The 57,671-nt window shown below is 36.3% G+C and carries 53 protein-coding genes, 3 tRNA genes and 1 pseudogene (1 of these 57 running past the window's edge); 23 read left to right on the top strand and 34 right to left on the bottom strand.

Annotated features, from left to right (window positions below):
• The 11 genes from HT720_RS05115 to HT720_RS05065 all read right to left on the bottom strand — a co-directional run.
• On the bottom strand, window positions 1-182 hold the 5' portion of the coding sequence (locus HT720_RS05115) for an acyl-CoA dehydrogenase family protein (RefSeq protein ID WP_173274901.1). Its footprint begins 931 nt before the window's first position; the window shows 182 of its 1,113 coding nt (coding positions 1-182); it begins with the start codon at window positions 180-182; the stop codon falls past the left edge of the window.
• A 15-nt stretch (window positions 183-197) separates the two neighbouring features.
• Window positions 198-1,106, bottom strand: coding sequence for a LysR family transcriptional regulator (locus HT720_RS05110; RefSeq protein ID WP_173274900.1), 909 nt, complete (start codon window positions 1,104-1,106; stop codon window positions 198-200).
• Between the two features lie 297 nt (window positions 1,107-1,403).
• Window positions 1,404-2,057: a 3-oxoacid CoA-transferase subunit B gene (locus HT720_RS05105; RefSeq protein ID WP_050242829.1), complete on the bottom strand. Its 654-nt coding sequence runs from the start codon at window positions 2,055-2,057 to the stop codon at window positions 1,404-1,406.
• Between the two features lies 1 nt (window position 2,058).
• Window positions 2,059-2,781: a 3-oxoacid CoA-transferase subunit A gene (locus HT720_RS05100; protein WP_050242830.1), complete on the bottom strand. Its 723-nt coding sequence runs from the start codon at window positions 2,779-2,781 to the stop codon at window positions 2,059-2,061.
• Between the two features lie 16 nt (window positions 2,782-2,797).
• Entirely contained in the window at window positions 2,798-3,577 is a 780-nt protein-coding gene (locus HT720_RS05095) for an enoyl-CoA hydratase-related protein (protein WP_050242831.1), read from the bottom strand.
• 610 nt (window positions 3,578-4,187) lie between these two features.
• Window positions 4,188-5,366, bottom strand: a complete 1,179-nt coding sequence (locus HT720_RS05090) for an acetyl-CoA C-acetyltransferase (RefSeq protein WP_050252602.1) — start codon at window positions 5,364-5,366, stop codon at window positions 4,188-4,190.
• Window positions 5,367-5,383: 17 nt separating this feature from the next.
• A complete protein-coding gene (locus HT720_RS05085; protein ID WP_173274899.1) occupies window positions 5,384-6,229 on the bottom strand; it encodes a 3-hydroxybutyryl-CoA dehydrogenase in 846 nt (281 codons plus the stop codon).
• Window positions 6,230-6,310: 81 nt separating this feature from the next.
• Window positions 6,311-7,519, bottom strand: a complete 1,209-nt coding sequence (locus HT720_RS05080; protein WP_050242834.1) for an acyl-CoA dehydrogenase family protein — start codon at window positions 7,517-7,519, stop codon at window positions 6,311-6,313.
• Window positions 7,520-8,027: 508 nt separating this feature from the next.
• Window positions 8,028-8,576, bottom strand: a complete 549-nt coding sequence (raiA, locus tag HT720_RS05075) for a ribosome-associated translation inhibitor RaiA (RefSeq protein WP_050073478.1) — start codon at window positions 8,574-8,576, stop codon at window positions 8,028-8,030.
• A gap of 79 nt (window positions 8,577-8,655) precedes the next feature.
• On the bottom strand, window positions 8,656-9,318 hold the full coding sequence (locus tag HT720_RS05070; RefSeq protein WP_173274898.1) for a ComF family protein: 663 nt from the start codon (window positions 9,316-9,318) through the stop codon (window positions 8,656-8,658).
• Complete coding sequence (locus HT720_RS05065; protein ID WP_173274897.1) at window positions 9,315-10,613, bottom strand: DEAD/DEAH box helicase; 1,299 nt, start codon at window positions 10,611-10,613, stop codon at window positions 9,315-9,317. Before HT720_RS05065 ends, HT720_RS05070 begins: the two co-directional genes overlap by 4 nt.
• Window positions 10,614-10,669: 56 nt before the next feature.
• Between HT720_RS05065 and HT720_RS05060 the strand changes: the two genes are divergently transcribed.
• Both HT720_RS05060 and cysK read left to right on the top strand, forming a co-directional pair.
• Window positions 10,670-11,305 carry a YigZ family protein gene (locus HT720_RS05060; RefSeq protein ID WP_173274896.1) on the top strand — a complete coding sequence of 212 codons (636 nt, stop codon included), beginning with the start codon at window positions 10,670-10,672 and terminating at the stop codon, window positions 11,303-11,305.
• 285 nt (window positions 11,306-11,590) lie between these two features.
• Complete coding sequence (gene cysK, locus HT720_RS05055) at window positions 11,591-12,517, top strand: cysteine synthase A (protein WP_173274895.1); 927 nt, start codon at window positions 11,591-11,593, stop codon at window positions 12,515-12,517.
• 121 nt (window positions 12,518-12,638) lie between these two features.
• Here the strand turns inward: cysK and tsf are convergent, their stop codons facing one another.
• The 12 genes from tsf to HT720_RS04995 all read right to left on the bottom strand — a co-directional run bounded on the left by tsf (window position 12,639) and on the right by HT720_RS04995 (window position 23,810).
• The gene (tsf, locus tag HT720_RS05050) at window positions 12,639-13,679 is read right to left on the bottom strand and encodes a translation elongation factor Ts (protein ID WP_000808091.1); all 1,041 of its coding nucleotides are present in this window, start codon (window positions 13,677-13,679) and stop codon (window positions 12,639-12,641) included.
• 78 nt (window positions 13,680-13,757) lie between these two features.
• Complete coding sequence (gene rpsB / locus HT720_RS05045; protein ID WP_000268466.1) at window positions 13,758-14,537, bottom strand: 30S ribosomal protein S2; 780 nt, start codon at window positions 14,535-14,537, stop codon at window positions 13,758-13,760.
• A gap of 224 nt (window positions 14,538-14,761) precedes the next feature.
• Window positions 14,762-15,940: a CHAP domain-containing protein gene (locus HT720_RS05040; RefSeq protein ID WP_112445445.1), complete on the bottom strand. Its 1,179-nt coding sequence runs from the start codon at window positions 15,938-15,940 to the stop codon at window positions 14,762-14,764.
• A gap of 93 nt (window positions 15,941-16,033) precedes the next feature.
• A complete protein-coding gene (mreD, locus tag HT720_RS05035; RefSeq protein WP_061654453.1) occupies window positions 16,034-16,528 on the bottom strand; it encodes a rod shape-determining protein MreD in 495 nt (164 codons plus the stop codon).
• Window positions 16,528-17,346, bottom strand: a complete 819-nt coding sequence (gene mreC / locus HT720_RS05030; protein ID WP_061654451.1) for a rod shape-determining protein MreC — start codon at window positions 17,344-17,346, stop codon at window positions 16,528-16,530. Before mreC ends, mreD begins: the two co-directional genes overlap by 1 nt.
• A 58-nt stretch (window positions 17,347-17,404) precedes the next feature.
• The gene (locus HT720_RS05025; protein ID WP_020902295.1) at window positions 17,405-18,199 is read right to left on the bottom strand and encodes an energy-coupling factor transporter transmembrane protein EcfT; all 795 of its coding nucleotides are present in this window, start codon (window positions 18,197-18,199) and stop codon (window positions 17,405-17,407) included.
• Window positions 18,192-19,031: an energy-coupling factor transporter ATPase gene (locus tag HT720_RS05020; protein ID WP_061088579.1), complete on the bottom strand. Its 840-nt coding sequence runs from the start codon at window positions 19,029-19,031 to the stop codon at window positions 18,192-18,194. Before HT720_RS05020 ends, HT720_RS05025 begins: the two co-directional genes overlap by 8 nt.
• Complete coding sequence (locus HT720_RS05015; RefSeq protein ID WP_173253019.1) at window positions 19,016-19,843, bottom strand: energy-coupling factor ABC transporter ATP-binding protein; 828 nt, start codon at window positions 19,841-19,843, stop codon at window positions 19,016-19,018. The genes HT720_RS05020 and HT720_RS05015 overlap by 16 nt, the downstream gene beginning before the upstream one ends.
• A complete protein-coding gene (gene pgsA / locus HT720_RS05010; protein WP_061654441.1) occupies window positions 19,840-20,385 on the bottom strand; it encodes a CDP-diacylglycerol--glycerol-3-phosphate 3-phosphatidyltransferase in 546 nt (181 codons plus the stop codon). Before pgsA ends, HT720_RS05015 begins: the two co-directional genes overlap by 4 nt.
• A 10-nt stretch (window positions 20,386-20,395) precedes the next feature.
• Window positions 20,396-21,238: a cytoskeleton protein RodZ gene (gene rodZ / locus HT720_RS05005; protein ID WP_173253033.1), complete on the bottom strand. Its 843-nt coding sequence runs from the start codon at window positions 21,236-21,238 to the stop codon at window positions 20,396-20,398.
• 41 nt (window positions 21,239-21,279) lie between these two features.
• The gene (locus HT720_RS05000; RefSeq protein ID WP_173274894.1) at window positions 21,280-22,563 is read right to left on the bottom strand and encodes a pitrilysin family protein; all 1,284 of its coding nucleotides are present in this window, start codon (window positions 22,561-22,563) and stop codon (window positions 21,280-21,282) included.
• Entirely contained in the window at window positions 22,560-23,810 is a 1,251-nt protein-coding gene (locus tag HT720_RS04995) for a pitrilysin family protein (RefSeq protein WP_173274893.1), read from the bottom strand. Before HT720_RS04995 ends, HT720_RS05000 begins: the two co-directional genes overlap by 4 nt.
• Window positions 23,811-23,968: 158 nt before the next feature.
• On the opposite strand from HT720_RS04995, the gene yaaA reads away from it, so the two are divergent.
• Both yaaA and recF read left to right on the top strand, forming a co-directional pair.
• Complete coding sequence (yaaA, locus tag HT720_RS04990; protein ID WP_000455897.1) at window positions 23,969-24,337, top strand: S4 domain-containing protein YaaA; 369 nt, start codon at window positions 23,969-23,971, stop codon at window positions 24,335-24,337.
• A gap of 2 nt (window positions 24,338-24,339) precedes the next feature.
• Entirely contained in the window at window positions 24,340-25,431 is a 1,092-nt protein-coding gene (gene recF / locus HT720_RS04985; protein WP_173274892.1) for a DNA replication/repair protein RecF, read from the top strand.
• Window positions 25,432-25,488: 57 nt separating this feature from the next.
• Here the strand turns inward: recF and guaB are convergent, their stop codons facing one another.
• Both guaB and trpS read right to left on the bottom strand, forming a co-directional pair.
• The gene (guaB, locus tag HT720_RS04980; RefSeq protein ID WP_173274891.1) at window positions 25,489-26,967 is read right to left on the bottom strand and encodes an IMP dehydrogenase; all 1,479 of its coding nucleotides are present in this window, start codon (window positions 26,965-26,967) and stop codon (window positions 25,489-25,491) included.
• 151 nt (window positions 26,968-27,118) lie between these two features.
• A complete protein-coding gene (trpS, locus tag HT720_RS04975; RefSeq protein WP_000165458.1) occupies window positions 27,119-28,144 on the bottom strand; it encodes a tryptophan--tRNA ligase in 1,026 nt (341 codons plus the stop codon).
• A gap of 206 nt (window positions 28,145-28,350) precedes the next feature.
• Between trpS and HT720_RS04970 the strand changes: the two genes are divergently transcribed.
• Complete coding sequence (locus HT720_RS04970; protein WP_000958774.1) at window positions 28,351-29,973, top strand: ATP-binding cassette domain-containing protein; 1,623 nt, start codon at window positions 28,351-28,353, stop codon at window positions 29,971-29,973.
• Window positions 29,974-30,034: 61 nt separating this feature from the next.
• Window positions 30,035-32,578 (top strand): YfhO family protein, encoded by a 2,544-nt coding sequence (locus HT720_RS04965; protein WP_173274890.1) that lies wholly within the window; start codon window positions 30,035-30,037, stop codon window positions 32,576-32,578.
• A gap of 26 nt (window positions 32,579-32,604) precedes the next feature.
• Here the strand turns inward: HT720_RS04965 and HT720_RS04960 are convergent, their stop codons facing one another.
• Complete coding sequence (locus HT720_RS04960) at window positions 32,605-35,247, bottom strand: YhgE/Pip domain-containing protein (RefSeq protein WP_173274889.1); 2,643 nt, start codon at window positions 35,245-35,247, stop codon at window positions 32,605-32,607.
• Between the two features lie 127 nt (window positions 35,248-35,374).
• Between HT720_RS04960 and HT720_RS04955 the strand changes: the two genes are divergently transcribed.
• Complete coding sequence (locus HT720_RS04955) at window positions 35,375-35,917, top strand: TetR-like C-terminal domain-containing protein (RefSeq protein ID WP_119941849.1); 543 nt, start codon at window positions 35,375-35,377, stop codon at window positions 35,915-35,917.
• A gap of 40 nt (window positions 35,918-35,957) precedes the next feature.
• On the opposite strand, the gene HT720_RS04950 is transcribed toward HT720_RS04955, so the two are convergent.
• From HT720_RS04950 to rlmH, 7 genes are all read right to left on the bottom strand, one after another.
• Window positions 35,958-36,031: transfer RNA gene (locus tag HT720_RS04950), tRNA-Asn, on the bottom strand.
• A gap of 5 nt (window positions 36,032-36,036) precedes the next feature.
• Window positions 36,037-36,108: transfer RNA gene (locus tag HT720_RS04945), tRNA-Glu, on the bottom strand.
• Between the two features lie 51 nt (window positions 36,109-36,159).
• Window positions 36,160-36,912, bottom strand: coding sequence for a competence system response regulator transcription factor ComE (gene comE, locus HT720_RS04940; protein ID WP_000866069.1), 753 nt, complete (start codon window positions 36,910-36,912; stop codon window positions 36,160-36,162).
• A complete protein-coding gene (gene comD / locus HT720_RS04935) occupies window positions 36,909-38,234 on the bottom strand; it encodes a competence system sensor histidine kinase ComD (protein WP_173274888.1) in 1,326 nt (441 codons plus the stop codon). The genes comE and comD overlap by 4 nt, the downstream gene beginning before the upstream one ends.
• A gap of 20 nt (window positions 38,235-38,254) precedes the next feature.
• Window positions 38,255-38,380 carry a competence-stimulating peptide ComC gene (gene comC / locus HT720_RS04930; RefSeq protein ID WP_173212972.1) on the bottom strand — a complete coding sequence of 42 codons (126 nt, stop codon included), beginning with the start codon at window positions 38,378-38,380 and terminating at the stop codon, window positions 38,255-38,257.
• A 165-nt stretch (window positions 38,381-38,545) separates the two neighbouring features.
• Window positions 38,546-38,619, bottom strand: a tRNA-Arg gene (locus HT720_RS04925).
• Between the two features lie 43 nt (window positions 38,620-38,662).
• Window positions 38,663-39,142, bottom strand: coding sequence for a 23S rRNA (pseudouridine(1915)-N(3))-methyltransferase RlmH (rlmH, locus tag HT720_RS04920; protein WP_173274887.1), 480 nt, complete (start codon window positions 39,140-39,142; stop codon window positions 38,663-38,665).
• A 182-nt stretch (window positions 39,143-39,324) separates the two neighbouring features.
• On the opposite strand from rlmH, the gene HT720_RS04915 reads away from it, so the two are divergent.
• From HT720_RS04915 to HT720_RS04845, 16 genes are all read left to right on the top strand, one after another.
• Window positions 39,325-40,506: a S1C family serine protease gene (locus HT720_RS04915; RefSeq protein WP_000681584.1), complete on the top strand. Its 1,182-nt coding sequence runs from the start codon at window positions 39,325-39,327 to the stop codon at window positions 40,504-40,506.
• A 57-nt stretch (window positions 40,507-40,563) separates the two neighbouring features.
• Window positions 40,564-41,322: a ParB/RepB/Spo0J family partition protein gene (locus HT720_RS04910; RefSeq protein WP_173274886.1), complete on the top strand. Its 759-nt coding sequence runs from the start codon at window positions 40,564-40,566 to the stop codon at window positions 41,320-41,322.
• Window positions 41,323-41,534: 212 nt separating this feature from the next.
• Window positions 41,535-42,896 (top strand): chromosomal replication initiator protein DnaA, encoded by a 1,362-nt coding sequence (gene dnaA / locus HT720_RS04905; protein WP_023944973.1) that lies wholly within the window; start codon window positions 41,535-41,537, stop codon window positions 42,894-42,896.
• Between the two features lie 158 nt (window positions 42,897-43,054).
• A complete protein-coding gene (dnaN, locus tag HT720_RS04900) occupies window positions 43,055-44,191 on the top strand; it encodes a DNA polymerase III subunit beta (protein ID WP_050209154.1) in 1,137 nt (378 codons plus the stop codon).
• Window positions 44,192-44,255: 64 nt separating this feature from the next.
• Window positions 44,256-44,450: a DUF951 family protein gene (locus HT720_RS04895; RefSeq protein WP_000285191.1), complete on the top strand. Its 195-nt coding sequence runs from the start codon at window positions 44,256-44,258 to the stop codon at window positions 44,448-44,450.
• Window positions 44,451-44,534: 84 nt separating this feature from the next.
• Complete coding sequence (gene ychF, locus HT720_RS04890) at window positions 44,535-45,650, top strand: redox-regulated ATPase YchF (protein ID WP_001218712.1); 1,116 nt, start codon at window positions 44,535-44,537, stop codon at window positions 45,648-45,650.
• Between the two features lie 72 nt (window positions 45,651-45,722).
• Window positions 45,723-46,292 (top strand): aminoacyl-tRNA hydrolase, encoded by a 570-nt coding sequence (gene pth / locus HT720_RS04885; RefSeq protein WP_000163938.1) that lies wholly within the window; start codon window positions 45,723-45,725, stop codon window positions 46,290-46,292.
• Window positions 46,293-49,802 carry a transcription-repair coupling factor gene (gene mfd / locus HT720_RS04880; protein WP_173274885.1) on the top strand — a complete coding sequence of 1,170 codons (3,510 nt, stop codon included), beginning with the start codon at window positions 46,293-46,295 and terminating at the stop codon, window positions 49,800-49,802.
• A 57-nt stretch (window positions 49,803-49,859) separates the two neighbouring features.
• Window positions 49,860-50,126 (top strand): RNA-binding S4 domain-containing protein, encoded by a 267-nt coding sequence (locus tag HT720_RS04875; protein ID WP_001234978.1) that lies wholly within the window; start codon window positions 49,860-49,862, stop codon window positions 50,124-50,126.
• On the top strand, window positions 50,119-50,487 hold the full coding sequence (locus HT720_RS04870) for a septum formation initiator family protein (protein WP_000041903.1): 369 nt from the start codon (window positions 50,119-50,121) through the stop codon (window positions 50,485-50,487). Before HT720_RS04875 ends, HT720_RS04870 begins: the two co-directional genes overlap by 8 nt.
• A gap of 4 nt (window positions 50,488-50,491) precedes the next feature.
• Window positions 50,492-50,614 carry an SP_0009 family protein gene (locus HT720_RS10350; RefSeq protein ID WP_275690483.1) on the top strand — a complete coding sequence of 41 codons (123 nt, stop codon included), beginning with the start codon at window positions 50,492-50,494 and terminating at the stop codon, window positions 50,612-50,614.
• Window positions 50,607-51,875 (top strand): serine hydrolase, encoded by a 1,269-nt coding sequence (locus HT720_RS04865; RefSeq protein ID WP_173274884.1) that lies wholly within the window; start codon window positions 50,607-50,609, stop codon window positions 51,873-51,875. The genes HT720_RS10350 and HT720_RS04865 overlap by 8 nt, the downstream gene beginning before the upstream one ends.
• A complete protein-coding gene (gene tilS / locus HT720_RS04860; protein WP_173274883.1) occupies window positions 51,872-53,149 on the top strand; it encodes a tRNA lysidine(34) synthetase TilS in 1,278 nt (425 codons plus the stop codon). The genes HT720_RS04865 and tilS overlap by 4 nt, the downstream gene beginning before the upstream one ends.
• A gap of 4 nt (window positions 53,150-53,153) precedes the next feature.
• Window positions 53,154-53,696, top strand: coding sequence for a hypoxanthine phosphoribosyltransferase (gene hpt, locus HT720_RS04855; protein WP_173274882.1), 543 nt, complete (start codon window positions 53,154-53,156; stop codon window positions 53,694-53,696).
• A gap of 15 nt (window positions 53,697-53,711) precedes the next feature.
• On the top strand, window positions 53,712-55,670 hold the full coding sequence (ftsH, locus tag HT720_RS04850; protein WP_173274881.1) for an ATP-dependent zinc metalloprotease FtsH: 1,959 nt from the start codon (window positions 53,712-53,714) through the stop codon (window positions 55,668-55,670).
• A gap of 120 nt (window positions 55,671-55,790) precedes the next feature.
• The gene (locus tag HT720_RS04845; protein ID WP_112445392.1) at window positions 55,791-56,270 is read left to right on the top strand and encodes a sigma-70 family RNA polymerase sigma factor; all 480 of its coding nucleotides are present in this window, start codon (window positions 55,791-55,793) and stop codon (window positions 56,268-56,270) included.
• A 97-nt stretch (window positions 56,271-56,367) separates the two neighbouring features.
• On the opposite strand, the pseudogene HT720_RS04840 reads toward HT720_RS04845, so the two are convergent.
• Window positions 56,368-57,534: pseudogene (locus HT720_RS04840) on the bottom strand (IS30 family transposase).
• Window positions 57,535-57,671 lie beyond the last annotated feature (137 nt).

The following is a 57,671-nucleotide window of genomic DNA, read 5'->3' as shown; positions in this document are numbered from 1 at the left end:
GGTACAGTCGCCCCATCAAGCTGACTATCTACACAAGAGGAAAAAATATTATATTTATCAATAAATTTAGAGAGTAACTCTCTCGGAAATTGATTTTCATCCTCCCTGTTCCTCAAATAGGGTAAAAGTAAATTCCGTAACTCTGCATCCAGTTCATGCTCCAAGGCATTATTATCAATCATCATCTTCACCTCAATTTAATTATCAGCAACAGGTTGGTAATAATCCCTCAATAGCTCTTCGTAAACATATGATTCAACCTCACTATAGGAAGATTTATATGGTCTACAAAACCAAATATTAAATGGAATCGGATCTTTAAAAGTCACTGCTTTAAAGCGACTACTATCTACTAGATGGCTAATCGGTTTAGGTAAAATCGCGATTAAGTCCGTTTGGTAAGTTGACTCAACCAAAAAGTCCCATGTAGAGGAAAGATAAGCAAATTTAGGAGAAATTCCCTGTGAAGCGAATTTTTCAGTAACCAAATCATAAGTAGTAAAGGACTTATTAAAGGTTGCTATCTCATAGTCAGATATATCTGACCATTCCAGCAATCCTTTATCTGAAAGTGGATGATTTTTATCCATATAAGCAACATACTCATCCAGTTGGATAACATGCTGATCAAACTTCTTTGTATCCAACAAGGTAGGCTCAATCAAAAATGCTAGGCTCAAATCTCCTTCCGTCATTTTTTGACGAATTTCTTTTCCCCCTCCTTCTGTCACTTGTATATGGATATGAGGGTTATTTTTTAAAAATTGTGGAAGCAAACTAGCAAAATACACACGTAAAATCAAGGATGGAATTCCAAGGTTTATTGTCCCTTTTTGTTTTTGCGCTTCACTATGAATCATGGAAAGCATTTCTTCATGACGATTCACAATCTCAGTAGCAAACCGATAAATCTTTCTTCCAGCTCCAGTGAGACTTTCTAATCTCCCATTTTTTCTATGAAATAACTGAACCCCTTCAGTCGCTTCAAAATTTGTTACAAACTGACTTAAGGCAGACTGACTGATGTGGATTTTTTTCGCAGCAATGGAAAGATTACATCCACATTCTATAATATTGATAAAATAATTCATTTGAATAATATCCACTGGCCAATCACCTCTCTTTCCTTCGCTACTATAGATACTATCTTTTTCACCAAACTTATACGCAAACAGGAAACTCTAAACTAACACAAGCTCAGTTCTATCTCCGTTATTTATACAAGCTACCCAATAATTAAATCTTATAGCAAATCATATAATTTAGAAATCTTTCAACCTCTTTTCATTAGGTATAGTCTGTTAGATAACTATTGCACTCTCATTTATAAATCGCTTACAAAAGTTATCAATATATATCATACCACACTATGAAAAAAATATCTTCCTACCGATTGCTCATTATCAAATAGGCATGATTTTTAAATCATCTGAAACAATAACATCTCCGTCTGTCTTTTCAAGGACTTCCTCTAAAGTCACACCAGGAGCTAATTCCTTCAATAAGAATTTACCATCTTGGATTCCAAAAACAGCTAAATCAGTAATAATCAAATCCAATACTCCTTTAGCTGACAAAGGAAGGGTACACTCTTTCAACAATTTTGATTGACCATCCCCTGTCGTATGTTGAATCGCACCAATAACACGTTTTGCTCCAACAAGTAAGTCCATAGCACCACCCATACCTGGGGCAAACTTACCTGGAATAATCCAGTTTGCGATACTACCGTCTTGGCTCACTTCAAGTGCACCTAATACTGTAGCATCCACATGACCTCCACGAATAATCGCAAAAGATGTTTGCAAATCAAACAAGGCGGCTCCTGGCAACAAGGTGATTGGGGCACCTCCCGAATTTGCCAAGTTTGCATTGTATCCATCTTTGGTAGGGGTTTCCCCAAAACGAAGAGCTCCATTTTCTGCTTGAAGAATGACATTAACTCCCTCAGGGATATAATCGGCAGATGCATTTGGAATACCAAATCCCAGATTCACAACATCCCCATCTTTAAACTCAAGCGCCACACGTCTTGCAATAATTTCTTTTGCCTTCATTTTAGTTTACCCCCGCAAGTTTCTTAGTCTCTGTCCACAAATCACCCATCATTTTATGATGCTCTTCTGGAGACAATCCCTGAACAACATAATCGACAAGGATACCTGGGATGTAAATATCATTAGGATCAATTTCTCCCACTTCTAACAACTCATTAGTTTCTACAATGACTGTATTAGCTGCCAAAGCTAGCTGAAGTGAAATATTTTTTGTCGTACCGTCCAAGTATAAGTTCCCATACTTGTCTGCCTTCGTAGCCTTAATCAAAGCTACATCAATCTTCAATGGATCATAAATTAAATATTCTTTTCCATTGCGAGTAACCTTCTCCTGATCTTTTTCCAAAATAGTACCTACACCTGTTGGTGTCAATACTGCTCCTAGACCAGCTCCAGCTGCATGTAATCGTTCAACAACAGTTCCCATTGGAGTAAATTCAACTTCCATATTTCCACTGAAATACTCGTGTTGAGCTGCTGCAGACGTTCCTACGTGAGCTGCAATGTATTTTTTAACTTGGTGATTTTCACAAAGACGCCCCACACCGACTTCCTTACCAGGTTGAGATGTTACGACTGATACCAATGTCAAATCTTGCTGGTTTTGAGAAACCAATTCTTCAATCAATTCAAGTGGTTCCCCTACTCCAAGAAAACCTGAAATTCCTACTTTATCTCCTGAGTGAATCAAGGAAATTGCATCCGATAATGTTACAACTTGCATCTTCTATCTCCTCTTTCTATTTACGCTGAAACTCAGCTTTGCGTTTCTCAACAAAAGCGCGCATTCCTTCTACCTTATCTTCTGTTGAGAAGAGGAGAGCTTCAGCTTCTGTTTCTAATCGAATCGCATTTTTCAGTGGGAGTTCTGATCCAACTTGAATAATATGCTTGGCTTTTTCAACTGCCAAAGGAGCGTTTTTCATAATAGAGACTGCCAATTCCTCAGCTGCTGTCAACAATTCCTCGGCTGCCACCAATTTATTCAAGATGCCTAATTCATAGGCTTCTTGACCTTTAACCATTCTAGCAGTAAAAATTAGTTCTTTTGTCTTGCTGGTACCAATTAAGCGAGACATTCTTTGTGTTCCAGCAAATCCTGGAATAATACCTAGGCCTACCTCTGGAAATCCTACAGTGGTCTTTTCGTAACCAATACGAATATCTGTTGATAGAGCTAATTCCAAACCACCTCCTAAAGCATAACCGTTTAGAACTGCAATAGTTGGTTGCGTTAGTTCAGATAGACGGGTAAACGTATCATTAGCATAGGTCATATAATCATGTGCTTGGATAGGAGACATTTGATCCATCTCTTTGATATCCGCTCCTGCAACAAATGCTTTTTCACCTTGTCCAGTCACAATCACAACACGAATATCATCACTTGCTTCAATTTCGTCTAAAACATGATTTAAGTCAGTCAAAACTTCTGAACTTAAAGCATTCAAAGCTGCTGGACGATTTATTGTAAGGTAACCAATCCCATTCTTCTGCTCTAATAAAACTGTTTTACTCATTATTCTGCTCCTACTTAATTTTTTTTGAGTACAGAGTACAGTGTCAACAAATACCGATACCAAATGTAAGAGCTTACATTTTTATGATAACTCATTTAAATCAATTCGTCTACTTAATCTTAGTTTATAATTCTATAAGTACAGCTTATAGTTTGATTTTGCTTCAAATAATCCCCATCAAATGAACGATAGCAATCACATAAATACATATATGAGCATTAAAAAATAGTTCATTTCAACAATATCAACTACCTTAAGTCTAGGAAAATATATAGCGAAGTGAATCTGGACTAGTGCAATATCGTTTCTAAACTATTATAAATTGATTTGAATTCAAAAATTAAATTGTTAAATTCTTGTTTCACTTTAATATAGATGTTACTTCTTAAACGCCTTTTCCTAACAGCTCTACTACAATTCTTATCCAGCAGACTTAGATCTTAATTTAATCTATGTTCCATGACTGCTACTAACTTACACTATCAAAAATACCTTATCACGCAGCATCATGAAGAGCATGCGTGATAAGGTATAAGAATTATCAGTTTCCAAATAAAACTCTATTTAATAATGGTATATTAAAAGAAAGACACACGACATAAATAGTTCATTAGCGTTCAACGATAAGAGCTGTGCCCATACCGCCTCCAATACATAGAGTCGCTAATCCAGTTTTGGCATCGCGCTTCATCATCTCATGTACAAGAGTCACTAGGATACGACAACCTGAAGCCCCGATTGGATGACCAAGAGCAATAGCACCACCGTTAACATTGACAATATCTGTATTGAAACCAAGCGTTTTACCAACCGCACAAGCCTGGGCGGCAAAAGCTTCATTTGACTCAATCAAGTCAAGATCATCAACTGTCAAATTGCCTTTTTCAAGAGCCTTGCGTGTCGCATAAATCGGTCCACATCCCATAATCTTAGGATCCAAACCTGCGCTTGCATAAGAACGAATGCGAGCAATCACTGGAAGTCCTAATTCTTCAGCTTTGTCAGCACTCATGACCAAGACAGCTGCTGCTCCATCATTGATACCAGAAGCATTCCCCGCCGTAACAGAACCGTCTTTTTTGAAAACAGGACGTAACTTAGACAAGCTTTCCAAGCTGGCATCTTTTCTAGGAAATTCGTCTGTATCAAAGACAACCGGATCTCCTTTACGTTGCGGAATGACCACTGGAACAATTTCTTCTTTAAAGCGTCCAGATTCTATAGCTGCCACTGCTCTTTTTTGTGATTCTAAAGCAAGAGCATCTTGATCATCTCTGCTAATACCATATTCTTCAGCCACATTCTCAGCTGTAATCCCCATATGATATTCGTTGAAGGCATCAGACAACCCATCTTTAATCATGGTATCAACAACGTTAGAGTCTCCCATGCGTCCTCCCCAGCGGAAGTTTGGCAATACGTATGGAGCTTGACTCATATTTTCTGCCCCACCAGCTACGATGATATCAGCATCCCCACACTGAATAGCTTGAGCAGCCAATTGTACTGCCTTCAAACCTGAACCACAAACCTTATTGATAGTAAAAGCTGGTGTAAATTCAGGGAGCCCTGCATGAATACTCATTTGGCGAGCCACATTTTGACCTAAACCTGCGCCTAGGACATTCCCCATTATCACTTCATCTACCTGCTCTGGTTTAATATTCGCTTTTTCCAAAACACTCTTAATTACCAAAGAGCCCAATTCGACAGCTGAAATATTCTTCAAGCTTCCTCCAAAGGAACCTAAAGGAGTACGTACCGCCGATACAATAACTACATCTTTCATGACTACCTCCATTTTTTCTAGTAAGTAAAGAATCCTTCTTTTGACTTACGTCCCAATTTTCCAGCCTCTACCATTTTCTTCAAAAGAGGAGCAGGACGGTATTTTTGATCACCAAATCCTTGGTTCAAAACACCCATAATTGCAAGGCAAACATCCAATCCAATCAAATCGGCCAAAGCTAAGGGACCAATAGGATGATTAGCACCTAGTTTCATTGCCTCATCTATTTCTTCAGCACTAGCAACTCCTTCTCCTAAGATATAAATAGCTTCATTGATCATAGGAATCAATACACGATTTACTACAAATCCATAAGAATCTTTAACATCAACAGGAGTTTTTCCAATTTTCTTTGTAAGTTCACGGATTTCTGCCACTACTTCATCCGAAGTCTGCAAAGCTTTAATCACTTCAACTAATTTCATCACTGGAGCAGGATTAAAAAAGTGCATTCCAATCACACGTTCTTGGTTCTTAGTTGCGGCTGCAATATCTGTGATAGATAGAGAGGAAGTATTTGATGCTAGAATTGTTTTAGAATCTGTGATTTCGTCCAATTGTTTAAATATACTGAGTTTAATATCACGATTTTCAGTCGCAGCTTCAATAACCAATTGTACATTTTTCGCGTCTTCATATGAAGTAGAAGGAATTAAATTGGCAACCACTTTGTCTTTCTCATCTGCAGATAGACGTCCTTTTTCAACCGAACGTTCCAACTGTTTTATTATGTTATTCAATCCTCGTTGAACAAATTCTTCTTTGATATCATTCAAATAAACCGTAAATCCAGCTTGAGCAAATACTTGAGCAATACCACTTCCCATCTGACCAGAGCCAATTATCATTACATTTGAGATCATTTTTTCTCCTTTTTATTCTAAGTAAATCACATTATGAAGCAAGGACGATTGAAAACAAACCCTTCAATCGTCCTAGTTCTATTAAACAAATGCACCCAATCCAGTAATTTCACGACCTACAATCAAAGCATTGACTTCGTGCGAACCTTCATAAGTATAGATTGATTCCGCATCTGCAAAGAATCGTGCCACATCTGTTTCCAAAGTAATACCATTACCACCACATGTTTCACGCGCAAGAGCTACTGTTTCACGCATTACTAAAGAGTTATGCATTTTCGCTAGAGCAGAATTGAGCATCAACTCATTACCCTCTTCCTGCATTTCAGCAATACGAGTTGAATATGCAAGAGCTGCTACAGCATTGGCTTGCATTCTAGCTAATTTTTCTTGAACAATTTGGAATTTGGCAATCGGACGTTTAAACTGTTGACGGTCTTTTGCATATTTAAGAGCTGCCACATATGAACCACATGTTACTCCCATAGCAATGTGCGCTACATCGGCACGAGTAAATGTTAAAATACGTGCTACATCTCCAAATCCATTGATGTTAACCAAACGATCTGAGTCTGGAACTTCTACATTCTTCATTGTAATATGACCATTGCGGATACAACGCAGTGCAATCTTATGTGGAATAGGCTCTGCATGGTAGCCAGGAGCACCTTTACGGACAATAAAACATTTCACCTTACCGTCTGCCACATCACGAGCAAATACAGGAACAACATCTGCTGTATCTGAGCCACCAACCCAACGCTTTTCTCCGTTCAAAATCCACTTATCTCCAACACGCTCAGCAGTTGTTGATAGACCACCAGCAATATCAGATCCAGAAAGCGGTTCTGTTAAGGCAAAACATCCTTGCCAGTCAAATGAAGCCAACTTAGGAAGAAATTCTTTCTGTTGTCTTTCATCCCCACCCAATAAAATAGTGTTATAGCAAAGTCCTCCATGAACTGTATAGAAAGTTGCGATTGAAGCATCGAAGCGAGCTAGTTCTAGATATAAAAAGGTAATATACAATTCAGATGGTTTATAACTTCCTTCACGCCCTTCAAACAATTTTGGATTGTTCATGATTTGAGCACCCTTAGCGACAGCGTAAAATTCCTCAAATGGGAAATCAGGTTTTTCCCAGTATTCGTTGATAACTGGACGTAGATGTTTTTCAATCAAACGACGAGTTTCTTGTAGTACTTCAGCTTCCCCTAATGTTAAACCATCAGCGTAATGAAAGAGATCCTCAGGATATAGTTCACGTAAAATTTCTTGTTTTGTTGCCATAGTTATGACTCCTTCTTTTATTTTAAGAACGCTTACATTTTATTGCTCGCTATTTGTTGACAAGTCCATTCTATCGCTTTAACTAGTATTTTGTCTACTTAATAAAAATGAATAGAGCTATAAGTTAGATTTATAGATAGTTCTTCCACTTACTTTTTAAGAATTTATCCATAGAGACAAGCCATCTCTCTTATATGGGCAATAACTTTTTCTTCCAAACTTCCATTCTACAATCTACACACCCTCTAAATAGATATCTTTTATTCCTCATAGCTACTTGTATTACAAAAGACAAAATAGATAAAAAATACTTAAACTAAACACAGTCGCTTTATATAGTGAAATAAAATCTAAATAAATTGACTAGGAAATTCAATCCAATTACTAGCAATATTTTAGCACCTAAGACGTTCAACTCTAATTTCAATTAGCTACACAAACTCCCTCTTCCTTGAAATATAAAAAGTGATTTACCCGAAAGTAAACCACTTTTTATATTTCATTTTTCTTAAGATTCTTTAACTTCTAACAAACCAATTTCGCCATCCTCACGACGATAAATCACATTGGTTGTTTGATCTTCAACATCCACATAGATAAAGAAATCATGCCCCAATAAATCCATTTGTAGAATAGCTTCTTCCAAATCCATTGGTTTTAAATCAATTTGTTTTGAACGAACAACTTTAGACTGGACAACATTTGAATCTTCCACCAAAGCATCTGTAAATAATTGACTAGTTGCTACCTTATTTTTATTTTTACGCTCGATTTTTGTTTTGTTTTTACGAATCTGACGTTCAATTTTATCAGTTACAAGGTCAATTGAACCATACATATCTTGAGACACATCTTCTGCGCGGAGAGTAATAGATCCAAGCGGAATCGTTACTTCCACTTTAGCTGTTTTTTCACGATAAACTTTTAAGTTAATTCGGGCATCCAACTCTTGTTCTGGCTGGAAGTACTTTTCGATCTTTTCGAGTTTAGAAACTACATAATCACGAATTGCTTCTGTTACTTCTAGGTTTTCACCACGGATACTATATTTAATCATATGAGTACCTTCTTTCTAAACATTTTTGTTTTTATGATTTTATTATAACGCTTTCATTCTATTTTTGCAAATTTTTTCCTCATCTTACAAGGGAAAATGTTTTTACATCCTCAGCACCAGCTTCTTCCAGCAGTTTCTTCACACGATTTATAGTTGTTCCTGTAGTATAAATATCATCTATAAGTAGGATTTTCTTAGGAATGCGGACTCCACTTTTAATAAAGAAAGGAAGTTCTGTCGCCAAGCGCTCTGAGCGACTTTTAGAAGAACTAGCTCGCTCTTCTCTCTTTTCTAATAAATCCAGATACGCAAAGCCTGCTGCATCTACCAAGCCCTCAACCTGATTAAATCCTCTATCAGCATATCTATCAGGGCTTAGGGGAATGACTACAAATTGGTACTCTTTGTACTTTTTCAACTCCTCACTTAAAAATGAAGAAAAAACTTTTCTTAAAAGGAAGTCTCCATCAAATTTATATCGACTAAAAAAATCCTTCATAGCTTGATTGTAAGTGAAAATCGCTCTATGACTGACCTCAACTCCTTCTTTACACCAAAATTGACAATCTTGACACTTTGTTGACAATCCTATTTTCATACAGTTTGGACAGTTCTCTTCCCCAATTCTTTCAAAAGTAGAATCACAATCTAAACAAAGACAGGAGGCATCATTCTTCAGAAGTAAGAGACTACTAAAAGTTAAAACAGTCTTCATAGTCTGCCCACATAACAAGCACTTCATAGACCAGCCTCCTTATTCATCATCTGAATTTCCTTAATCGCCCTCTTGATTGAATCATTTAATCCATCATGGAAGAAAAGCAAATCTCCTGTCGGTCTATCCATGCTTCGTCCAACTCGTCCACCAATCTGAATCAAACTAGACTTGGTAAAAAGACGATGATTCGCTTCTACTACAAAAACATCTACACGAGGAAACGTCACACCACGCTCTAGAATAGTTGTGCTGATGAGTATAGTCAGCACCCCATCTCTAAATGCTTGCACCTGCTCTAATCGATTTTCTGTTACAGAAGATACAAAGCCAATTTTCTCATTTGGAAATTGCTCCTGTAAGATTTCTTTTAACTGCTCCCCTTTCTTAATTTCTGAAGCAAAAATGAGTAACGGATAAGCTGTCTTTCTCTGCTTATCAATATAGGACTTTAACTTTGGTGACAAACGATTCTTGTCTAAGTAGCGATTAAAATCCGATAACCAAACTGGCTTAGGAATAATCAACGGATTTCCATGGAACCGTCTCGGTAAACTCAGTCTTTTTAGTTCTCCTAAACGGACCTTTTTATCCAACTCATCGGTCGAAGTCGCTGTTAAAAAGATTCTCAATCCATTCTCCTTTACACTATTCTTGACAGCGTGGTAAAGCGTGAAATTGTCAACATAAGGAAAAGCATCTACTTCATCCACTATCAGCAAATCAAAAGCTTGATAAAATTTCAATAACTGATGGGTCGTCGCAACAACTAGTGGTGTTCGAAAATACGGCTTTGATTCTCCATGTAGGAGGGCTATCTCGCAAGAAAAATCATTTTGCAGGCGCTTATACAGCTCCAAACAAACATCTATGCGAGGACTAGCCAAACATACTGCACCACCTCCATTAATCACTTTAGCCACAACTTGATAAATCATTTCTGTCTTTCCAGCCCCTGTCACCGCATGAACTAAAGTTGGCTCTTGCTTCTCTACTGCTTGAATCAGTCCCTCTGACACCTTCTCTTGAAAAGGAGTTAATTGACCACGCCATTTAAGAACATCTTGCTTCGGAAAATCCTCCTGTGGGAAATAGTATAAATCTTGATCACTCCTGACTCGCTTCATAATTAAGCACTCCCGACAATAGTAAGCACCAATGGGCAAATACCATTCTTCTAGAATAGTACTATTACAACGTTGACAGAAAAATTTCCCCTTCTCCTTTCTCATTGCTGGAAATTTCTCCGCCAACTGACATTCCTCTTCTGTTAATTCATTCTCAGTAAACAAACGACCGAGATAGTTTGGATTTACTTTCATACTTCTTTATTCGTAAAAACCTAGCGCTTTAGATGATTTTTTAGTACAATTAAATCATGGAATTTAGAACAATTAAAGAGGACGGACAAGTCCAAGAAGAAATCAAAAAATCCCGCTTTATCTGTCATGCCAAGCGTGTTTATAGCGAAGAAGAGGCTCGTGACTTCATTACTGCTATCAAAAAAGAACACTACAAAGCTACGCATAACTGCTCTGCATTTATTATTGGGGAACGTAGTGAAATCAAACGTACAAGTGATGATGGCGAGCCTAGTGGCACTGCTGGTGTTCCCATGCTTGGGGTACTAGAAAATCACAATCTCACCAATGTCTGTGTGGTCGTGACACGCTACTTTGGTGGTATTAAACTAGGCGCTGGAGGACTAATTCGTGCTTACGCAGGCAGTGTTGCCTTAGGTGTCAAAGAAATTGGCATCATTGAAATAAAGGAACAGGCGGGCATTGCTATTCAAATGTCTTACGCTCAGTACCAAGAGTACAGTAACTTTCTTAAGGAACATGAGCTCATGGAACTTGAGACAAACTTTACAGATCAAGTCGATACGATGATTTATGTTGATAAAGAAGAAAAAGAAACTATTAAAGCTGCACTTGTAGAGTTTTTTAATGGAAAAGTCACTTTAACTGACCAAGGTTTACGAGAAGTTGAAGTTCCTGTAAACTTGTTGTAAACAATGGATAATACAGCGTTTCGTTGACATTCTCACAACTACTTTAACGAGCAAAATAAAAAGATGCTTGCCAAGACCTACTAGAAAATGAAGCAATTCAAAAAGAAAACTGATAACTTTCTTCTTTACACCTATTTACTAAAATTAGCTTATCACAATCGCTTGAAAACCAATGGATTGTACCTATGGTATAAAAAAATCCTATCACTTCGATAGGATTTCTATATTTTACAAATGGTATAGATAGCGTTATACTAGATATATCTTATACAAAGAGGTATTCATATGTCTATTTATAACAACATTACTGAACTAATCGGTCAAACTCCGATTGTTAAACTTAACAACATCGTGCCAGAAGGTGCTGCAGATGTCTATGTAAAACTTGAAGCATTTAACCCTGGTTCTTCTGTAAAAGACCGTATTGCTCTTAGCATGATTGAAAAAGCTGAACAAGATGGTATTCTGAAACCTGGTTCTACTATTGTTGAAGCAACAAGTGGAAACACTGGTATTGGACTTTCATGGGTAGGTGCTGCTAAAGGGTATAAAGTTGTCATCGTTATGCCTGAAACTATGAGTGTAGAACGACGTAAGATTATCCAGGCTTATGGTGCTGAACTCGTCCTAACTCCTGGCAGTGAGGGAATGAAAGGTGCTATTGCTAAGGCTCAAGAAATCGCTGCTGAACGTGATGGTTTCCTTCCTCTTCAATTTGACAACCCAGCAAATCCAGAAGTACACGAAAGAACAACAGGAGCTGAAATACTAGCTGCTTTCGGTAAAGATGGACTAGATGCCTTTGTTGCTGGAGTGGGTACCGGTGGAACGATTTCTGGTGTTTCCCATGCACTCAAATCAGCAAATTCAAACATTCAAGTTTATGCAGTGGAAGCTAATGAATCTGCTATTCTATCTGGTGAAAAACCTGGTCCTCACAAAATTCAAGGTATCTCAGCTGGATTTATTCCTGATACACTTGATACTAAAGCCTATGATGGTATCGTTCGTGTAACATCAGATGATGCTCTTGCACTCGGACGTGAAATTGGTGGAAAAGAAGGTTTCCTTGTAGGGATTTCTTCAGCTGCAGCTATCTACGGAGCCATCGAGATTGCCAAAAAATTAGGTACAGGTAAAAAAGTCCTTGCTCTAGCACCAGATAACGGTGAACGTTATCTCTCTACAGCACTCTATGAATTTGAAGTTTAGTCTCCTAAATACAATTGGCCCTTATTATAGGGCTTTTTATTTTTACCTTGAAAATAGGAAACTCTCCCTATAAGGATCGACTGCATAGAAAAAAGGAAGCAAATTTACTTCCTTTCTATAATTAGTTATTCAAGGCTGCTGCCATTGTAGCTGCAACTTCAGCTTCAAAGTCGTTTGCAGCTTTCTCAATACCTTCACCAACTTCAAAGCGAGCGAACTCAACTACTGAAGCGTTAACTGATTCAAGGTATGCTTCAACTGTCTTGCTGTCATCCATGATGTAAACTTGTGCAAGAAGTGTGTAAGCTTGGTCAACTTTAGTGTTGTCAAGCATGAAGCGATCCATTTTACCTGGGATGATTTTGTCCCAGATTTTTTCTGGTTTGCCTTCTGCAGCCAACTCAGCTTTGATGTCAGCTTCAGCTTGAGCAATAACATCATCAGTCAATTGAGCTTTTGATCCATATTTCAAGTGTGGGAGAGCTGGTTTGTTAACCATTGCACGGCTTTCGTTATCTTGGTCGATAACGTGGTTCAATTGTGCCAACTCATCTTTAACAAATTGCTCATCCAATTCTTTGTATGAAAGAACTGTTGGTTTCATAGCAGCAATGTGCATTGAAATTTGTTTAGCAAGTGCTTCGTCTCCACCTTCGATTACAGAGATAACACCGATACGTCCACCGTTGTGTTGGTATGCTCCGAAGTGTTGTGCATCTGTTTTTTCAATCAAAGCAAAGCGACGGAATGAGATTTTTTCTCCGATAGTCGCTGTTGCAGATACGTATGCAGCTTCAAGAGTTTCACCTGAAGGCATAGTCAAAGCAAGAGCTTCTTCGTTGTTAGCTGGTTTTCCTTCAACGATTGCTTTAGCTGTTGCGTTTACCAACTCAACAAATTGAGCGTTTTTCGCAACGAAGTCAGTTTCAGCATTTACTTCAACAACTGCTGCAATGTTACCGTCAACATAAACACCAGTCAAACCTTCTGCAGCAACACGGTCAGCTTTCTTAGCTGCTTTTGCCATACCTTTTTCACGAAGCAATTCAATCGCTTTTTCGATATCGCCTTCCACTTCAACCAATGCTTTTTTAGCGTCCATAACACCAGCACCAGATTTTTCACGCAACTCTTTAACAAGTTTAGCTGTAATTTCTGCCATTTTGATTCTCCTATATTTTTTAAAAATAGGAGAGCCGGGCTAAGCCCCGCCCTCCTAGGTAATTACTATTTATATAAATTAAGCGTTGTCACCTTCTACAACTTCAACGATTTCTTCAATTGAATCTGCTTGAGTTTCTGAAGCTGCAAATTCTGCTTCAACTGCTACTGCATCCTCACCTTGACGTCCTTCGATGATAGCGTCAGCCAATTTAGCTGTGATCAATTTAACAGCTCGGATAGCGTCATCGTTAGCTGGGATGATTACATCGATATCATCTGGATCAGTGTTTGTGTCAACCATCGCTACAACTGGGATTCCCAATTTTTTAGCTTCTTTAACAGCGATTTGCTCTTTATGTGGGTCAACTACGTACATCACATCTGGGATACGAGGCATATCTTCGATACCACCCAAGAATTTTTCAAGACGCGCACGTTGTTTGTTAAGAAGTGCAACTTCTTTCTTAGGAAGAACTTCGAAAGTTCCATCTTCTTCCATACGTTTGATTTCTTTCAAACGAGCGATACGTTTTTGGATTGTTCCCCAGTTTGTAAGAGTTCCACCCAACCAACGGTGGTTGATGAAGTATTGACCTGAACGTACTGCTTCTTCAGCAACTGCATCAGCTGCTTGTTTCTTAGTACCAACGAACAATACAACCGCATCGTTAGCTGCTGCATCACGCATGAAGTCGTATGCTTGGTCAGCGTATTTTACAGTTTGTTGCAAGTCGATAACGTGGATTCCGTTACGCTCTGTAAAGATGTATTTAGCCATCTTAGGGTTCCAGCGACGAGTTTGGTGACCAAAGTGTACACCAGCCTCAAGAAGTTGTTTCATTGAAATTACTGCCATGAGTATTTCTCCTTTTTGTTTTTTTCCTCTTCTTGACTTCAACTCGCAAAACGACCCAAGGGCAACTGCTTCACAATTCATCAAGAATGAGTATTATCGTTCACACGACAATCTTTATTCTACCATACTTTTTCGATATTTTCAAGCTATTTTGATGGGATTTTTAATAGTTATTGTCCCTGGTAAAAACTGAAAAAGAGGGCTCTATTCGAGTCCCTCTGTAATTAGTCTGCATAAATATATGTCACAAAACCTTCAGAAGTCGTTGTTGGATTAAACCATCCACGGTGGTTTCCAAGTGTGCGATTACCTGCATAGTTTGATTCTGATACTTGAATACGTGTTGTTGATTCAACAGCTGTAACAACCGCTACGTGTCCATATCCACCATCGTTCCAACATGCAATTGCTCCAACTTGAGGGGTTGAACCTGTACGGAAACCTGCTGCTGCTGCACTTGTGGCCCACTGTGCTCCATTACCCCAATAGTCTCCAGCCCAAGGTGCTAATGTTTTAACTCCCCAGGTACATTCTCCAATTGGATAAGTTGAGGCATCCGTGTTATATGTTGGACGTACTTTAGCCTGAACAGGTGCTACTGCAGATTCAGATACTGCTTGTACCTGTGCTGTTAGGTTTGTATTACCTGAAGCAAGTACTGATTGTTGTTGGCTAGCTTGTTTTTCTTTATAAGCTGCTTCTGCTGCCGCAGCTGCACGTGCCTCTGCCTCAGCTGCTGCTTTTTGTTCCAATAGACTTGCTTTTTCCCCTTCAGCTGTCGCTTTCTCAGCAGCAAGACTCAATTCAGCAGCTTTTAGTTCTGCCTGTTTAGTAGTCAATGCTTGAGCATCATCTGCCAATTTTTGTTGATTAGCAATTACAGTATTGATAGCATCATTATTTGCTACTTGCTTCTCAGAAATTGCTTTTTTATCTGCCTTTTGTTGTTCCAACATTTTGTTGTTAGCAGATACGATTTCACTCATTGCAGCAACACGTGAAATAGCTTCTGTAATTGATTTTGAGTTTACAATGGTATTGATATAGCTAGTTGCGGCTCCATTTGTTTGAGCACTACGAGCTTGTTTTTCCAAAGATTGGTTACGAGAAACAATGTTTTTAGAAAGTTCTGTAATCTCACCCTCGAGTTTCTTAGATTCTGCTTGTAATCTATCATTTTCAGATTGCAAGTTAGATTGCTCTGCTTGAATAGCAGATACTTGCTCCTGAATTTGATCAACTTGTTTTTGTGCTTCTTCTTGTTGTGCTGTTAAGTTACTAATTTTATTATCTTGAGCAGCAATTTTGTCATCAGTCGTTTCTGCATGGGCAGTCGTCAATACTGCTGCCTGGGAAACCATTACTGTACTTAATAAAAGCGAGGCTAAGATTTTTTTCTTCATGGTTAATAAATACTCCTTCTGTTTAAGACAATACTAGTATACCAAAAAAAACTCCAATAAATATTACGCCTTTGTTACATTTATATGTCGTTCTTATAGATAATATTTTTCAAAAATAAATTGAAAAACAGTAATCCATAAAAAATTTAAAATCATCGTCGGTACCAAGCTATAGACTATAAAAATCGACATGTTATCCACTGTCAACCCTACCATAAAAGCCAAAAGATAACTACCCATTTCAAACAGGAATGTCAGTACAATCATAGAGAGCATTCGTGTCCAACGATTCAATAAAATAACACTATTCAATTTATGAAGAAAGGCTCCCAATAAGATAAATAAGAGAGTTGCAATCCCTATTAGATGGAAAAAGTAAACATCGTAAACCAAGCCTATCACAAAACAATAGACTAGGTAGAGATATTCTGATACTTCTATCGTCTCAAATAAGAGAAATAGAAAAAGAAAATGACTAGCTAAATGTACATGGGGGAAAAATGAGCCCAGAAGCTGGCTAATATGGGCGTCAATTAGAACAAAGAAAGGGAGCAATAAAAACACTCCAACCCGCTTCAACTGTCTCATTATGAATTCCCCACTAATTCTATCACATCCACATTATGAGTATCTGCACTCAATTTAACAGTTACTTCTCGTGTCAAATAGTCTGTACTATGCGTTGTGGCAACCACTTCACCTACAGGAATATCAGCAACGTTAAAGTTTCCTAATCCACCTGTTGTTACCTTATCGCCTGTACTAATATCGCTATTACTATTTAATTGACTAATTTTAAGAACTTCATTTTCCTTGTCGTAGCCAACAATAATTCCATAAATTGTAGTAGTGCCGTGTTGAATTTTAACAGAAATCTTATCAGCATTTTCCGTATTTGTCAGAAGGTTGACCATAGTAGAGTTGTCCTCCACTTTTGAAACACTCCCAATCAAGCCACCATTTGCAATAGCTAACATGTTCTCAGAAGCACCTTTTGATCTACCTGCATCTAAGGTCAACTCCTGCTTCCAAGATACCGGAGAACGCATAATAACATCTGCTGCTAAAGTCTTTGTGGCTTGCAATTTAGACTTCATATCAAGCAATTGGCGCAGTTGTTCATTTTCCGTCTTTAAACTTTCCGCCTCATTTGATTTGACTTCTAACTGGTAAATCTGTTTCTTCAAACTTTCATTTTCATTATATGTTCGTGTCAAATGAGCCAAATCTGATTTGACAGAATCAAACCACCGAAAAGGTTTTTGCACAACTCTATCAACCAATGAGATCCCATCTCCTAATTTTGTCACAATTGTACTTGAATAAGTCGTCGCTAAGAGAGCTGAGACAAGCAGAACAGTGACAAAAACAATAATGACATATTTTGATTTTTTAAAACGGTTCATATCCCTACCTTTATATCAAAAACTGTTACAGTAACTTTTTATCAATTCCTAAAAGCTACTAAGATTTTAAGAAAAATAAGCAACAACCAAGTACGATAATAACAAGAATAGTCAGCGTATCCTTTCGAGTCCATTTCAGTTGTCGGTATTGACTTCTACCTTTTCCACCCTGATAACCACGCGCTTCCATGGCGATAGCCAAGGAATCTGCACGTTTTAAACTTGTTGCAAAAAGAGGAATCAAAATAGGAATCATCGCCTTTACTTTTTGAACGATGCTTCCTTCACCAAAATCCACTCCACGCGCTTTCTGTGCATTCATAATCCGCGTCGTATCATCCATTAAGGTCGGAACAAAACGTAGACTCATGGACAGCATCAAACCAATTTCATGAACTGGAACTTTCACACGCTTTAAAGGTGCTAATAAAGCTTCGACAGCTGATGCCAAACTTAAGGGCATGGTCGTTAAGGTTAACAAAGTTGAAAAGAAAATAATCAATACAAAACGACAAAAAATAATCCCAGCTTGTTGCAAAGCATAATCTGTGATTCTCACAAACGAAAACTCAAATAACACATTCCCATTAGAAATGAAAAATAGTTGAAAAATAGTTGTGAAGGCAATCAAGAAAAACATAGACTTCAAGCCCTGAATAAAAAATGAAAGAGATACTCCTGACAAGGCAATAAATATCCCTGTCGCTATAAAAAGAATTAGATTCGTCAAGGGATTATTAGCCCAAAAAACGATCAAAATTAGTAACATCATAGCAAGCAATTTGCTACGTGGATCCAATCGGTGAACAATCGAATCCCCTGGGATATAACGCCCCAAAATCATACTATCCATTTAGCGACTCCTTGAACTCCTCTATCTTAATCGGTAATCGTTTAAATGACACGCCTCTATCAGCCAATCGTTTACAGAAAGCCGTAATCTTAGGTACTCCCAACTGCACTTCTTCCATAAAAACAACATCTTGAAAGACATCACTCGGTTTACCACCCTTAACCAAACGTCCCTTTTCCATTACATAGACTTGATTCGCATATTCAGCAACATCATCCATCAAATGCGTTACCAAGACGATGGTCATCCCTGACTGGTGGAGTTTTTTGAACAAATTCATCAACTCTTTTCTACCCAGAGGATCTAGGCCAGCTGTTGGCTCATCTAAGACTAATATAGCTGGCTCCATGGCAAGTATGCCTGCAATGGCAACACGTCTCATTTGTCCCCCTGACAACTCAAACGGACTGCGATTAAAAAGTGATTCATCAATTCCAACCAGAGCCAGTTTCTCACGCGCAATCTTCTCCGCATCTTCTTCAGAAACTCCAAAATTTTGCGGTCCAAAAGCAACGTCTTTCAAAACCGTTTCTTCAAAAATCTGATTTTCAGCAAACTGAAATACCAAGCCAACCTGTTTTCTAATTTGACGAATATCTTTATTTTTAGAAGTCGAGGTGATTAAGGTATCAAAAACCCTCACACTCCCTTGACTTGGCACCAATAAACCATTTAAGAGTTGTAAAATAGTTGATTTACCACTACCTGTGTGCCCAATTAAAGCCGTATAAGAACCATCTTCAATCGTCAAAGAAACATCCGACAAAGCTGTTGAAGCTAAGGGAGTCCCTTCTTGATATGTAAAACTCACATTTTCTAGAGCAATTCCCATAATTTATCCTCTAGCTCACTTTCTGTCAAATAATTTTCAGGTAAATCATAGCTATTCTGGCTCAAAGAATATTTTACTTGATTGGCAAAAGGATCGTCTAATCCAATTTGATCTAAATCATTTCGAGAGAAAAGTTCTCTTGGGCTACTAGTTGATTCAATTTCCCCTTTTTTCATGACCAATACGCGGTCACTCATGGCAACTTCTTCCAAATCATGGGTAATAGAAATGACCGTCATATCATAGTCTTTCCGAATTCCCTGTACTGTCTCAATCAGTTCTCTACGCCCCTCAGGGTCCAACATACTCGTTGCTTCATCTAAGATTAAAATAGCTGGTCTTAGGGCTACAACGCCTGCAATGGCCACACGTTGCTTTTGGCCACCTGATAGACGCGCCGGCTCTCTCTTTTTAAAGTCTAACATGCCAACTAAAGCCAGAGCTTCTTCCACTCTCTTTTTCATTTCTTGACGAGAAAGGCCCTGATTTTCCAAACCAAAAGCAACATCATCTTCAACAGTCGCTCCAACAAATTGATTGTCTGGATTTTGAAAAACCATACCGATTTGACGACGTATATTCCAAACATTTTCCTCAGTCAGCCGTTGACCATCAATTACAATCTCTCCAGATTCCGCTTCCAATAAGCCATCGATTAACCGGACAGTCGTTGATTTACCACTACCATTATGCCCTACAATCGAAAGCCATTCTCCACGTTTCACGTGAAACGTAATATCTTTCACATCATAGTATTCCTGACTTTCCTTATAGCGAAAAGAAAGATTTTTTACATCAATTATTGATTTCATTTCGAACCAAATGTCCCTTTAAATACATAAGCACTACCCTTGAAATAATCATAGCCAGAGTAGATAGTGAAAAACAAGGCTACATAAAGTAGAACTTGACCAAGCAAAGTCCAATGTAATAGCAAGAAAATAATGGCAAACATCTGACTGAAAGTTTTAATTTTTCCAGGCATTGCTGCTGCTAAAACTTTTCCACCAGTTTCAACCAATAAAAGCCTTAAACCTGTCACAGCCAACTCTCGACAGATAATCACTGCAACAATCCAAGCCGGAGCCATATCTAACTCAATCAACATAATAAAAGCCGACATAACTAGTAACTTATCCGCCATGGGATCTGCAAATTTACCAAAATTACTGACCACATTCCATTTACGTGCTAAATATCCATCTAAATAGTCGGTAATACTGGCAATAGAAAAGATAATAGCTGCCACTATATGACTTTCTATCGAATTTCCTATCGTTAAAATAAAGATAAAAATAGGTATAAAGAGAATTCGACCTATTGTTAAGAGATTGGGAATTTGTTCTTTTTTCATTCGTTTTTCCTTAATTTTTAGTAAAGGTTACAGTGATTTGTCCAGTCTGCGCTGTTAACTTCGATAAATCAACAGTCTGATTATCTACTGTCAAAGTAACACCTTTTACAACACCTAATGTAATGGTTACAGGACTTTTAGTTGCAACTGTTGCTTCTGCACTTTTCTTCTCTGGCGATAGGGTTACACCGCCCTCAAGTTCGCTTTCTGAAACGCTGACCCAACTTGTAACATCTGAAACTGCCAATTGCAATTTAACTGTTTCTTTACTTGTCTTATAAGCGATTTCTACATGATTTCCTTCACCTGATACACTTATAGTTGATTCTACACTAGAAGAACTGCTAGATGAACTACTACTTGAAGAGTGGGGAACAGAGCTAGTTGAACTTATTGAACTTGTTGATTGAACCACACTGTAATTAGAAAGAGAAGACCCCTCTGGTTGAGTTTGAATATAGTTCCAAACATAATAGGTCACAAAAATTAAAATCGATAAAGCAAAAAGGATAAAATAAAATAAAGGTAAAAAGGATGTTTTTTTCTTCTTTTTCTTACTTGAACGTCTACGACCTGTCAACTCATCTTCATCAACATCTACTTCCTCATAAGTAATCATACTCCCAGAATCATAAGCATCCAAAACAATTTGATCATCTAACTCAACAGCCCATGCATATTTTTTCAAGAAAGAACGCGTGTAAAAAGGACTTGGAAGTTGATCGAAATCGTCTGCTTCCATTGCTTCCAACATATCTAACTGGATTTCTGTCTTTTTCTGCAATTCATCTAAACTCAATCCCTGATTGATTCTAGCTAATCGTAAAACCTCACCAATTGTTTTTTTCCTCATACTTGTCATCCCTTCTTTCTAGTATCTATTATGATAGGTTACTACGATGGGAATATTGTAAAATCAACTATATCCCCTTCATCTATTAAGTGATGTCCTGCTTCAAGGACATCCTCTAAAGTAATTTCCTGTAAAATCTTTGGTAAGTCAAAAATTGTCTCACCATGTTCAAAAGCATCATATTGCGTTGCAATAAATTCAAGAGAGTTCATGCTACTGAAAAATTCGCCAAACATCTCTCTTTTGATAATATCTAAATGTTCCTCTGTAATATCTAAATCCTTTGTAAAATTACGAATAGCCTTCCTGAATTGATGAGACAAAGCAACTGGCTCTTTCGTATCCATTGTCAACATGACAAAATGAAAGCGACTTGTTACTTCAATTTCAAGAGATAGGGAAGCATCTAATTTACCTGATTCATAACATTTTTGAAAACGATCCGAAGTCCAACCAAACATCATTGCAAACAATAATTTTAATAAAATATGATGTCGATAGCAATCCGCCTCAGCAACTTCTCGCTTACCTCTAACTCCAATCGCTAGTTTGGGAGAAGATACTTCCATTCTCATACTGTCTGTTGACTTCACAGCCTGTAAAACAAATTTTTCTCTTGCTAGTTCCTGAACATCTAAATCTTTCAGTTCTTTTCTTCCAAAGTAGTTCTGTACTCGCTCCACATCAAAATTACCAACTAAAAACAGAGACATGTTTACAGATTTATAAAATCTTGTAAAATTTTCTTGCAAATTAGTTAGATGGATTTGGGAAATTGACTCCTCACTGCCAACTATATCAGTTGCTAAAGGTGTGCCAGGATACAAATTCGCTAAAGTTGAAAAGAATAAACACGAATCTGGATCATCTTGATACATTTCTCGTTCTTGCTGGATAATATCCTGCTCTCTTAAAATGGAATCTTCAGTAAAGTGTGCTGATGTTACCAATTCATCAAGTAAGTCTAAATTTTCTAAAAAATGATCCGTTGCTGAAAAAAGATAGTTTGTTTTTGTAAAGCTTGTAAAGGCATTACTATCTGCACCTAGACTCGTAAAAGCCGACATCAAATCGCTAGAATCTTCTCTCTCAAATAATTTATGTTCAAGAAAATGAGCAATTCCCGCAGGATATTCTTTTACATCTCCGTCAACTTCTGTGACAAGCGTATCTACCGAACCAAATTGTACAGTTACACTCCCGTAAACCTCTTTAAATTCCTTTTTAGGCAAAAGAGCAACTGTCAATCCATTCGACAAACGAGTTCGATAAACCATTTCTTTTACAGCTGGATAGTATTTTTCTTCAAAAACAACCTTTGTCATTCTATTCCTTCCATAAAGTAAATCGCTTGTAGTTTCACATTATTAGCTGCTCTACAAATATCATCTTTGTCAACTTGCTCGAGTTTTGCAATCCAACCTTTAAAGTCTGCTGAAGATTTTCCAAGTAAGGCATTTTGATAAGCACGTTCAATCAATGAACCTTGATTATCTTGAGAAAGTAACAAAGACCGACGAATCATTTCCTTGGTCTGCTCTAGCTCAAGCTCTGTAAAATAACCTTTTTTTAAATCAAGTAATTGATTATTCATCATTTTTCGAGCCTGATTCCTATTTTCTCGATTGATACCAGCATACATCCTCAAAAATCCACTAAATAAATCAAGCTGACTTGAAATAGTATAAGCCAATCCAGCATTTTCACGGACATTTGTAAAGAGCTTAGAGTGAGCAAATCCACCAAGTAAACCATTCATTACAATCATGGGTAAATGTTGCTCATCACCATATTCAGAAGGGCAATGATATCCCAACTCTAAAATAGACTGTCCCACATTTTTCCTAACCATGCCTTCTTGCAAGATATTGGAATAAGGTTGGCAATATTGAATCTTCACATCCACTTCTCGACCTTTAAAGCCAAATGATTCTAATACATTTTGAATTTCAACCTCATTAAAGTCACCTAGGAAAAAGAAATCTATTCGATCATTGGCCAAAAATTCTTGGAAACAAGAATAAGAACTTTGTGGAGTTTCAGCTAAAATACGATTTCGTAAACCACTATACTCCAATTGGAGACGTTCGTCATGAAAAAATAATTTGTCTAATTCTTTATGTGAAAAATAAAAAGAATCATCCATATCTGCTGCTAAACTTGCTAGCAATTGTTTTTTCTCAATTTCAAATAAGGCTGGATCAAACCCATTATCAACTACTACGGGTGAAAAAAGAGTTTCTTTTACAAGTTCCAAAACCTGAGAAGTTAGCACATTTTTCCTACTTAAAAACTCATCACGAACATAGGTAAATGTCAATTCTACAATATGACTTTGCCCTCTTCTGAAACAATTGGTTGACATATCTGTACCGTATAGACTGGCCAAGTGTCTCCTCAAAGCTTGAGAAGTAGGGTACATCAGATTAGCAGTCTCTAGCATACTCGCACTCAACATGCGACCTGCAATCGTATCGAGGGATAATGGAGCTGTAAAACGCACGGTAATTTTGTTCGTTTTAAATTTCTTTGATTGGATAAAATGTGTTGAAATTCCATGCACTAACTCCATGATTTACCTCCTTATATACAGACTTCTATTATATCACGAAAACCTGAAATTTTCTTGTTCTCTGTAACACTTTTGAAATAAAAATCGCTTACATTTTTCCCTATTTCTCTCACTATTTTTAGGAAAATATGGTATAATACCAAAGATTGAGGTGAATTATGGAATACAAATTATTTGAAGAATTTATTACCCTCCAAGCACTACTCAAAGAACTTGGAATTACACATAGCGGAGGAGCTATCAAATCCTTTCTCTCTGAACATTCTGTTTACTTTAATGGGGAATTAGAGAGTCGTCGTGGTAAAAAACTTCGTATTGGTGATAAAGTTGACATCCCTGACATGAATATTGACATCTTGTTGACACAACCTACTTCTGAAGAACAAGATGAATACCAAGCTGATAAAGTTGAAAAAGAACGAATCGCTAAACTTGTTAAAGAAATGAATAAAGGAGTAAAAAAAGACAAATCAAAACCTACTTCATCACCCAAAAGCAAACAAGCTCCGCGATTCCCTGGTAGATAATCATGTGGCTACAACACCTATCTCTCAAAACTTTTCGTAACTACAAAGAGACAAAAATAGACTTTAATCCTAAATTAAATGTCTTTTTAGGACGTAATGCACAAGGAAAAACAAATATGTTAGAGGCTATCTATTTTTTAGCCTTAACACGTAGTCATCGAACTCGAACCGATAAAAATCTCATTCATTTTGATGAGGAACAACTTCATCTTTCAGGTCTTGTTCAGAAAAAAACGGGATCTATTCCTCTCGAAATCGAACTAACACAAAAAGGTCGTGTGACAAAAGTTAATCACTTAAAACAGGCACGCCTTTCAGATTATGTAGGACACATGAATGTTGTCTTATTTGCTCCTGAAGATTTACAACTAATTAAAGGAGCACCTTCAGTTCGACGAAAATTCATTGATATGGAGCTTGGACAAATTAAGCCCATCTATTTATCAGATTTAACCAATTATAACCATATTCTTAAGCAAAGAAACACTTATCTAAAATCAGCTCAAACAATAGATGAAACCTTCCTTTCAGTACTAGATGATCAGCTAGTTGATTATGGATGTCGTGTAATGAATCACCGCTTAGATTTCATAAAAAAACTAGAACATTTTGGCCGTAAGAAACATATTGAACTCTCTAATCAGATTGAAGAGCTGTCAATATCCTATCAATCTTCTGTAAAGCCAACTGACAAAGAAGACTTATCAGAATCTTTCAAAATTGCCTTAGAAAAAAGTAGGTCCAGAGATTTATTTAAAAAGAATACTGGTGTCGGTCCTCATCGAGATGACATTTCTTTTTATATAAATGGGATGGATGCTAGTTTCGGAAGTCAAGGTCAACATCGTAGTCTCGTCCTCTCGATAAAATTAGCAGAAATCGAATTAATGGAAAGCATTACTACAGAATCTCCAATATTACTGCTTGACGATGTGATGAGCGAACTTGACAACACTAGACAACTAAAATTATTAGAAACGATTTCTCATTCAATCCAAACCTTTATCACAACAACAAGCTTAGATCATCTTCAAAATCTGCCAGAAAATCTAAGTATCTTTACTATTCAGGATGGTAAAGTTGGTGTAAACTAAAATTGACAACATCGTAAAAGAACTCCTATTTTCACGGGAGTTCTTTTCATTGTTTTTTTACATAGAATAATTTGGTGCCTCATTAGTAATTTGCACATCATGAGGATGGCTTTCTTTCAAACCAGCACCAGACATTTCAATAAATTGAGCATTATCATGTAGTTCTTTAAGGTTAGCCGCACCACAGTAACCCATACCAGATCGGATACCGCCAATCATTTGGAAGACAATATCAGCTGCCGCACCTTTATAAGCAACACGACCTTCAATTCCTTCTGGAACGAGTTTGTTTGCTTCATTAACAGAACCTTGGAAGTAACGATCGCTTGAACCTTTCTTCATAGCAGCGATTGATCCCATACCACGGTAAGTCTTGAACTTACGTCCTTGGAAGATTTCAGTTTCACCTGGTGCTTCGTCTGTTCCAGCAAACATTGATCCAAGCATAACAGCATTTCCACCAGCCGCAAGTGCTTTTACAATATCTCCAGAATACTTGATTCCACCGTCAGCAATAATCGTTTTTCCATATTCACGCGCAACGGCTGCAGCATCATAGATAGCTGTTACTTGTGGAACACCAACACCAGCAATTACTCGAGTAGTACAGATAGAACCTGGTCCAATACCAACCTTGACAACATCTACACCTGCTTCATAAAGGGCACGTGCACCTTCAGCAGTTGCAATATTTCCAGCAATCAAAGTACGATCTGGGAAGTGAGCACGAATCTCAGCAATTTTACGCAAGACACCTGCAGAATGACCATGTGCAGTATCAATAACAATCGCATCCGCCCCTGCCTCAAAAAGCGCCTCTGCACGTTCAAAGGTATCTGAAGTAACACCTACTGCACCTGCAACTAGTAGACGACCAAACTCATCTTTAGCAGCATTTGGAAACTCAATAACCTTTTCAATATCTTTGATAGTAATCAAACCAGAAAGACGACCTTCTTCATCTATCAACGGAAGCTTTTCAATACGGTGTTCTTGAAGAATGCTCTCAGCTATTGCAAGATCTGTACCCACAGGAGCAGTCACAAGATTTTCACTAGTCATATGGTTTGAAATTGGTTGATTATAATCTGAAATAAAACGAAGATCTCGGTTTGTCAAAATACCAACCAATTTACGATTTTCAAGTGTTTCAACAACTGGAACACCACTGATGCGGTAACGACCCATAAGCTCATCTGCTTCAGCAATTGTATGTTCAGGCGTCAAGAAGAACGGATCAATAATAACCCCATTTTCAGAACGTTTTACCTTACGAACCTCGTCTGCTTGTTGAGCAATTGACATGTTTTTATGGATAACTCCGAGACCGCCTGCACGAGCAATAGCAATGGCCATTTGACTCTCTGTAACTGTGTCCATGGCAGCGGTAATAATTGGGATATTTAAAGTCAGATTATCTGCCAATTTAGTTGTTAAATCTGCATCGTTAGGCAACACATGACTTTCAGCTGGAATAAGCAATACATCATCAAAGGTAAAACCTTTTTTCAAAAATTTAGTGTCCCAATTAGACATTCGAAGTTTCCTCTTTTCTTTCTTTTTGAGCTTGACTCTTTTTATATTGTATCTATCATACCATTCTATAAAAATTTGTCAAATGTTACAGGGGTAAATAAAAAACTATCTTTTCTTCGAGATAGAAATGATAGTTTCTTGTAAAATAAACTTAGTTAAAGTAATGGAGTCCCATTGCTCCTTTAACCTCAGATAGGGTTTGACCTGCAACTTCACGCGCTCTTTCACTACCTTTTTGAAGCATATTATAAACTTCTCCCATATCCTTAGCAAATTCGATACGGCGCTCACGAATAGGACCCAGTTCACGTTCTAGTATTTCAAGTAGATAACGCTTGGTCTTCACATCACCAAGACCACCTCGTTGATAGTGTTCTTTCATTTCAGCAATTTCTTGAGCATCTTCTGGGCGACCAAAAACATCTAAATAATGGAAAACCATATTTCCTTCAATTTTACCTGGATCTTCCACTCGGATATGATCTGGATCTGTATACATACTCATTACTTTTTTACGCAAAGTATCCGCATCATCAGCTAAATAAATACCATTATTAAGGGATTTAGACATTTTAGCATTTCCATCTAAACCAGGCAAACGACCTGCTCTTTCATTTTCTGGATAAATACCTTCCGGTTCTACCAAGACATCACAGTTATATGCATTGTTAAAAGAACGAACAATCTCGCGAGTTTGCTCAATCATTGGTTTCTGATCTGTCCCAACAGGAACATAATTAGCCTTGAAAGCTGTGATGTCAGCTGCTTGAGCTATTGGATAGACCAAGAATCCTGTCGGAATACTTTCTCCAAAGCCTTTCTGAGCAATTTCTGTCTTGACAGTTGGATTACGCTCCAGACGTGCTAATGAAACCAGATTCATATAATACATAGACAACTCAGCCAACTCTGGAATCTGGCTTTGAATAAAGATAGTTGATTTACTTGGATCCAATCCAACTGCAAGATAATCCAAAGCCACATTTCCGATAGACTCTACAATAGTTTGAGGATCTTTGGCATGATCTGTCAAGGCTTGTTGGTCAGCCAAGAACACAAACATATCATACTTATCCTCTTCCTGTAATAATACTCGATTTTTGAGACTTCCAACATAATGTCCAATATGCAATTTACCTGTTGGACGGTCTCCTGTTAAAATAATGGGTTTAGTCATTTTGTTCTCCTTCGATATAGTCCCTTCAATTATAGCATTTTTTTTAATGAAATAACCGTAATTTATCAAAATAAATCAGTCTTGCTATTTACAGATTTGCGTAAAGGATACTGTAAATGTAATTTACACAAAATTGACAGATAAAAATTTGAATATTTCCGTATTTTCTAGTAGAATAAATATATTACACATATAGGAGAAAAACATTGCTTACAGTATCTGATGTTTCACTACGTTTTAGTGATCGCAAACTTTTTGATGATGTCAATATCAAATTTACAGAAGGAAATACTTATGGATTAATCGGTGCTAATGGTGCCGGAAAATCAACCTTTTTAAAAATTTTAGCTGGAGATATCGAACCTACTACTGGTCACATCTCTCTTGGTCCAGATGAACGTCTCTCTGTTCTTCGTCAAAATCACTTTGACTATGAAGACGAACGTGCCATTGATGTCGTTATCATGGGAAATGAAAAACTTTATAGCATCATGAAAGAGAAAGATGCTATCTACATGAAGGAAGATTTCTCAGACGAGGACGGGGTTCGTGCTGCCGAACTCGAAGGAGAGTTTGCTGAGCTTGGAGGCTGGGAAGCAGAAAGCGAAGCCTCTCAACTCCTTCAAAACCTAAACATTCCAGAAGAATTACACTACCAAAACATGAGCGAATTGGCCAACGGTGAGAAAGTAAAGGTTCTCCTTGCCAAAGCACTTTTTGGTAAACCAGATGTTCTTCTCTTGGACGAGCCTACCAACGGTTTAGACATCCAATCAATTACATGGTTAGAAGACTTCTTGATTGACTTTGATAACACAGTTATCGTAGTATCCCACGACCGTCACTTCTTAAACAAAGTATGTACTCACATGGCCGACCTTGACTTCGGAAAAATCAAACTCTATGTCGGAAACTATGACTTCTGGAAGGAATCTTCTGAACTCGCTGCTAAATTGCTAGCAGACCGTAATGCCAAAGCAGAAGAAAAAATTAAACAATTGCAAGAGTTCGTTGCTCGTTTCTCTGCTAATGCTTCTAAATCAAGACAAGCAACATCACGTAAGAAAATGCTTGATAAGATTGAACTTGAAGAAATTGTACCATCTAGTCGTAAATATCCATTTATCAACTTTAAAGCGGAGCGTGAGATTGGTAATGATCTCTTGACAGTAGAAAATCTAACTGTAAAGATTGATGGTGAGACTATTTTAGATAATATCAGCTTTATTTTGCGTCCAGGTGATAAAACAGCGCTTATTGGACAAAATGATATCCAAACGACTGCATTGATTCGTGCAATCATGGGAGACATTGACTATGAAGGAACTGTCAAGTGGGGAGTTACTACTAGCCGTTCTTACTTGCCAAAAGATAACTCGGCCGATTTTGCAGGGGGAGAGTCAATCCTTGACTGGTTGCGTCAATTCGCAAGTAAAGAAGAAGATGACAATACTTTCCTACGTGGCTTCCTTGGCCGTATGCTCTTCTCTGGAGATGAGGTTAACAAACCTGTCAACGTCTTGTCAGGGGGAGAAAAAGTTCGTGTCATGCTTTCAAAACTCATGCTCTTAAAATCAAATGTCCTTGTCCTCGATGATCCAACAAATCACTTGGACTTGGAATCTATCTCAAGCTTGAATGATGGATTGAAAAACTTTAAAGAATCAATCATCTTTGCCAGCCATGACCACGAGTTTATTCAAACTTTGGCTAACCATATCATTGTCTTGTCTAAAAATGGCGTCATCGACCGTATCGATGAAACCTACGATGAATTCCTAGAAAATGCAGAAGTACAAGCAAAAGTTAAAGAACTTTGGAAAGACTAAATAAAACTTCAAAACTCAGTTGGGTTAACCAGCTGAGTTTTCTAACATTTTATGAGGTAACATGAAATTATTTTTTAAAACATATTGGACCTATTTTGTTTCTTTCATCATTCCCATAATCATTATGATAGGAGTATACCTATCTCAAGGTATCTACTGGAATAGCGACAACTCTCCTCTATTAGGAGATGGTTTTCATCAATACGTTATTTTTGATGTAGCTTTACGAAATATCCTACATGGAAATGGTAGTCTGTTTTACACCTTTACAAGTGGCCTCGGATTAAATTTCTATGCCCTATCTAGTTATTACTTGGGAAGTTTCCTTTCACCTCTAGTTTACTTTTTTGATCTAATGAATATGCCAGATACTGTCTATCTGACAACTCTCTTAAAATTTGGATTGATTGGACTGTCAACTTACTTTAGTTTAAATAAATTATTTCAATCGATTCCTAAGCCTTTAAAACTAGCTTTATCTACTTCCTATGCTCTGATGAGTTTCACTGTCAGTCAATTAGAGATAAAAACCTGGCTAGATGTTTTTATCTTGATTCCTTTAATTATAACTGGTTTACATCTGCTGATAACTGAAAAGAAATTCCTATTGTACTTTACAAGTCTGTCAATTTTGTTTATTCAAAATTATTATTTTGGATATATGACAGTATTGTTTCTTATTTTCTGGTATCTCTGTCAAATTTCGTGGGACTTTAAGACTCGAAAATCATCTGTTCTTGATTTCATAGTTATCTCCTTTTTAGCTGGTATGGCTAGTTTGATTCTGACTCTTCCTACTCTGTTTGATTTACAGACACATGGGGAAAAATTGACTGAAGTTACAAAGTTTCAAACTGAAAGTAGCTGGTATCTTGATCTCTTTGCTAAGCAATTCATCGGTTCCTTTGATACAACAAAGTATGGGGCTATTCCAATGATTTTTGTAGGACTACTTCCCTTTATTTTGACCATTTTATTTTTTACGCTGAAATCCATTAAGTTTCACGTGAAACTTATCTATGCAATCTTCTTTGAATTTCTAATTGCTAGCTTTTATATAGAAGCTCTTGATTTATTTTGGCAAGGCATGCATACTCCAAACATGTTTTTACATCGCTATGCTTGGATTTTCTCTACCTTGTTAATTTACACAGCAGCGGAAGTCTTAAATCGTCTGAAAGAAATTAAAATCTGGAATTTTTTAGTTTCGCTTTTTCTTATAGTAACAGGATTTTTAGCTACCATATATCTAAAATCACATTATTCTTTTTTAACAGATTTGAATATTCTGCTTACTCTTGAATTTTTGGTTGTCTATTCGCTTTTACTCCTTGCAGTTATCAAAAAGTTTATCTCTGTAAATCTATTTGCCATTCTAATCTCTTTATTTATAATGGTTGAAATGAGTTTAAATGCTTCATCTCAAATAGACGGAATTGCTAAAGAATGGGGTTTTGCTTCTCGAAGTTCATATAATCGAGATATCCCAGCTATGGAATCTTTCTCAACATATATTGGAAATCAATTTACTCGTAGTGAGAAACTAGAAACTCAAACAGGAAATGACAGTATGAAATTCAACTACAATGGAATCTCTCAATTTTCATCTGTTCGAAATCGTTCAGCAAGCTCTACTTTGGATAAACTTGGGTTTAAATCCTCTGGGACTAATCTCAATCTACGCTATGCAAATAATAGTATTTTGGCTGATAGTTTATTTGGCATCCAGTACAATATCTCAGAAAACCCTATTGATAAGTATGGTTTCCAAGATGTATATCAAAAAGATAATCTTACCCTATATGAAAATCAATACTCCCTTCCGATTGCATTTGCTAGTCAATCTGTTTACAATGATGTCAAGTTCAATGAACACACTTTGGATAATCAGGCCTCGTTTTTAAATCAACTTGCTAACGTCGATTTTGATTATTTTTCTCCAATCCCCTATGAAAAAACTGAAAATACTAATGATTTGACTAGTGTCACAAGTTCTTCAAATGAGGATGCATCAATACAGTATCAAATTGAAGTGCCAGAAAACAGCCAAGTTTATCTTTCTTTCACAAACCTTCACTTTTCTAATGACAAACAAAAGAAGGTTGACATCCTTGTCAATGGAAAAAAGAAAACTTTTACAACTGATAATGTCTTCTCCTTCTTTAATCTAGGCTATACAAAAGATACAAAAACTTTTAATATTCATGTTAGTTTCCCTGGAAATTCACAAGTATCATTTGAATCTCCTACCTTCTACCGTTTAGATACCCAAACTTTAACTGAGGCAATTCAAAAAATTAAAGAACAACCTGTCACAGTATCAACTTCTAAAAACAATGTTTTTGCTACATATGATGTCCAACAAGATACATCTATTTTTTTCACTATTCCTTATGACAAAGGTTGGTCTGCCTACCAAGATGATAAGAAAATAGAAATAAAACAAGCTCAAACTGGCTTTATGAAAGTTGACGTTCCTAAGGGAAAAGGAACTATTACACTTTCCTTTATTCCCAATGGTTTTATTACTGGAGCAATCTGTTCCTTTACTTCTCTTTTACTATTTGGAATCTATAATCACAAACGAAAATCATCTAAGACATAAAAAAATCGACCAGTTGGTCGATTTTTTTAATCTTCTTCCATTTTCTTAGGTTGATAGGCTAGCATACCTAAACAAATAAATAGTACTAATATAACGGCAAGGAAAATAACTTGATGATGAATATTTCCTGTCATAGAGATTGTTTGTCGTAATCCCGAAACTGAATAACTCATTGGTAACCAGGGATTAATAGCTCTAAAGAAATCATTTGTCAAGGCAAGTGGATAAGTACCTGCACTTGATGCTAACTGTAATAAAAGCAAGATAAGAGAAAAGAAAGCTCCTATACGACTATTCCATGTTGTTAAAGCGGTCACCATGGACATGAATACTAAACTTGTTAGGATAATGAGAATAAATGTTCTCATCTCATGATTTGCAGTTAAACCAATAAGATGAACTCCTCCATATACCAAAATTCCTGCTAAAACAGCTATAATACCATTTATTTCTGCTCGAGATTTCAACCAAGCCCAACGGCTCTCTGGATGACGTCCTGAAGGCAACTTCGCAAAGATCATATTCGTTGATATTGCTGCAACAAAGAGAGCAACTGATATCATATAAGGAGCCATTGCAATTCCATTTACAGGAACTTGGTCATTGTCAGTTTTGGATAGACTGAGAGGATTTGACAAAATCTCTGCATTTTTAGATTCTGTTGATGCTGACTTGAGTTGATCACTAGCATTACCTAATCCTTGTCCCAAAGAAGCAACTCCTATCTGTAAACCTTCCAATCCAGAAGTTAACTTTGTTCCGCCTTCTGCTAGTTTCCCAGCTCCATCTGCCAATTTATTAGCTCCACTTTCTAATTGAGAAGCACCTGAAAGTAACTGACTGGATTTGTCAACTAGTTGGCTAGAGCCTGACTGCAATTTATCAACTCCTGCTATCAATTCTTGACTCTTTTGATTCAATTGGTTAGAGCCAGTTGATAATTTTTCAATCCCAGACACTAATTCTGGAGTTTTTTCAACTAATTGACCAACTCCTGCTGTCAAGTTAGAAGATTTTTGTGTCAAGGTGTTTGAGCCTGAAACTAGTTGATCCAAACTACCTGTCAAGGTGGCATTTTTTTCACTTAGTTGACTTGCGCCCTGAGAAACTTTATCAACACCTGTAGTATATGTATTTACACCTGATGCAATCGACTGACTAGCAGGAACTAATTTACTAGTAACAGCTCCTTGTATCTCTGTTAATCCACTTGACAATCCTGTCAAAGAAGTAGAAGCAAGCGGTAATACTTGATTAGCTTGATTTTTTAAAGTCGAAAGATTAGAAGATTGATTTTGTAAGTTTTCTAAACTTCCCTGTAAACCTTGTACTAAAGTTACAATTGACTGAGCAGATTGAATACTATCAGTTGAATTTTGAGATACAGAAGCACTTATCTCAGCTTGTTGCTCACTTGTCAATGATTGATAAGCTGCTGTCGATTGAATATTAGCTAATGTAGTCGCTTTATCAGACTGAGCACGTGCTAACATTTGATTAGAAAGAGATACTATACTTGATAAAACAGAATCTAATTGTTTTGTATCTCCAACATCAATATTTTGAATAGCTTGATTTAACTGATTCAAACCAGAAGATAATTGATTAATTTGATCTTTTTGCTCAGACGAAGCATCTAACTTGCTAGAAAGTTGTTGAATTCCTTCACTTAATTGCTCCACACCCATTCGAAGTGTAGCTGATTGATTAGATAACTGATTAGCACCTGTTGCAAGATTTCCCACACCATTTGTATAGTCACTAACACCAGATGAAAATTGATTAAGACCAGCATTAAGCTGAGAAACACCGCCAGTATAGGATTCTACACCAGTATATAACTGATTGATTCCTCTTACTAATTCAGGACTTTTAGAAGATAATTGACCTAATCCGCTATCTAATTGACTCACTGCACCAGTATATGTAACTAAACCACTATTAAAATTCCCTAAGCCAAGATGAAGTTGTTCGACACCAGAAACATAAGCAGATAATCCTTTAGTAAACTGCTCCGTTCCATTTGAAAAGGTTAAACTTGAAGCTGCTAAAGAGTGTAGGTTAGTAGTTAATGTTTGACTTCCTGTCACTAACTGATTCGCTCCATCAGTTAATTTTTCACTACCAGAAGCTGCTTGACTCATGCCATCCTTTAAATCAATCATTTTGTTAAATAAGGCTTTAGTATAGGTCTCAGTTACATTTGTAGAAACATTCTGCTTCAATTGTGTCATCGCAGAATCGCTCATCTTGCTGGCAATAAAGCTATGACCACTTGAAGTCTGATAATCAATTTGCATTTGCTCTGGATGATCCGTTAAAATAGAAGCTGCTTTTTCAGATAAATCACTGGGTAAAGTCACTACCATATAGTAATCTCCATCTTCCAATCCCTTCTTTCCTTCATCTTCATCCACGAAATGAAAATCCAAGGTTTTATTTTCTTTTAAATTGGACACCATGTCTTTTCCTATTGCCATAGTATTACCATTATAGGAAGCCTCTTTATCATTATTGACAACTGCCACAGGTAAGTCAGACAATTGACCATACGGATCCCACATTGAGGACAAAAATATAATATTGTACAGAGCTGGAATAAGAGAAATCCCTATCATGACAATAATAAAGGTTGGTTTTTTAAAAATTGCTTTCCATTCTTTAAACATAGTTTCTCCTTTTTTACACATATTGTCTAAAATTTTGATATAATAGATTATACATTAAAAAATCTAAATTACAAGATAAAAAATCTATTTTTAGACATATAGTCTAATTTGTTTATAAGGAGAAAATATGCAAGAAAGTAACAAACGCTTAAAAACAAAGCGAACTATTGAAAATGCTATGGTACAATTACTGATGGAACAGCCATTTGATCAAATTTCTACTGTAAAGTTAGCAGAAAAAGCCAGAATTAGTCGTTCCAGCTTCTATACTCACTATAAGGATAAGTATGATATGATTGAGCATTATCAAAGCAAGCTATTTCATACATTTGAATATATTTTTCAAAAACATGCTCATCACAAAAGAGACGCTATTTTAGAAGTCTTTGAATATTTGGAATCAGAACCACTTCTGGCTGCCCTTCTTTCTGAAAATGGAACCAAAGAAATCCAAAATTTCTTACGAAATAAACTTCATATCATGCTCAGTACAGATTTACAAAAGCGATTTATGCAACTGAATCTAAATACCACTGAATTAGAATATAGTAGCATCTATCTAACTCACGCACTTTTTGGTGTCTGCCAAACTTGGATTGCACATGGAAAAAAAGAAAGTCCTCAAGAAATAACAGACTTCCTCATGAAGATGCTTGGTGATACGAATTGATGCAAAAAAGGGAACAACACTATGTTCCCTTTTATCTATACTCCGCCAGTAGGACTCGAACCTACGACATCATGATTAACAGTCATGCGCTACTACCAACTGAGCTATGGCGGATAAAATAGTCCGTACGGGATTCGAACCCGTGTTACCGCCGTGAAAAGGCGGTGTCTTAACCCCTTGACCAACGGACCTTCTATCTGTAGCAGATATAACCATTATATCAATTTCTTACTAATTGTCAATCACTTTTGAGATTTTTTCTCTAAAATATCTTTCAATTTTCTAATTTTTAACCTTGAAATAGGACAGCGATGATCTTCATAGAAAACAACTTCTAGATTCTTTCGGTCAATTTCTCTAATATTGCCTATATTTACCAAAAATGACTTATGAGGAGAATAAAATCGCTGAGTATGTTTGTCCTTTTCCTGAATATCTGTCATGGTACCGTAAAACTCTTTGGCAAAATTCTTACCAATAATACGTAATTTATGAGAGACCCCTGTTGTTTCAATATACAAAATATCATGGTAAGGAATTTTTAAATCATTTCCCTTGTAATTGTAGTCGAAATAATCTACAACATCTTCATTTTCAAGTAACATACTTTTAGTATAGAAGATATTTTGCTCAATTCTCTTCTTAAACATCTCATCATTGATATCCTTATCAACAAAATCTAAGGCTGATACCTGGTATTTATAGGTTAGAGTCGCAAACTCTGATCGACTGGTGATAAAGACGATAATAGCGTAAGGATTGTAATGACGAATGAGCTGAGCCACTTCAAATCCCTTTTTCTCAATTCCATGAATATCAATATCTAGGAAATAAAGCTGATTTACTTCATCGTTCTCAATATATTCTTCAAATTCACGGACTTTTCCTGTTGTCTTGTATGATATTGGAATATTCGATTCTTTCGAAATTTCATCCAATATTCTCTCTAGTCTCACTTGATGTTCAATAACATCTTCTAAAATTAAAACTTTCATTCAAATTCCCTCTTAAATCTAATAATTTGTCTAAATGTACTGCCTTCCATCTCTGTTTCTAAAATAATATTGTTGTACTTATCTAGTAGTTCTTTCACATTATTTAATCCTACCCCGCGATTTCTTCCCTTAGTGGAGAATCCTAAAGCAAATAGATCTCCTGAAGGAGTCATCGTCATTTTACATGAATTCTGAATCACAATAACTGTTTCAGTTTCCATCTTAATAACTGCTACTTCCATCTGCTTTTTATAGCTATCAGCCGATCCTTCGACAGCATTGTTCAATAAAACGCTCATGATACGAACCAAATCCAATAGTTCAATTGGGAGCTTGGTAATCGTATCTTTTACTTCCAGTGTAAACTCTACACCATTATTTCGAGCATAGACAATAGACTGAGCAACCAAACTTCGTAAAGCTGAATCTTCTATGTTGTTCAAATCAAAGTAAGTGTACTTATCTGAACGCAATTTATGATTTGCTTTGACCAAAACTTCATTGTAAACTCTGTCAATTTCCTGTAAATCACCACTGTCAATTGCCATCTGCATACTGACAAGCATTCCAGCATAATCATGTCGAAAACCACGGATTTCATTATACAGTCCAACAATTTCATCTGTGTAGTTTTGTAAATGTTTCTGTTCAAATTTCTTCTGCTTCAAAGCAATCTCTTTTTCCATTTGTTCTTTATGCGAATTCATTGCAAAGAAGGTCAAAAGGAGAGAAATAAAGACAATAGATGACAAAATACTTCCAAAACTATTCAAATGTTTAATCGTACTTACCGTATCTGAAACGAAAGATACAATATGTAGCAGTAGTAAAGCAAAAAATACTTTTTTCAAGAAAAGATAAAGGTAATCTTTGTCAAAATAGTTCAGTTCCAAATGGAAGTAACGAATGATTGTTACGATAACGACATAGGTCAATACCGTTACAACGAAAAAGAATGGGTAATAATATTGTAAAACAAAATTGTCTCCTGTTATAGAGGAGAAAGTTACGGACAGAAAGTTATGAGTGCTCTCATATAAAAGAGATAGTAGTAAACTTAGAAATAGTCCTCTATCCCTCTCATACTGTTTCATCCATCGAAAATAGGAATATAAGCCCAAAGGAAGTAAAAATGTTGCAGTCCCTAACCCATCCAAATTTAGAAGATAAAAGGAAAGTTCAAGTACTACTTCTACTAGTAATGTATAAGCACCAAAAACGTATAGCTCTTTTCTATTTATTTGACCTTTACAAATTAAACGGTAACTTTGACTAATAATTAAAAAATGACCAATAACTGTCCCAAATCCAAGTAAATTCATTACTCTTTCTCCTTATTTCATTACTTTTTTCGTTGGAAAAGAAAATCAAGGAGGATGTCTGAAATCCTACTTTCTCCACCTTTAATATTTTGCAAGTCTTTTTCCTTCAAGGCTACAAACTGTTCCAATTTAACTGTGTTTTTCATAATAAAATCTCCTAAAATGTTTTTTTCTTGTAAGCTAACTTACAAAAACCATTATACAAAATGGAATTTCATTTTAGATAAAATTCTCTCAACTGTCATTTTTTTCTCCCCAAGTGTACTTTTTTAAGAAAAAAGCCGGGAAAATTCCCAGCTTTGCTACTATATTGATCCCAGCAGGATTCGAACCTGCGACCGTTCGCTTAGAAGGCGAATGCTCTATCCAGCTGAGCTATGAGACCTAACACAATTATTCTACCAAAAATTCAATTAAAAGTCAATTCTCTATTTATGATAGGGTGATCCCTGCTGAATCGTAAAAGCGCGATAGATTTGTTCAACAAGAACTAGTCTCATTAACTGATGGGGCAAGGTTAAACGGCCAAAGCTGACAGAAAGATTGGCTCTCTTTTTTACAGCTGATGATAATCCTAAACTCCCTCCAATGATAAATGTAAGAGTAGAAAATCCTTTTATAGAAGCTTCTTCTAACCGCTTACTAAATTCTTCTGAAGAAAGTGTTTTCCCCTCAATGGCTAACACAATAACAAAATCACGATCACCAACTTTTGATAAAATTCTCTGGCCTTCTATTTCTAAAATCTTTTGATTTTCTGACTCACTAGCCCTATCTGGTGTTTTTTCATCTGCCAGCTCAATCATTTCAAGCTTAGCAAATCGAGAAATTCGTTTTGAATACTCTGCGATGCCATCTTTTAAATACTTTTCTTTCAGTTTCCCAACTGTTACAACTTTAATTTTCATGACTCTATTCTAACATATTCTCTATTTTTTCACATCTTATTCACAAAATAAAAGGTTAATTTTAACCGAGAAAACCACAGATTTTTGGAAGTTATCCACAATCTGTGAAAAACTTTTGTGTTTAAGTTATAATTAAGCTAGTCAGTTTATACTTTCAGTAATTCAAAAATATGGAGGCAAATATGAAACATTTAAAAACATTTTACAAAAAAGGGTTTCAATTATTAGTCGTTATCGTCATTAGCTTTTTTAGTGGAGCCTTGGGTAGTTTTTCAATAGCTCAACTAACTCAAAAAAGTAGTGTAAGCAACTCTAACAACAATAGTACTATTACACAAACTGCCTATAAGAACGAAAATTCAACAACACAGGCTGTTAATAAAGTAAAAGATGCCGTTGTATCCGTTATTACTTATTCAGCAAATAGACAAAATAGCGTATTTGGCAATGATGAGACTGATACAGATTCTCAGCAAATCTCTAGTGAAGGATCTGGAGTTATTTATAAAAAGAATGATAAAGAAGCTTACATCGTCACCAACAATCACGTTATAAATGGCGCTAGCAAAGTAGATATTCGATTATCAGATGGGACTAAAGTACCTGGAGAAATTGTCGGAGCGGATACTTTCTCTGATATTGCTGTCGTCAAAATCTCTTCAGAAAAAGTGACAACAGTAGCTGAGTTTGGTGATTCTAGCAAGTTAACCGTAGGAGAAACTGCTATTGCTATTGGTAGCCCGTTAGGTTCTGAATATGCAAATACTGTTACTCAAGGTATCGTATCTAGTCTCAATCGAAATGTATCCTTAAAATCTGAAGATGGACAAGCCATTTCTACAAAAGCCATCCAAACTGATACTGCTATTAACCCAGGTAACTCTGGTGGCCCACTGATCAATATTCAAGGACAGGTTATCGGAATTACCTCAAGTAAAATTGCCACAAATGGAGGAACATCTGTAGAAGGCCTTGGTTTCGCAATTCCTGCAAATGATGCTATCAATATTATTGAACAGTTAGAAAAAAACGGAAAAGTGACGCGTCCAGCTTTGGGAATTCAGATGGTTAATTTATCTAATATAAGTACAAGTGACATCAGAAGACTCAATATTCCAAGTAATGTTACATCTGGCGTAGTTGTTCGTTCTGTACAAAGTAATATGCCTGCCAATGGTCACCTCGAAAAATACGATGTGATTACAAAAGTAGATGACAAAGAGATTGCTTCATCAACAGACTTACAAAGTGCTCTTTACAACCATTCTATCGGAGACACCATTAAGATAACCTACTATCGTAACGGGAAAGAAGAAACTACCTCTATCAAACTTGACAAGAGTTCAGGTGATTTAGAATCTTAATTGACATCTATGTAAAGAAAACTTTACATAAGAGAAAAGATGTGTTAGTGTAGAATCATGGAAAAATTTGAAATGATTTCTATCACGGATATACAAAAAAATCCCTATCAACCTCGAAAAGAATTTGATGGAGAAAAACTAGATGAACTAGCACAGTCTATCAAAGAAAATGGACTCATTCAACCGATTATTGTTCGTCAATCTCCTGTGATTGGTTATGAAATCCTTGCAGGAGAGAGACGCTATCGGGCTTCACTTTTAGCTGGTCTAAGGTCTATCCCAGCTGTTATTAAACAGCTTTCAGACCAAGAGATGATGATCCAGTCCATTATTGAAAATTTGCAGAGAGAAAATTTAAATCCTATAGAAGAAGCACGCGCCTATGAATCTCTCGTAGAGAAAGGATTTACCCATGCTGAAATTGCAGATAAAATGGGCAAGTCTCGTCCATATATCAGCAACTCCATTCGTTTGCTTTACTTGCCAGATGCTATCCTTTCAGAAGTAGAAAATGGCAAACTATCACAAGCACATGCTCGTTCGCTAGTTGGATTGAATAAGGAACAACAAGACTATTTCTTTCAACGGGTTATAGAAGAAGATATTTCTGTAAGGAAATTAGAAGCTCTTCTGACAGAGAAAAAACAAAAGAAACAGCAAAAAAATGATCATTTCATACAAAATGAAGAAGAACAGTTAAAAAAACTACTCGGATTAGATGTAGAAATTAAACTATCTAAAAAAGATAGTGGAAAAATCATTATTTCTTTTTCAAATCAAGAAGAATATAGTAGAATTATCAACAGCCTGAAATAAGGCTGTTCTTTTATTTTTTTATCTCACAAGGTTATCCACTATTTTTTTCGATAAAAAGCTTAATAAATCAATAGTTTCTGACTTTATCCCCAACCTGTGGATAAAACTTGATAACATTGTGGATTATTTTTCACAGCTTGTGGAAAATTCTTACTATCTATGGTAAAATAGGTCTAGTATTAAACTTTTAAATAGTAAAGGAGGAGAAAGGATTGAAAGAAAAACAATTTTGGAATCGTATATTAGAATTTGCTCAAGAAAGACTGACTCGATCCATGTATGATTTCTATGCTATTCAAGCTGAACTCATCAAGGTAGAGGAAAATGTTGCCACTATATTTTTACCACGATCTGAAATGGAAATGGTCTGGGAAAAACAACTAAAAGATATTATTGTAGTTGCTGGATTTGAAATTTATGATGCTGAGATTACTCCTCACTATATTTTCACTAAACCTCAAGATACGGCTATCTCACAAGTTGAAGAAGCTACAAATTCAACTCTTTATGACTATAGTCCAAAGTTAGCATCTATTCCTTATTCGGATACGGGATTAAAAGAAAAGTATACCTTTGATAATTTTATTCAAGGGGATGGAAATGTTTGGGCAGTATCAGCCGCTTTGGCTGTCTCTGAAGATTTGGCCTTGACCTATAATCCTCTTTTTATCTATGGAGGACCTGGGCTTGGTAAGACTCACCTGTTAAACGCTATTGGAAATGAAATTCTAAAAAATATTCCGAATGCGCGTGTTAAATACATACCCGCTGAAAGCTTTATTAATGACTTTCTTGATCACCTAAGACTTGGTGAAATGGAAAAGTTTAAAAAAACCTATCGTAGTCTTGATCTTTTGTTAATCGATGATATCCAGTCACTCAGTGGAAAAAAAGTCGCAACTCAGGAAGAATTTTTCAATACCTTTAACGCCCTTCATGACAAGCAAAAACAGATTGTCCTAACCAGTGATCGTAGTCCAAAACATTTAGAAGGGCTCGAAGAAAGGCTTGTCACGCGCTTTAGTTGGGGATTGACACAAACTATCACACCCCCTGACTTTGAAACACGTATTGCCATTTTACAAAGTAAAACGGAACATTTAGGCTACAATTTCCAAAGTGATACTCTAGAATACCTAGCTGGGCAATTTGATTCAAATGTTCGAGATCTTGAGGGAGCTATCAACGACATCACTTTAATTGCCCGAGTAAAAAAAATCAAGGATATCACTATTGATATTGCTGCAGAAGCTATTAGAGCTCGCAAACAAGATGTTAGCCAAATGCTCGTCATCCCAATTGACAAAATCCAAAATGAAGTTGGTAACTTTTATGGTGTCAGCGTCAAAGAAATGAAAGGAAGTAGACGCCTTCAAAATATTGTGTTAGCCCGTCAAGTAGCCATGTATTTATCTAGAGAACTAACAGATAATAGTCTTCCAAAAATTGGGAAGGAATTTGGTGGTAAAGATCACACAACAGTTATTCATGCCCATGCTAAAATTAAATCTTTGATTGATGAAGACGATAATTTACGCTTAGAAATTGAATCAATCAAAAAGAAAATCAAATAACTTGTGGATAACTTTCGCTTTTTTATCTTTTTTATCCACATTTTTTAAACAAGCTAAAAAACTTGGTATGCCTTACTTTTAGTCTGTTTTCCACAGATTTCACAGACTCTATTATTACTATTATCCTTCTAATACTAAAAATAAATAAAGGAGAATCCATGATTCATTTTTCAATTAATAAAAATTTATTTCTACAAGCCTTAAATATTACTAAGAGAGCTATTAGCTCTAAAAATGCCATTCCTATTTTATCAACAGTCAAAATTGACGTGACCAATGAAGGTGTTACTTTAATTGGTTCAAATGGTCAGATTTCAATTGAAAATTTTATTTCTCAAAAAAATGAAGATGCTGGTTTGTTAATTACTTCTTTAGGTTCGATTCTTCTTGAAGCTTCTTTCTTCATCAATGTGATATCTAGTCTACCTGATGTAACTCTTGATTTTAAAGAAATTGAACAAAATCAAATTGTTTTAACCAGTGGCAAATCAGAAATTACCCTAAAAGGAAAAGATAGCGAACAGTACCCACGAATCCAAGAAATTTCAGCAAGCACTCCTTTGGTTCTTGAAACAAAATTACTCAAGAAAATTATCAATGAAACAGCTTTTGCTGCAAGTACACAAGAGAGTCGTCCAATTTTGACAGGTGTTCATTTTGTATTGAGTCAACACAAAGAGTTAAAAACAGTGGCAACAGACTCTCATCGTCTAAGCCAGAAAAAATTGACTCTTGAAAAAAATAGTGATGATTTTGATGTTGTCATTCCGAGCCGTTCTCTACGCGAATTTTCAGCGGTATTTACAGATGATATTGAAACTGTAGAGATTTTCTTTGCCAATAACCAAATCCTCTTTAGAAGCGAAAATATTAGCTTCTATACTCGTCTCCTAGAAGGAAACTATCCTGATACAGATCGCTTGATTCCAACAGACTTTAACACTACTATTACTTTTGATGTGGTAAACTTACGCCAGTCAATGGAGCGTGCTCGTCTTTTATCAAGTGCGACTCAAAATGGTACTGTGAAACTTGAAATTAAAGATGGGATTGTTAGCGCCCATGTTCACTCTCCAGAGGTTGGTAAAGTAAACGAAGAAATCGATACTGATCAGGTTACAGGTGAAGATTTGACCATTAGTTTCAACCCAACTTACTTGATTGATTCTCTTAAAGCTTTAAATAGCGAAAAGGTGACCATTAGCTTTATCTCAGCTGTTCGTCCATTTACTCTTGTGCCAGCAGATACTGACGAGGACTTCATGCAACTTATCACACCAGTTCGTACAAATTAAGTGAAAGAGGTTGAGCCTGGCTCGCCTCTTTTATGATATAATCGAAAAAGAAAAGGAGAGTAGTATGTATCAAGTTGGAAATTTTGTTGAGATGAAAAAACCACATGCTTGTACTATCAAGTCAACAGGAAAAAAAGCTAATCGTTGGGAAATTACACGTGTAGGAGCAGATATCAAAATAAAATGCAGTAATTGTGAGCATGTTGTCATGATGGGGCGCTATGATTTTGAGCGAAAAATGAATAAAATTATTGACTGAGAACCCTTAGTTAGAGGGTTAGCAAGTTTTCCCTTTTTGTGTTATAATATTAGGGATTGAAATGAAAACGGAGAACGAGAAAATATGGCTTTAACAGCAGGTATCGTTGGTTTGCCAAACGTTGGTAAATCAACACTATTTAATGCAATTACAAAAGCAGGAGCAGAGGCAGCAAACTACCCATTTGCGACTATTGATCCAAATGTTGGAATGGTGGAAGTTCCAGATGAACGTCTACAAAAATTGACTGAAATGATTACTCCTAAAAAGACAGTGCCAACAACATTTGAATTTACAGATATTGCAGGGATTGTAAAAGGAGCTTCAAAAGGAGAAGGGCTAGGGAATAAATTCTTAGCCAATATTCGTGAAGTAGATGCGATTGTTCACGTAGTTCGTGCTTTTGATGATGAAAATGTGATGCGCGAGCAAGGACGTGAAGACGCCTTTGTAGATCCACTTGCAGATATTGATACAATTAATCTGGAATTGATTCTTGCTGACTTAGAATCAGTGAACAAACGATATGCGCGTGTAGAAAAGATGGCACGTACGCAAAAAGATAAAGAATCAGTAGCAGAATTCAATGTTCTTCAAAAGATTAAACCAGTCCTTGAAGATGGAAAATCAGCTCGAACTATTGAATTTACAGATGAGGAACAAAAGGTTGTCAAAGGTCTCTTCCTGTTAACGACTAAACCAGTGCTCTATGTTGCTAATGTAGACGAGGATGTGGTTTCAGAACCTGACTCTATCGACTATGTTAAACAAATTCGTGAATTTGCAGCGACAGAAAATGCTGAAGTAGTCGTTATTTCTGCGCGTGCTGAGGAAGAAATTTCTGAGTTAGACGATGAAGACAAGCAAGAGTTTCTTGAAGCACTTGGTTTGACAGAATCAGGCGTTGATAAGTTGACTCGTGCAGCTTACCATTTGCTTGGACTGGGAACTTACTTCACAGCTGGTGAAAAAGAGGTTCGCGCTTGGACCTTCAAACGTGGTATGAAGGCTCCTCAAGCAGCTGGTATTATCCACTCAGACTTTGAAAAAGGTTTTATTCGTGCAGTAACCATGTCATACGATGATTTGGTGAAATATGGATCTGAAAAGGCCGTAAAAGAAGCTGGACGTTTGCGTGAAGAAGGAAAAGAATATATCGTCCAAGACGGCGATATCATGGAATTCCGCTTTAATGTCTAAAAAATTTAATGAATAGTATCAATTAGGTTGGAAAAAAATTCCAACCCTTTTGGCTTTTGAAAGGAAAAATAAATGACCAAATTACTTGTAGGCTTGGGAAATCCAGGAGATAAATATTTTGAAACAAAACACAATGTTGGATTTATGTTGATTGACCAACTAGCGAAGAAACAGAATGTCACTTTTACACATGATAAGATATTTCAAGCTGACCTAGCATCCTTTTTCCTAAATGGAGAAAAAATTTATCTTGTCAAACCAACGACATTTATGAATGAAAGTGGAAAAGCGGTTCATGCTTTATTGACTTATTATGGTTTGGATATTGAAGATTTACTCATCATTTACGATGATCTTGACATGGAAGTTGGAAAGATTCGTTTAAGAGCAAAAGGTTCAGCAGGTGGTCATAATGGTATCAAGTCTATTATTCAACATATTGGAACCCAAACCTTTAATCGTGTTAAGATTGGAATCGGAAGACCTAAAAATGGCATGTCAGTTGTTAACCATGTTTTGAGTACCTTTGACAAGGATGATTATATCGGTATTTTACAGTCTATTGACAAAGTTGACGACTCTGTAAACTACTATTTACAAGAGAAAAACTTTGAAAAAACGATGCAGAGGTATAACGGATAAATGGTGACCTTATTAGATTTATTCTCAGAAAATGATCAGATAAAAAAATGGCATCAAAATCTGACAGATAAGAAAAGACAATTAATGTTAGGTTTGTCAACTTCTACAAAAGCTTTAGCAATAGCTAGTAGTTTGAGACAGGAAGATAAGATTGTGTTATTGACGTCAACTTATGGAGAAGCAGAAGGACTTGTTAGTGATCTTCTATCTATCTTGGGTGAGGAATTTGTCTATCCATTTTTGGTAGATGACTCCCCTATGGTAGAATTTTTGATGTCTTCACAAGAAAAAATCATTTCACGGGTTGAAGCCTTGCGTTTTTTGACTGATTCATCTAAGAAAGGGATTTTAGTTTGTAATATCGCAGCAAGTCGATTGATTTTACCGTCTCCAAATGTATTCAAAGATAGTATTGTAAAAATCTCAATCGGTGAAGAATATGATCAACACGCGATTATCCATCAGTTGAAGGAAATTGGCTATCGAAAAGTTACACAAGTACAAACTCAAGGCGAATTTAGTCTTCGAGGAGATATTTTAGATATTTTTGAAATATCCCAGTTAGAACCTTGCCGAATTGAGTTTTTTGGTGATGAAATTGATGGTATCAGGTCATTTGAGGTCGAAACACAATTATCGAAAGAAAATCAGACAGAACTTACTATCTTTCCAGCTAGTGATATTCTTTTGAGAGAAAAGGATTATAAACGAGGTCAGTCAGCTTTAGAAAAACAAATTTCAAAAACGTTATCACCTATTTTAAAATCATACTTAGAAGAAATTTTTTCAAGTTTTTACCAAAAACAAGTTCATTTAGATTCTCGGAAATTTTTATCTTTGTGTTATGACAAGAGGTGGACTGTTTTTGACTATATTGAAAAAGATACCCCAATATTCTTTGATGATTATCAAAAATTAATGAATCAGTATGAAGTATTTGAAAGAGAATTAGCACAATACTTTACAGAAGAATTACAGAATAGTAAAGCATTTTCTGAGATGCAGTATTTTGCTGATACAGAGCATATCTATAAAAAACAGAGTCCGGTTACCTTTTTCTCTAATATGCAAAAGGGTTTAGGAAATCTCAAGTTTGATCAAATTTATCAATTTAATCAATATCCTATGCAGGAGTTTTTCAATCAATTTTCTTTTCTAAAAGAAGAAATTGAGCGATACAAAAAAATGGATTATACTATTATTCTGCAGTCTAGCAATTCAATGGGAAGTAAAACATTGGAGGATGTGTTAGAGGAATATCAGATTAAATTGGATTCTAGAGATAAGTCAAGAATCTGTCAAGAATCTGTAAACTTAATCGAGGGCAATCTCAGACATGGTTTTCATTTTGTAGATGAAAAAATTCTGGTGATTACTGAACATGAGATTTTTCAAAAGAAATTAAAACGTCGTTTTCGAAGACAACATGTTTCAAATGCAGAGCGCTTAAAAGATTATAATGAACTTGAAAAAGGGGACTACGTTGTTCACCACATTCATGGAATTGGTCAATACCTAGGAATTGAAACCATTGAAATCAAAGGGATTCACCGCGATTATGTTAGCGTCCAATACCAAAACGGGGATCAAATCTCTATCCCAGTGGAACAGATTCATCTACTGTCCAAATACGTTTCAAGTGACGGGAAAGCTCCTAAACTCAATAAATTAAATGACGGTCATTTCAAAAAAGCCAAGCAAAAAGTTAAGAACCAGGTAGAGGATATAGCTGACGATTTAATCAAACTTTATTCTGAGCGCAGCCAGTTGAAGGGTTTTGCTTTCTCAGCTGATGATGAGGATCAACATGCTTTTGATGATGCCTTCCCTTATGTTGAAACGGATGATCAACTTCGTAGTGTTGAGGAAATCAAGAGCGATATGCAGGCTTCTCAGCCAATGGATCGACTTTTAGTTGGGGATGTTGGTTTTGGAAAGACTGAAGTTGCTATGCGTGCAGCCTTTAAGGCAGTCAATGATCACAAACAGGTTGTCGTTCTAGTTCCGACAACGGTTTTAGCGCAACAGCACTATACAAATTTTAAGGAACGATTCCAAAATTTTGCAGTTAATATTGATGTGTTGAGTCGCTTTAGAAGTAAAAAAGAGCAGACTGAAACACTTGAAAAATTGAAAAAGGGTCAAGTTGATATTTTGATTGGAACCCATCGTGTTTTGTCAAAAGATGTTGTGTTTGCTGATTTGGGCTTGATGATTATTGATGAAGAACAGAGATTTGGTGTCAAGCATAAGGAAACCTTGAAAGAATTGAAAAAACAAGTGGATGTCCTAACCTTGACCGCTACGCCAATTCCTCGTACCCTTCATATGTCTATGCTGGGAATCAGAGATTTGTCTGTTATTGAAACTCCGCCGACTAATCGTTATCCAGTGCAAACCTATGTTTTGGAAAAGAATGAGAGTGTCATTCGTGATGCTGTTTTGCGTGAAATGGAGCGTGGAGGTCAAGTTTACTATCTTTACAACAAAGTTGACACGATTGACCAGAAGGTTTCAGAATTACAGGAGTTGATTCCAGAGGCTTCGATTGGTTATGTTCATGGGCAAATGAGTGAGATTCAGTTAGAAAATACTCTACTGGATTTCATTGAAGGTCAGTATGATATTTTAGTGACGACTACCATTATTGAGACAGGGGTGGATATTCCAAATGCCAATACTTTATTTATTGAAAATGCGGACCATATGGGCTTGTCAACCTTGTATCAGTTAAGAGGAAGAGTCGGTCGTAGTAATCGTATTGCTTATGCCTATCTCATGTATCGTCCAGAAAAATCAATCAGTGAAGTCTCTGAGAAGAGATTAGAAGCCATCAAAGGATTTACAGAATTGGGATCTGGATTTAAGATTGCTATGCGAGATCTTTCGATTCGCGGAGCAGGAAATCTCCTAGGAAAATCCCAGTCTGGTTTCATTGATTCTGTTGGTTTTGAATTGTATTCGCAGTTATTAGAGGAAGCTATTGCTAAACGAAACGGTAATGCTAATGCTAACACAAGAACCAAAGGTAATGCCGAATTGATTTTACAAATTGATGCCTATCTTCCTGATACTTATATTTCTGATCAACGACATAAGATTGAAATTTACAAGAAAATTCGTCAAATTGACAATCGTGTCAATTATGAAGAGTTACAAGAGGAGTTGATAGACCGTTTTGGAGAATACCCGGATGTAGTAGCCTATCTTTTAGAGATTGGTTTAGTCAAGTCATATTTGGACAAGATCTTTGTTCAACGTGTGGAAAGAAAAGATAATAAAATTACAGTTCAATTTGAAAAAGTCACTCAACGACTGTTTTTAGCTCAAGATTATTTTAAAGCTTTATCCGCAACGAACTTAAAAACAGGCATCGCTGAGAATAAGGGATCAATGGAGCTTGTATTTGATGTTCGAAATAAGAAGGATTATGAAATTTTAGAAGGTCTGCTGATTTTTGGAGAAAGTTTATTAGAGATAAAAGAGTCGAAGGAAGAAAATTCCATTTGATGTTTTTCTTCTATAAAATGGATAAAAATGGTACAATAATAAGTTGAGGTAATAAGTATGAGATTAGACAAATATTTAAAAGTATCAAGAATTATCAAGCGTCGTACAGTCGCAAAAGAAGTAGCAGATAAAGGTAGAATCAAGGTAAATGGAATCTTGGCCAAAAGTTCAACGGATTTGAAAGTTAATGACCAAGTTGAAATTCGTTTTGGAAACAAGTTGCTACTTGTAAAAGTACTAGAGATGAAAGATAGTACAAAAAAAGAAGATGCAGCAGGCATGTATGAAATTATCAGTGAAACACGGGTAGAAGAAAATGTCTAAAAATATTGTACAATTGAATAATTCTTTTATTCAAAATGAACACCAACGCCGTCGCTACCTGATGAAAGAACGGCAAAAACGGAATCGTTTTATGGGGTGGGTATTGATTTTGATTATGCTGTTATTTATTTTGCCAACTTTTAATTTAGCGCAGAGCTATCAGCAATTACTCCAAAGACGTCAGCAACTAGCAGACTTGCAAACTCAGTATCAGACTTTGAGTGATGAAAAGGATAAGGAGACAGCATTTGCTACCAAGTTGAAAGATGAGGATTATGCTGCCAAATATACACGAGCGAAGTACTATTATTCTAAGTCGAGGGAAATAGTTTATACGATTCCTGACTTGCTTCAAAGGTGATAAAATGGAAAAATTATTAGACGTAATTGAGCAATTTTTGAGTCTATCGGATGAAAAGCTGGAAGAGTTGGCTGATAAAAATCAATTATTGCGTTTACAAGAAGAAAAGGAAAGGAAGAATGCGTAAATTCTTAATTATTTTGTTGCTACCAAGTTTTTTGACCATTTCAAAAGTCGTTAGCACAGAAAAAGAAGTCGTCTATACTTCGAAAGAAATTTATTACCTTTCACAATCTGACTTTGGTATTTATTTTAGAGAAAAATTAAGTTCTCCCATGGTTTATGGAGAGGTTCCTGTTTATGCGAATGAAGATTTAGTAGTGGAATCTGGAAAATTGACTCCCAAAACAAGTTTCCAAATAACCGAGTGGCGTTTAAATAAACAAGGGATTCCAGTATTTAAGTTATCCAACCATCAATTTATAGCTGCGGACAAACGATTTTTATATGATCAGTCAGAGGTAACTCCTACAATAAAAAAAGTATGGTTAGAATCTGACTTTAAACTGTATAATAGCCCTTATGATTTAAAAGAAGTGAAATCATCCTCATCAGCTTATTCGCAAGTATCAATCGATAAGACCATGTTTGTAGAAGGAAAAGAATTTCTACATATTGATCAGGCTGGATGGGTAGATAAGGAATCAACTTCTGAAGAAGATAATCGGATGAGTAAAGTCCAAGAAATGTTATCGGAAAAATATCAGAAGGATTCATTCTCTATTTATGTTAAGCAACTGACTACTGGAAAAGAAGCTGGTATCAATCAAGATGAAAAGATGTATGCAGCTAGTGTTTTGAAACTCCCTTATCTCTATTATGCGCAAGAAAAAATAAATGAGGGTCTTTATCAGTTAGATACGACTGTAAAATACGTATCTGAAGTCAATGATTTTCCAGGTTCTTATAAACCAGAGGGAAGTGGTAGTCTTCCTAAAAAAGAGGATAATAAAGAATATTCTCTCAAGGATTTAATTACAAAAGTATCTAAAGAATCTGATAATGTAGCTCATAATATATTGGGTTATTACATTTCAAACCAATCTGATGCCACATTCAAATCCAAGATGTCTGCCATTATGGGAGATGATTGGGATCCAAAAGAAAAATTGATTTCTTCCAAGATGGCCGGGAAGGTCATGGAAGCTATTTATAATCAAAATGGATTTGTGCTAGAGTCTTTGACTAAAACAGATTTTGATAATCAGCGAATTGCCAAAGGTGTTTCTGTGAAGGTAGCTCATAAAATTGGGGATGCGGACGAATTTAAGCATGATACGGGTGTTGTCTACGCAGATTCTCCATTTATTCTTTCTATTTTCACTAAGAATTCTGATTATGATACAATTTCTCAGATATCCAAGGATGTTTATGAGGTTCTAAAATGAGGGAACAAGATTTTTTAAATCATTTTCTCAAGAGAGGATATTTTAAAAAGCATACCAAGGTGGTGCTAGCTCTTTCTGGTGGATTAGATTCTATGTTTCTATTTAAGGTATTATCTACTTATCAAAAAGAGTTAGAAATTGAATTGATTCTAGCTCATGTGAATCATAAGCAGAGAGTAGAATCAGATTGGGAAGAAAAGGAATTAAGGAAGTTGGCTGCTGAAGCAGAGCTTCCTATTTATATCAGCAATTTTTTAGGAGAATTTTCAGAAGCGCGTGCTCGACATTTTCGTTATGATTTTTTTCAAGAGGTCATGAAAAAGACAGGTGCGACAGCTTTAGTCACTGCCCACCATGCTGATGATCAGGTGGAAACGATTTTGATGCGTTTGATTCGAGGAACTCGCTTGCGCTATCTATCAGGAATTAAGGAGAAGCAAGTAGTCGGAGAGATAGAAATCATTCGGCCCTTCTTGCATTTTCAGAAAAAAGACTTTCCACCAATTTTTCACTTTGAAGATACATCAAATCAGGAAAATCATTATTTTCGCAATCGTATTCGAAATTCTTATTTACCAGAATTAGAAAAAGAAAATCTTCGATTTAGAGATGCAATCTTAAGTATCGGCAATGAAATTTTAGATTATGATTTGGCAATAGCTGAATTATCAAAGAATATTGATGTAGAAAATTTAGAGCAGCTATTGTCTTACTCTGAGTCTACACAAAGAGTTTTACTTCAAACTTATCTGAATCGTTTTCCAGATTTGAATCTTACAAAAGCGCAGTTTGCTGAAGTTCGGCAAATTTTAAAATCTAAAAGCCAGTATTGTCATCCGCTTAAAAATGGCTATGAATTGATAAAAGAGTATCAACAGTTTCAGATTTGTAAAATCAGTCCGCAGGCTGATGAAAAGGAAGATGAATTTGTGTTACACTATCAAAATCAGGTATCTTATCAAGGATATTTATTTTCCTTTGGACTTCCATTAGAAGGTGAATCAATTCAGCGAATACCTGTTTCACGAGAAACATCCATACACATTCGTCATCGAAAACCAGGAGATTTTTTGATTCAAAATGGACATAGAAAAAAACTCAGACGTCTATTTATCGATTTGAAAATCCCTATGGAAAAGCGAAAATCTGCTCTGATTATTGAGCAATTTGGTGAAATTGTCTCAATTTTGGGAATTGCGACCAGTAATTTGAGTAAAAACACGAAAAATGATATAATGAACACTATACTTTATATAGAAAAAATAGATAGGTAAAAAAATGTTAGAAAACGATATTAAAAAAATCCTCGTTTCACACGATGAAATTACAGAAGCTGCTAAAAAATTAGGTGCTCAATTAACCAAAGACTATGCAGGAAAAAATCCAATTTTAGTTGGGATTTTAAAAGGATCTATTCCTTTTATGGCTGAATTGGTTAAACATATTGATACACATATTGAAATGGACTTCATGATGGTTTCTAGCTACCATGGTGGAACAGCAAGTAGTGGTGTTATCAATATTAAACAAGATGTGACTCAAGATATCAAAGGAAGACATGTTCTATTTGTAGAAGATATCATTGATACAGGTCAAACTTTGAAGAATTTGCGAGATATGTTTATTGCAAGAGAAGCAGCTTCTGTTAAGATTTCAACCTTATTGGATAAACCAGAGGGACGTGTTGTAGAAATTGAGGCAGACTATACCTGCTTTACTATCCCAAATGAGTTTGTAGTAGGTTATGGTTTAGACTACAAAGAAAATTATCGTAATCTTCCTTATGTTGGAGTATTGAAAGAAGAAGTGTATTCAAATTAGAAAGAATAATTTTTAATGAAAAAACAAAATAATGGTTTAATTAAAAATCCATTTCTATGGTTATTACTTATTTTTTTCCTAGTTACAGCTTACCAGTATTTTAGTACAGGTAGTGTTGCAGGGAAAAGTGAGCAAATTAATTATACAGAATTGGTAAAAGAAATTACCGATGACAATGTAAAAGAATTAACTTATCAACCAAATGGTAGTGTTATCGAAGTTTCTGGTGTCTATAAAAATCCTAAAACAAATAAAGAAGAAACAGGCATTCAGTTCTTTTCTCCATCTGTTACAACAGTAGAGAAATTTTCAAGTATTATTCTTCCCTCTGATACCACAGTATCAGAATTGCAAAAGCTTGCTTCTGATCATAAAGCGGAAGTAACTGTTAAGCATGAAAGTTCAAGTGGTATGTGGATTAATCTACTCGTATCCATTGTGCCATTTGGGATTCTTTTCTTCTTCCTATTCTCTATGATGGGAAATATGGGGGGAGGCAATGGTCGTAACCCAATGAGTTTTGGACGTAGTAAGGCTAAAGCTGCAAATAAAGAAGATATTAAAGTAAGATTTTCAGATGTTGCTGGAGCTGAGGAAGAAAAACAAGAACTAGTTGAAGTTGTTGAATTCTTAAAAGATCCAAAACGATTTACAAAACTTGGAGCCCGTATTCCAGCAGGTGTTCTTTTGGAGGGACCTCCGGGAACAGGTAAGACATTGCTTGCTAAAGCAGTCGCCGGAGAAGCAGGTGTTCCATTCTTTAGTATCTCGGGTTCTGACTTTGTAGAAATGTTTGTCGGAGTTGGAGCTAGTCGTGTTCGTTCTCTTTTTGAAGATGCCAAAAAAGCAGCGCCAGCTATTATCTTTATCGATGAAATTGATGCTGTCGGACGCCAACGTGGTGTCGGCCTTGGTGGAGGAAATGATGAACGTGAGCAAACCTTGAACCAACTCTTGATTGAGATGGATGGTTTTGAGGGAAATGAAGGGATTATCGTTATCGCTGCGACAAACCGTTCAGATGTACTAGACCCTGCCCTTTTACGTCCAGGACGTTTTGATAGAAAAGTATTGGTTGGTCGCCCTGATGTTAAAGGTCGTGAAGCAATCTTGAAAGTTCATGCTAAGAACAAGCCTTTAGCAGAAGATGTTGATTTGAAATTAGTTGCTCAACAAACTCCAGGCTTTGTTGGTGCTGATTTAGAGAATGTCTTGAATGAAGCAGCCTTGGTTGCCGCTCGTCGCAATAAATCGATAATTGATGCTTCAGATATTGATGAAGCAGAAGATAGAGTGATTGCTGGACCTTCTAAGAAAGATAAGACAGTTTCACAAAAAGAACGTGAATTGGTTGCCTACCATGAGGCAGGACATACCATTGTTGGTCTAGTCTTGTCGAATGCCCGTGTTGTTCATAAGGTTACAATTGTACCAAGAGGTCGTGCAGGTGGTTACATGATTGCACTTCCTAAGGAAGATCAAATGCTTCTATCTAAAGAAGATATGAAAGAGCAATTGGCTGGCTTAATGGGTGGACGTGTAGCTGAAGAAATTATCTTTAATGTCCAAACTACAGGAGCTTCAAACGACTTTGAACAAGCGACACAAATGGCGCGTGCAATGGTTACAGAGTACGGTATGAGTGAAAAACTTGGCCCAGTACAATATGAAGGAAATCATGCTATGTTTGGGGCACAGAGTCCTCAAAAATTAATTTCAGAACAAACAGCTTATGAAATTGACGAAGAAGTTCGTTCATTATTGAATGAAGCACGAAATAAAGCTGCTGAAATTATTCAGTCAAATCGTGAAACTCACAAGTTGATTGCAGAAGCATTATTGAAATACGAAACATTGGATAGTACACAAATTAAAGCTCTTTATGAAACAGGAAAGATGCCTGAAACCATAGAAGAGGAATCTCATGCATTATCTTATGATGAAGTAAAGTCAAAAATGAATGACGAAAAATAACCCAAAGAGAGGCTGAGCCTCTCTTTTTTGTGCAGTTTAGACGGTGTAGGGAACAGAATGGGGAGAAATAACCAAATTAGTTTTTTGATTTGTTAAACTGTATTTAGAAAGGGGAAAAGAATGATTAAAGAATTGTATGAAGAAGTCCAAGGAATTGTATACAAGTGTAGAAATGAATATTACCTTCATTTATGGGAGTTATCGGACTGGGATCAAGAGGGAATGATATGTCTACATGAATTGATTAGTAGAGAAGAAGAGCTGGCAGAAGATATTCCTCGTTTACGTAAATATTTCAAAACAAAATTCCGGAATCGAATTTTAGATTATCTCCGTAAGCAAGAAAGTCACAAACGGAGATATGATAAAGAGCTTTATGAAGAAGTGGGTGAGATAAGTCATCGTATAAGTGAGGGCGGTCTCTGGCTAGATGATTATTATCTCTTTCATGAAACACTAAGAGATTATAGAAACAAACAAACTAAAGATCAACAAGAAGAACTAGAACGCATCTTAAGAAATGAACGATTCCGAGGTCGTCAAAGAGTATTAAGAGACTTACGTATTGTGTTTAAAGAGTTTGACATCCGTACCCATTAGGAATTCATGAAAAAACGGTAAATTCCCAAACTAAGTTCCACTGCTAATCCAAGTGGAAGTTAGTGTGAGACGTTTGAATGGGGTTAAAGATTAGTTTTTAGATCTTATGTTGGAGTAATTTAGAAGACTGACAGACGTCTTCTGCAGGTATTTTAGAAATGCCGAGAAGCTTAGGAATTTCTTCTCCATAAGTAAAGGCAAAGAGTTCATAAGCTGACTTTCCATTCAAAGCAGCACGTTTGACGCTGTTGACATGAGAGCAGACGAGATTGATGTCCTCTTGAGTTAAATTGTCAAAAGAAGTTCCTTTAGGTAGAATGTCGCGAATCAGCGTGTGATTTTTCTCAATTCTGCCTTTCTGGTCAGAGCGATTAGGGTCACAAAAGAAGAGTTTACTCTCTCCTTGCACATCCATTTCGATATCATCGACCCTGGCAAACTCTCCACCATTATCGGTAAGAATGACAGGAAAGAGTTGGAAGAAATCTTTGTCAGCTTGGTGCAGGGTGTTCTTGATGTCATAGAGGTGTTTGGTAACCTCAAGGGCAGTTTTATTATCCAGAAGTCTAGCGAAGATAAAGTTACAGAAAGATAGATTGAAGGTGAGTAGGACTTTACCTCCCATTCTACCCATAACCGTGTCCATTTCCAGCCAAGAGTCTAGTTGATTAAGAGCCAAATAATTTAGGAAATCCTCATAGGAACGCCCTTTTTTGTCTTCTTTAGGGATGGAAGGTAGATTATTTTTCCGTCTTTCTTTGAATTTAACGGCTCTGACTAGGTCAATAGGAGCGATAGATAGGTATCCTTTTCGGATGTGCCGATAGACGGTTGAGGAGCTGACATCAAGATTGTGAGTTTTCAGAATATGATAGATGTGTTGTCCCTTTTTAACCCCATCAGAAATGACTTTGTCCATGTCCCAGAAGGTCTTGGAATTGAGGGGAGTTCCTTCACGAGCTTCGACAAGAGTTTGTTCGTATTGTTTTTGAGCTTGCTTAGCGAGGTATAAAATCTTCTTATAGCCACAATTTTGTCTTCTTTTAGGGCAGCCATTACAGACAAAGGGAGCTTTACTGAGTAGAGGGCAAGGAAGATTATTGCATGTAGACTCTCGGACTTGTCTGTTTCGTTTGACTTCTTTAGAAACAGTAGTTGGGTCTTTTAGAATGGATTGTCCGATAGCTTTGAAGGTTTCACCGCGCTATAAGCCTAGTTGGATATCGTTACGGTCTGAAAGGGTAAGGTGTTTATGTTTTGTCATAGTGTACCTCATTTCTAACTCAAACGTCTCACACTTAATTCCACCATAAAAATCCGTTTTAGACTAATTTCCACTTTGGTCAGGTAAGTGGAAGTTATTTTGAGAAGTTAGCGATTTGAAAAAAGTAAAAAAAGTTT

This window comes from Streptococcus sp. 68, assembly GCF_013277415.1.
GTDB lineage: Bacteria > Bacillota > Bacilli > Lactobacillales > Streptococcaceae > Streptococcus.
Note: the sequence above shows the minus strand (reverse complement) of the source record. Positions and strands in the feature narration are given on the sequence as shown.

Bases quoted from the DNA above. Each gene is read 5' to 3' on its own strand.
- HT720_RS05105 (WP_050242829.1), bottom strand. From the start codon at position 2,057: ATGAAGGCAAAAGAAATTATTGCAAGACGTGTGGCGCTTGAGTTTAAA.
- HT720_RS05100 (WP_050242830.1), bottom strand. From the start codon at position 2,781: ATGCAAGTTGTAACATTATCGGATGCAATTTCCTTGATTCACTCAGGA.
- HT720_RS05095 (WP_050242831.1), bottom strand. From the start codon at position 3,577: ATGAGTAAAACAGTTTTATTAGAGCAGAAGAATGGGATTGGTTACCTT.
- HT720_RS05090 (WP_050252602.1), bottom strand. From the start codon at position 5,366: ATGAAAGATGTAGTTATTGTATCGGCGGTACGTACTCCTTTAGGTTCC.
- HT720_RS05085 (WP_173274899.1), bottom strand. From the start codon at position 6,229: ATGATCTCAAATGTAATGATAATTGGCTCTGGTCAGATGGGAAGTGGT.
- HT720_RS05080 (WP_050242834.1), bottom strand. From the start codon at position 7,519: ATGGCAACAAAACAAGAAATTTTACGTGAACTATATCCTGAGGATCTC.
- raiA (WP_050073478.1), bottom strand. From the start codon at position 8,576: ATGATTAAATATAGTATCCGTGGTGAAAACCTAGAAGTAACAGAAGCA.
- HT720_RS05070 (WP_173274898.1), bottom strand. From the start codon at position 9,318: ATGAAGTGCTTGTTATGTGGGCAGACTATGAAGACTGTTTTAACTTTT.
- HT720_RS05065 (WP_173274897.1), bottom strand. From the start codon at position 10,613: ATGAAAGTAAATCCAAACTATCTCGGTCGTTTGTTTACTGAGAATGAA.
- HT720_RS05060 (WP_173274896.1), top strand. From the start codon at position 10,670: ATGGAATTTAGAACAATTAAAGAGGACGGACAAGTCCAAGAAGAAATC.
- cysK (WP_173274895.1), top strand. From the start codon at position 11,591: ATGTCTATTTATAACAACATTACTGAACTAATCGGTCAAACTCCGATT.
- tsf (WP_000808091.1), bottom strand. From the start codon at position 13,679: ATGGCAGAAATTACAGCTAAACTTGTTAAAGAGTTGCGTGAAAAATCT.
- rpsB (WP_000268466.1), bottom strand. From the start codon at position 14,537: ATGGCAGTAATTTCAATGAAACAACTTCTTGAGGCTGGTGTACACTTT.
- HT720_RS05040 (WP_112445445.1), bottom strand. From the start codon at position 15,940: ATGAAGAAAAAAATCTTAGCCTCGCTTTTATTAAGTACAGTAATGGTT.
- mreD (WP_061654453.1), bottom strand. From the start codon at position 16,528: ATGAGACAGTTGAAGCGGGTTGGAGTGTTTTTATTGCTCCCTTTCTTT.
- mreC (WP_061654451.1), bottom strand. From the start codon at position 17,346: ATGAACCGTTTTAAAAAATCAAAATATGTCATTATTGTTTTTGTCACT.
- HT720_RS05025 (WP_020902295.1), bottom strand. From the start codon at position 18,199: ATGGATAGTATGATTTTGGGGCGTTATATCCCAGGGGATTCGATTGTT.
- HT720_RS05020 (WP_061088579.1), bottom strand. From the start codon at position 19,031: ATGGGAATTGCTCTAGAAAATGTGAGTTTTACATATCAAGAAGGGACT.
- HT720_RS05015 (WP_173253019.1), bottom strand. From the start codon at position 19,843: ATGAAATCAATAATTGATGTAAAAAATCTTTCTTTTCGCTATAAGGAA.
- pgsA (WP_061654441.1), bottom strand. From the start codon at position 20,385: ATGAAAAAAGAACAAATTCCCAATCTCTTAACAATAGGTCGAATTCTC.
- rodZ (WP_173253033.1), bottom strand. From the start codon at position 21,238: ATGAGGAAAAAAACAATTGGTGAGGTTTTACGATTAGCTAGAATCAAT.
- HT720_RS05000 (WP_173274894.1), bottom strand. From the start codon at position 22,563: ATGACAAAGGTTGTTTTTGAAGAAAAATACTATCCAGCTGTAAAAGAA.
- HT720_RS04995 (WP_173274893.1), bottom strand. From the start codon at position 23,810: ATGGAGTTAGTGCATGGAATTTCAACACATTTTATCCAATCAAAGAAA.
- yaaA (WP_000455897.1), top strand. From the start codon at position 23,969: ATGGAATACAAATTATTTGAAGAATTTATTACCCTCCAAGCACTACTC.
- recF (WP_173274892.1), top strand. From the start codon at position 24,340: ATGTGGCTACAACACCTATCTCTCAAAACTTTTCGTAACTACAAAGAG.
- guaB (WP_173274891.1), bottom strand. From the start codon at position 26,967: ATGTCTAATTGGGACACTAAATTTTTGAAAAAAGGTTTTACCTTTGAT.
- trpS (WP_000165458.1), bottom strand. From the start codon at position 28,144: ATGACTAAACCCATTATTTTAACAGGAGACCGTCCAACAGGTAAATTG.
- HT720_RS04965 (WP_173274890.1), top strand. From the start codon at position 30,035: ATGAAATTATTTTTTAAAACATATTGGACCTATTTTGTTTCTTTCATC.
- HT720_RS04960 (WP_173274889.1), bottom strand. From the start codon at position 35,247: ATGTTTAAAGAATGGAAAGCAATTTTTAAAAAACCAACCTTTATTATT.
- HT720_RS04955 (WP_119941849.1), top strand. From the start codon at position 35,375: ATGCAAGAAAGTAACAAACGCTTAAAAACAAAGCGAACTATTGAAAAT.
- comE (WP_000866069.1), bottom strand. From the start codon at position 36,912: ATGAAAGTTTTAATTTTAGAAGATGTTATTGAACATCAAGTGAGACTA.
- comD (WP_173274888.1), bottom strand. From the start codon at position 38,234: ATGAATTTACTTGGATTTGGGACAGTTATTGGTCATTTTTTAATTATT.
- comC (WP_173212972.1), bottom strand. From the start codon at position 38,380: ATGAAAAACACAGTTAAATTGGAACAGTTTGTAGCCTTGAAGGAAAAA.
- rlmH (WP_173274887.1), bottom strand. From the start codon at position 39,142: ATGAAAATTAAAGTTGTAACAGTTGGGAAACTGAAAGAAAAGTATTTA.
- HT720_RS04915 (WP_000681584.1), top strand. From the start codon at position 39,325: ATGAAACATTTAAAAACATTTTACAAAAAAGGGTTTCAATTATTAGTC.
- HT720_RS04910 (WP_173274886.1), top strand. From the start codon at position 40,564: ATGGAAAAATTTGAAATGATTTCTATCACGGATATACAAAAAAATCCC.
- dnaN (WP_050209154.1), top strand. From the start codon at position 43,055: ATGATTCATTTTTCAATTAATAAAAATTTATTTCTACAAGCCTTAAAT.
- HT720_RS04895 (WP_000285191.1), top strand. From the start codon at position 44,256: ATGTATCAAGTTGGAAATTTTGTTGAGATGAAAAAACCACATGCTTGT.
- ychF (WP_001218712.1), top strand. From the start codon at position 44,535: ATGGCTTTAACAGCAGGTATCGTTGGTTTGCCAAACGTTGGTAAATCA.
- pth (WP_000163938.1), top strand. From the start codon at position 45,723: ATGACCAAATTACTTGTAGGCTTGGGAAATCCAGGAGATAAATATTTT.
- mfd (WP_173274885.1), top strand. From the start codon at position 46,293: ATGGTGACCTTATTAGATTTATTCTCAGAAAATGATCAGATAAAAAAA.
- HT720_RS04875 (WP_001234978.1), top strand. From the start codon at position 49,860: ATGAGATTAGACAAATATTTAAAAGTATCAAGAATTATCAAGCGTCGT.
- HT720_RS04870 (WP_000041903.1), top strand. From the start codon at position 50,119: ATGTCTAAAAATATTGTACAATTGAATAATTCTTTTATTCAAAATGAA.
- HT720_RS10350 (WP_275690483.1), top strand. From the start codon at position 50,492: ATGGAAAAATTATTAGACGTAATTGAGCAATTTTTGAGTCTATCGGAT.
- HT720_RS04865 (WP_173274884.1), top strand. From the start codon at position 50,607: ATGCGTAAATTCTTAATTATTTTGTTGCTACCAAGTTTTTTGACCATT.
- tilS (WP_173274883.1), top strand. From the start codon at position 51,872: ATGAGGGAACAAGATTTTTTAAATCATTTTCTCAAGAGAGGATATTTT.
- hpt (WP_173274882.1), top strand. From the start codon at position 53,154: ATGTTAGAAAACGATATTAAAAAAATCCTCGTTTCACACGATGAAATT.
- ftsH (WP_173274881.1), top strand. From the start codon at position 53,712: ATGAAAAAACAAAATAATGGTTTAATTAAAAATCCATTTCTATGGTTA.
- HT720_RS04845 (WP_112445392.1), top strand. From the start codon at position 55,791: ATGATTAAAGAATTGTATGAAGAAGTCCAAGGAATTGTATACAAGTGT.